The 57,671-nt window shown below is 41.8% G+C and carries 48 protein-coding genes and 2 pseudogenes (2 of these 50 only partly in view); 27 read left to right on the forward strand and 23 right to left on the reverse strand.

Features of this window, described 5'->3' with window-relative positions:
• The 6 genes from fumC to I6L24_RS11165 all read left to right on the forward strand — a co-directional run.
• On the forward strand, positions 1–777 hold the 3' portion of the coding sequence (fumC, locus tag I6L24_RS11140; protein WP_071851344.1) for a class II fumarate hydratase. The gene continues 618 nt to the left of window position 1, outside the view; only the last 777 of its 1,395 coding nucleotides appear in the window; the start codon falls outside the window, past its left edge; it ends in the stop codon at positions 775–777.
• Positions 778–903: 126 nt separating this feature from the next.
• Complete coding sequence (locus tag I6L24_RS11145) at positions 904–1,395, forward strand: hypothetical protein (protein ID WP_071851363.1); 492 nt, start codon at positions 904–906, stop codon at positions 1,393–1,395.
• 431 nt (positions 1,396–1,826) lie between these two features.
• A complete protein-coding gene (locus tag I6L24_RS11150; protein ID WP_216986008.1) occupies positions 1,827–2,429 on the forward strand; it encodes a nitroreductase family protein in 603 nt (200 codons plus the stop codon).
• 126 nt (positions 2,430–2,555) lie between these two features.
• Positions 2,556–2,918: an immunity protein Imm33 domain-containing protein gene (locus I6L24_RS11155; RefSeq protein ID WP_005107027.1), complete on the forward strand. Its 363-nt coding sequence runs from the start codon at positions 2,556–2,558 to the stop codon at positions 2,916–2,918.
• Complete coding sequence (locus I6L24_RS11160) at positions 2,919–3,287, forward strand: hypothetical protein (RefSeq protein ID WP_005107026.1); 369 nt, start codon at positions 2,919–2,921, stop codon at positions 3,285–3,287.
• Positions 3,288–4,197: 910 nt separating this feature from the next.
• Entirely contained in the window at positions 4,198–4,959 is a 762-nt protein-coding gene (locus tag I6L24_RS11165; protein ID WP_114540713.1) for an alpha/beta fold hydrolase, read from the forward strand.
• A gap of 15 nt (positions 4,960–4,974) precedes the next feature.
• Here I6L24_RS11165 and I6L24_RS11170 read toward each other — a convergent pair whose 3' ends face one another.
• The 5 genes from I6L24_RS11170 to tssH form a co-directional block, all read right to left on the reverse strand.
• Positions 4,975–5,916 (reverse strand): M15 family metallopeptidase, encoded by a 942-nt coding sequence (locus I6L24_RS11170; protein WP_216986009.1) that lies wholly within the window; start codon positions 5,914–5,916, stop codon positions 4,975–4,977.
• 125 nt (positions 5,917–6,041) lie between these two features.
• Positions 6,042–6,866: a type IVB secretion system protein IcmH/DotU gene (icmH, locus tag I6L24_RS11175; protein WP_216986010.1), complete on the reverse strand. Its 825-nt coding sequence runs from the start codon at positions 6,864–6,866 to the stop codon at positions 6,042–6,044.
• Between the two features lie 7 nt (positions 6,867–6,873).
• Positions 6,874–8,238, reverse strand: a complete 1,365-nt coding sequence (gene tssK / locus I6L24_RS11180) for a type VI secretion system baseplate subunit TssK (protein ID WP_216986011.1) — start codon at positions 8,236–8,238, stop codon at positions 6,874–6,876.
• A gap of 8 nt (positions 8,239–8,246) precedes the next feature.
• Positions 8,247–9,353: a type VI secretion system protein TssA gene (tssA, locus tag I6L24_RS11185; protein ID WP_071851333.1), complete on the reverse strand. Its 1,107-nt coding sequence runs from the start codon at positions 9,351–9,353 to the stop codon at positions 8,247–8,249.
• A gap of 52 nt (positions 9,354–9,405) precedes the next feature.
• Positions 9,406–12,072: a type VI secretion system ATPase TssH gene (tssH, locus tag I6L24_RS11190; protein ID WP_216986012.1), complete on the reverse strand. Its 2,667-nt coding sequence runs from the start codon at positions 12,070–12,072 to the stop codon at positions 9,406–9,408.
• Positions 12,073–12,421: 349 nt separating this feature from the next.
• On the opposite strand from tssH, the gene I6L24_RS11195 reads away from it, so the two are divergent.
• The 10 genes from I6L24_RS11195 to I6L24_RS11240 all read left to right on the forward strand — a co-directional run bounded on the left by I6L24_RS11195 (position 12,422) and on the right by I6L24_RS11240 (position 25,233).
• Positions 12,422–13,105, forward strand: a complete 684-nt coding sequence (locus tag I6L24_RS11195; RefSeq protein WP_071851326.1) for a hypothetical protein — start codon at positions 12,422–12,424, stop codon at positions 13,103–13,105.
• Positions 13,106–13,119: 14 nt separating this feature from the next.
• Positions 13,120–13,629, forward strand: a complete 510-nt coding sequence (gene tssB, locus I6L24_RS11200; protein WP_071851324.1) for a type VI secretion system contractile sheath small subunit — start codon at positions 13,120–13,122, stop codon at positions 13,627–13,629.
• Positions 13,616–15,097, forward strand: a complete 1,482-nt coding sequence (gene tssC / locus I6L24_RS11205) for a type VI secretion system contractile sheath large subunit (RefSeq protein ID WP_071851322.1) — start codon at positions 13,616–13,618, stop codon at positions 15,095–15,097. The genes tssB and tssC overlap by 14 nt, the downstream gene beginning before the upstream one ends.
• 51 nt (positions 15,098–15,148) lie before the next feature.
• Positions 15,149–15,652 (forward strand): Hcp family type VI secretion system effector, encoded by a 504-nt coding sequence (locus tag I6L24_RS11210; protein ID WP_005107016.1) that lies wholly within the window; start codon positions 15,149–15,151, stop codon positions 15,650–15,652.
• A gap of 77 nt (positions 15,653–15,729) precedes the next feature.
• Positions 15,730–16,218: a type VI secretion system baseplate subunit TssE gene (gene tssE, locus I6L24_RS11215; protein WP_071851320.1), complete on the forward strand. Its 489-nt coding sequence runs from the start codon at positions 15,730–15,732 to the stop codon at positions 16,216–16,218.
• A complete protein-coding gene (gene tssF, locus I6L24_RS11220; protein WP_071851318.1) occupies positions 16,215–18,023 on the forward strand; it encodes a type VI secretion system baseplate subunit TssF in 1,809 nt (602 codons plus the stop codon). Before tssE ends, tssF begins: the two co-directional genes overlap by 4 nt.
• Entirely contained in the window at positions 17,987–18,982 is a 996-nt protein-coding gene (gene tssG, locus I6L24_RS11225; protein ID WP_213687240.1) for a type VI secretion system baseplate subunit TssG, read from the forward strand. The genes tssF and tssG overlap by 37 nt, the downstream gene beginning before the upstream one ends.
• Positions 18,979–20,418, forward strand: a complete 1,440-nt coding sequence (locus tag I6L24_RS11230; RefSeq protein WP_216986013.1) for a hypothetical protein — start codon at positions 18,979–18,981, stop codon at positions 20,416–20,418. Before tssG ends, I6L24_RS11230 begins: the two co-directional genes overlap by 4 nt.
• Before the next feature lie 34 nt (positions 20,419–20,452).
• Positions 20,453–24,286 (forward strand): type VI secretion system membrane subunit TssM, encoded by a 3,834-nt coding sequence (gene tssM / locus I6L24_RS11235; RefSeq protein ID WP_216986014.1) that lies wholly within the window; start codon positions 20,453–20,455, stop codon positions 24,284–24,286.
• A gap of 185 nt (positions 24,287–24,471) precedes the next feature.
• Positions 24,472–25,233, forward strand: a complete 762-nt coding sequence (locus I6L24_RS11240; protein ID WP_410550537.1) for an OmpA family protein — start codon at positions 24,472–24,474, stop codon at positions 25,231–25,233.
• A 117-nt stretch (positions 25,234–25,350) separates the two neighbouring features.
• On the opposite strand, the gene I6L24_RS11245 is transcribed toward I6L24_RS11240, so the two are convergent.
• The 4 genes from I6L24_RS11245 to I6L24_RS11255 form a co-directional block, all read right to left on the reverse strand.
• The gene (locus I6L24_RS11245) at positions 25,351–26,685 is read right to left on the reverse strand and encodes an ISNCY-like element ISAba32 family transposase (protein ID WP_216986015.1); all 1,335 of its coding nucleotides are present in this window, start codon (positions 26,683–26,685) and stop codon (positions 25,351–25,353) included.
• Positions 26,686–26,935: 250 nt separating this feature from the next.
• Complete coding sequence (locus tag I6L24_RS11250; protein WP_228733315.1) at positions 26,936–27,571, reverse strand: AMP-binding protein; 636 nt, start codon at positions 27,569–27,571, stop codon at positions 26,936–26,938.
• Positions 27,546–27,689 carry a hypothetical protein gene (locus I6L24_RS16590; protein WP_228733316.1) on the reverse strand — a complete coding sequence of 48 codons (144 nt, stop codon included), beginning with the start codon at positions 27,687–27,689 and terminating at the stop codon, positions 27,546–27,548. The genes I6L24_RS11250 and I6L24_RS16590 overlap by 26 nt, the downstream gene beginning before the upstream one ends.
• Before the next feature lie 38 nt (positions 27,690–27,727).
• Positions 27,728–28,462 carry a thermostable hemolysin gene (locus I6L24_RS11255; RefSeq protein ID WP_129717353.1) on the reverse strand — a complete coding sequence of 245 codons (735 nt, stop codon included), beginning with the start codon at positions 28,460–28,462 and terminating at the stop codon, positions 27,728–27,730.
• 188 nt (positions 28,463–28,650) lie between these two features.
• Between I6L24_RS11255 and I6L24_RS11260 the strand changes: the two genes are divergently transcribed.
• Together I6L24_RS11260 and I6L24_RS11265 are read left to right on the forward strand one after the other, a co-directional pair.
• Entirely contained in the window at positions 28,651–29,037 is a 387-nt protein-coding gene (locus tag I6L24_RS11260; RefSeq protein WP_005107001.1) for a diacylglycerol kinase, read from the forward strand.
• Between the two features lie 39 nt (positions 29,038–29,076).
• Entirely contained in the window at positions 29,077–29,748 is a 672-nt protein-coding gene (locus I6L24_RS11265) for a phosphatase PAP2 family protein (protein ID WP_077067984.1), read from the forward strand.
• Positions 29,749–29,814: 66 nt separating this feature from the next.
• Here I6L24_RS11265 and I6L24_RS11270 read toward each other — a convergent pair whose 3' ends face one another.
• From I6L24_RS11270 to I6L24_RS11285, 4 genes and pseudogenes are all read right to left on the reverse strand, one after another.
• Entirely contained in the window at positions 29,815–31,134 is a 1,320-nt protein-coding gene (locus I6L24_RS11270) for a sensor histidine kinase (RefSeq protein WP_044110497.1), read from the reverse strand.
• A gap of 5 nt (positions 31,135–31,139) precedes the next feature.
• Positions 31,140–31,811, reverse strand: coding sequence for a response regulator transcription factor (locus I6L24_RS11275; RefSeq protein ID WP_044110475.1), 672 nt, complete (start codon positions 31,809–31,811; stop codon positions 31,140–31,142).
• A gap of 1 nt (position 31,812) precedes the next feature.
• The gene (locus tag I6L24_RS11280) at positions 31,813–33,498 is read right to left on the reverse strand and encodes a phosphoethanolamine transferase (RefSeq protein ID WP_129717355.1); all 1,686 of its coding nucleotides are present in this window, start codon (positions 33,496–33,498) and stop codon (positions 31,813–31,815) included.
• A gap of 105 nt (positions 33,499–33,603) precedes the next feature.
• Positions 33,604–34,602, reverse strand: a pseudogene (locus I6L24_RS11285) (DUF4010 domain-containing protein); the annotation flags it as partial.
• 231 nt (positions 34,603–34,833) lie between these two features.
• On the opposite strand from I6L24_RS11285, the gene I6L24_RS11290 reads away from it, so the two are divergent.
• From I6L24_RS11290 to I6L24_RS11300, 3 genes are all read left to right on the forward strand, one after another.
• Positions 34,834–35,883 carry an aromatic ring-hydroxylating oxygenase subunit alpha gene (locus tag I6L24_RS11290; RefSeq protein WP_216986016.1) on the forward strand — a complete coding sequence of 350 codons (1,050 nt, stop codon included), beginning with the start codon at positions 34,834–34,836 and terminating at the stop codon, positions 35,881–35,883.
• A gap of 313 nt (positions 35,884–36,196) precedes the next feature.
• Positions 36,197–37,501, forward strand: a complete 1,305-nt coding sequence (locus I6L24_RS11295; protein ID WP_129717361.1) for a type II toxin-antitoxin system HipA family toxin — start codon at positions 36,197–36,199, stop codon at positions 37,499–37,501.
• Positions 37,494–37,775, forward strand: coding sequence for a helix-turn-helix domain-containing protein (locus I6L24_RS11300; RefSeq protein WP_004280265.1), 282 nt, complete (start codon positions 37,494–37,496; stop codon positions 37,773–37,775). Before I6L24_RS11295 ends, I6L24_RS11300 begins: the two co-directional genes overlap by 8 nt.
• A 204-nt stretch (positions 37,776–37,979) precedes the next feature.
• Here the strand turns inward: I6L24_RS11300 and I6L24_RS11305 are convergent, their stop codons facing one another.
• The 3 genes from I6L24_RS11305 to I6L24_RS11315 all read right to left on the reverse strand — a co-directional run bounded on the left by I6L24_RS11305 (position 37,980) and on the right by I6L24_RS11315 (position 42,327).
• Complete coding sequence (locus I6L24_RS11305; protein ID WP_129717363.1) at positions 37,980–39,428, reverse strand: NAD-dependent succinate-semialdehyde dehydrogenase; 1,449 nt, start codon at positions 39,426–39,428, stop codon at positions 37,980–37,982.
• 16 nt (positions 39,429–39,444) lie between these two features.
• A complete protein-coding gene (gene gabT / locus I6L24_RS11310; RefSeq protein WP_044110443.1) occupies positions 39,445–40,707 on the reverse strand; it encodes a 4-aminobutyrate--2-oxoglutarate transaminase in 1,263 nt (420 codons plus the stop codon).
• A gap of 348 nt (positions 40,708–41,055) precedes the next feature.
• Positions 41,056–42,327, reverse strand: coding sequence for a Glu/Leu/Phe/Val family dehydrogenase (locus I6L24_RS11315; RefSeq protein WP_180038875.1), 1,272 nt, complete (start codon positions 42,325–42,327; stop codon positions 41,056–41,058).
• A 328-nt stretch (positions 42,328–42,655) separates the two neighbouring features.
• On the opposite strand from I6L24_RS11315, the gene pdxR reads away from it, so the two are divergent.
• From pdxR to I6L24_RS11335, 4 genes are all read left to right on the forward strand, one after another.
• Positions 42,656–44,158: a MocR-like pyridoxine biosynthesis transcription factor PdxR gene (pdxR, locus tag I6L24_RS11320; RefSeq protein ID WP_004646934.1), complete on the forward strand. Its 1,503-nt coding sequence runs from the start codon at positions 42,656–42,658 to the stop codon at positions 44,156–44,158.
• Between the two features lie 417 nt (positions 44,159–44,575).
• Positions 44,576–46,030, forward strand: a complete 1,455-nt coding sequence (locus I6L24_RS11325) for an amino acid permease (protein ID WP_180038846.1) — start codon at positions 44,576–44,578, stop codon at positions 46,028–46,030.
• Between the two features lie 367 nt (positions 46,031–46,397).
• A complete protein-coding gene (locus tag I6L24_RS11330; protein ID WP_138742733.1) occupies positions 46,398–47,267 on the forward strand; it encodes an SDR family oxidoreductase in 870 nt (289 codons plus the stop codon).
• A 171-nt stretch (positions 47,268–47,438) separates the two neighbouring features.
• Positions 47,439–47,609, forward strand: coding sequence for a hypothetical protein (locus I6L24_RS11335; protein ID WP_216986017.1), 171 nt, complete (start codon positions 47,439–47,441; stop codon positions 47,607–47,609).
• A gap of 82 nt (positions 47,610–47,691) precedes the next feature.
• On the opposite strand, the gene I6L24_RS11340 is transcribed toward I6L24_RS11335, so the two are convergent.
• From I6L24_RS11340 to I6L24_RS11365, 6 genes are all read right to left on the reverse strand, one after another.
• Positions 47,692–48,753 (reverse strand): enoyl-CoA hydratase/isomerase family protein, encoded by a 1,062-nt coding sequence (locus I6L24_RS11340; RefSeq protein WP_216986018.1) that lies wholly within the window; start codon positions 48,751–48,753, stop codon positions 47,692–47,694.
• Between the two features lie 20 nt (positions 48,754–48,773).
• Entirely contained in the window at positions 48,774–49,547 is a 774-nt protein-coding gene (locus I6L24_RS11345) for an enoyl-CoA hydratase (RefSeq protein ID WP_216986019.1), read from the reverse strand.
• Between the two features lie 19 nt (positions 49,548–49,566).
• Complete coding sequence (locus I6L24_RS11350) at positions 49,567–50,694, reverse strand: acyl-CoA dehydrogenase family protein (RefSeq protein WP_216986020.1); 1,128 nt, start codon at positions 50,692–50,694, stop codon at positions 49,567–49,569.
• A 58-nt stretch (positions 50,695–50,752) separates the two neighbouring features.
• Entirely contained in the window at positions 50,753–52,402 is a 1,650-nt protein-coding gene (locus tag I6L24_RS11355; RefSeq protein WP_216986021.1) for an AMP-binding protein, read from the reverse strand.
• Positions 52,403–52,488: 86 nt separating this feature from the next.
• The gene (mmsB, locus tag I6L24_RS11360) at positions 52,489–53,379 is read right to left on the reverse strand and encodes a 3-hydroxyisobutyrate dehydrogenase (protein ID WP_216986022.1); all 891 of its coding nucleotides are present in this window, start codon (positions 53,377–53,379) and stop codon (positions 52,489–52,491) included.
• An 11-nt stretch (positions 53,380–53,390) separates the two neighbouring features.
• Positions 53,391–54,920: a CoA-acylating methylmalonate-semialdehyde dehydrogenase gene (locus I6L24_RS11365; RefSeq protein WP_216986023.1), complete on the reverse strand. Its 1,530-nt coding sequence runs from the start codon at positions 54,918–54,920 to the stop codon at positions 53,391–53,393.
• Positions 54,921–55,097: 177 nt separating this feature from the next.
• Here I6L24_RS11365 and I6L24_RS11370 point away from each other — a divergent pair, with 177 nt between their 5' ends.
• Together I6L24_RS11370 and I6L24_RS11375 are read left to right on the forward strand one after the other, a co-directional pair.
• Positions 55,098–55,982 (forward strand): LysR family transcriptional regulator, encoded by an 885-nt coding sequence (locus I6L24_RS11370; RefSeq protein ID WP_004280289.1) that lies wholly within the window; start codon positions 55,098–55,100, stop codon positions 55,980–55,982.
• Between the two features lie 171 nt (positions 55,983–56,153).
• On the forward strand, positions 56,154–56,831 hold the full coding sequence (locus I6L24_RS11375; protein ID WP_216986024.1) for a type 1 glutamine amidotransferase domain-containing protein: 678 nt from the start codon (positions 56,154–56,156) through the stop codon (positions 56,829–56,831).
• A 109-nt stretch (positions 56,832–56,940) separates the two neighbouring features.
• Here the strand turns inward: I6L24_RS11375 and I6L24_RS11380 are convergent.
• Positions 56,941–57,671, reverse strand: a pseudogene (locus tag I6L24_RS11380) (AMP-binding protein) (its annotated part continues 120 nt past the right edge of the window); the annotation flags it as partial.

Genomic DNA, 57,671 nt, shown 5'->3' on the forward strand with positions numbered 1-57,671 from the left:
CTGGATCATGGGCTTCTTCGTCTAGAACAGGCATTGGTCGGACTATATGAATTACCATTAGGCGGTACAGCGGTTGGTACCGGTCTGAATGCCCATCCTGATTATGCCGTTCAGTCTGCTAAAACCCTGGGACAATTAACTGGCTTGCCATTTGTAACTGCGCCAAACAAGTTTGAGGCTTTGGCAGGCCGTGATGCTGCGGTATTTGCTTCTGGTGCATTAAAGACTTTAGCGGTTAGCCTGAATAAGATTGCCAATGATATTCGCTGGCTAGCCAGCGGGCCACGTTGTGGTTTTGGTGAATTGCGTATTCCTGAAAATGAACCGGGTTCTAGCATCATGCCGGGTAAGGTGAACCCGACGCAAAGTGAAGCGATGACGATGGTGGTCGCGCAAGTTCTCGGAAATGACACCACCATTAACGTGGCAGGTGCATCAGGTAACTTTGAACTGAATGTATTTATGCCGGTCATTGCCTATAATCTGTTGCAATCCATCCAGCTTTTAGGCGATGCGTGTAACAGTTTTAATGATCATTGCGCCGTAGGCATTGAGCCGAATCATGAGAAAATTGAACATTTCCTGCATGATTCTTTAATGCTGGTCACGGCATTGAATCCGGTCATTGGTTATGAGAATGCAGCCAAGGTTGCCAAAACAGCTTATAAGGAAGGAAAAACCTTAAAACAGGTGGCTGTTGAACTGGGTTTAGTCACCGCTGAACAGTTTGATGAAGTGGTGCGTCCTGAACAGATGGTCTCACCGAATGCTAAATAAGGGCCGGAGCACTTTTATTTTCAATCTTTACGCCTGTTTTATCATGGAATAGTCAGCAGTGGTTTTTATCTCAGGCAGAGTTGCGTACAATAGTGCTAGATGAGATTAACCACTGATGATTGTTTTATGCTTGATATTTATTTAACAGATGTTCAAAGAAAGGCGCAATTCAAGGATTATCCAGGTGAGCATCCTGTTAAATTTATTCTGAATTTCAAAAAGATTTTCCCAAGTGTGATGGAACTTCTTTTACCTGTGCTTCCCGATAATGAAAATCTGGAAGAAATGTCTTGGGAATCGACCAGCGATGATTTTGAAACCTTCCAGATGTTCTTAACTGGATGGGGTATTATCGAACTTCGATTAAAAGCAATTACCCAGTTTAAAGATAAAGCATTTGCGGATCGTCTGGTTAAACAAGCCCAACAGAAACGCAAAGACTATCAAAAACAGCAGACTAAACTAACCACAGTTGAACTGGATTATTTGTTTATGCATGAGATGCATGCTCTGATTGATGCAGAGCTGGTTGAACTTGGTGAGAAATTCTATTTACCGATTTTACGTGAGCTGTGGAAGACTAAAGTATCTGCTCAGGTGTTGAACGCGAAGTTTTAAACGGGTTTTTTAGCTTTTATTTATAAAATTAATCTTCCAATTTTGGGGGATTAATTTTATCTGCAATATGAGATTTATTTCAAAATGCATGATCTCTTGAAATAGCCTAAGCAAGATTAAATTTGGTGATTGAAGGTCTTTATTCTTAAAATTTTGATCAATAATAGCGCATGTTGAACCATTGTTTAGCGTCAGGCACTCGCATAGGGCAGTAGTTTTAACGATTGTTCAAAAAATAGATGAAAATGATCATTTTTAGCTAAAAAATATATAAAAATATCAATTAAATAGCCTAGTAATTGAGTCCATTATTTTTTAAGGTATATAGGCTTTATCTCACGTTAAAGCAAAAGCTCCATTGATTAGCTATCCTTCATAAAAATAACTGAAGGTTCAAATTTTCCCGAAGATATATCCCAGGATTTTCAAAAATGTCGAATCAGTTTTTAGATTTAATTACTAAACGCCGTACTATTTATGCCATTGCCAAGAATGTTGAACAATCTCCTGAACATCTAACTGATTTGATTCAGACTGCAATTAAGCAGAGCCCATCTTCTTTCAATTCTCAGTCTTCACGCGCCGTCATTTTATTCAATTCGGAACATGAAAAGTTCTGGGGCTTCGTCGCAGATAAATTAAAAAGCTATGCCAAAGATGAAGAAAGCGCTGCAAGAACCACAGCAAAAATGGCAAGTTTTGCGGCAGGGCTAGGCACTGTTTTATTTTTTGAAGATCAAACAGTTATAGAAGGCTTACAGGAACAATTCCCATCTTATGCTGATAACTTTCCAATCTGGGCAGAGCATTCGACTGCGATCGCGCAATTTGCAACGTGGACAGCATTGCATACAGAAGGTCTGGGCGCATCATTGCAGCACTACAATCCGATCGTGGATGAACAGGTACATGCGGAATGGGACATTCCATCGAACTGGAAGTTGCATGCACAGTTGGTCTTTGGTTCGATAGAAGGCGAGCCACGTGCCAAAGATTATCTGGCGGATGAAGAGCGCTTTAAAGTCTTCCAATAAGCTGAGATCCATATCTGCGCTTAACACGGTTTAAGGGCAGATATTTTTTAGATCTCGACGAAATCCCAATCAGCTTCATTAAAATTAAGTTAAAATAGCGCGCTAATGAATGATGAGAAAGACCGAATGTCGAAAAACACGCAAAACCTGTCACCGTTACAAGAACTGATCGCAGAGCAAAAGCTACTTTGTGAAGAAGTAGGCTCGGCTTATGTTGAAGTCACGGGGGATGATGTTGTTGCGGTGGCCGTACATACCTTAAAACAGGATCCGATTGTCGGCATCCGTAAAAAGCCTGAAACAGATGAAAATATCAGCTGGTACATTTATGGCGGAGAGCCTTCAAGTGAAGAGGCTTTTGAAACCATGACAGTACGTGAATTACAGGACATCGCACCAGAAGTTTTACCGTATCTGGCTCTGGAAACAGGTTTTCGTTTCATGATTGATGCCGATGATTATGAAGATGTCTGGAAAGAAGAAATTTAAATGCTAAAAAAATCATCTTTCATTTGTGCTGGATTATTATTAGGACTGAGTAGTGTGGTCTTCGCACAGCGGCTTTCACAAAGTGCCTATGACCAGTTTATTTCAGCACAGACTAAAATCGTGAATGAAACCAAATACATTTTAGATGAAGATGATCAAAAGGCAGATGCACAAACTCAACGTCAGGCTTTCTGCAAACGACTGAAAGCCTATCAGGATATTCAAAAGGTGTCCGAAGAAAACAGCAGTCTGGATATGGCGCCCACGATGGCTATGATTGCCAAAAACTTTCTTGAGCGGCAGGATCAAAGTTTGACTCAATCTGGAATGACTACAAACGTATTTTGTAAAAATAGGGATGTAGAATAAATTATAAAATACTTTTCATTTTCGAACGTTTTTCGCAGTAGACTAAAAATAAATAAGTCTGTTTTACAATCAAATTTTATAGATATTAAAACCTGAAAGACCATCTCCCGAATATCATTTAATAAAGAAAATGTTAAGTTAATTTAAATTTATTTTGATGTGAATACCTCATACCTCGGGGATATATCCACTGTATTCAATCTATTGATAAGAATAAATGAATAATCTTGGTTTTGTAATTTCTAAAAAATGTCTTATTTATGCGGTGTATTTCTTGAACAGAACAATTTAAGTAGGATAGCGTGATTGCACGCTTATATAAGCTACTAATTTAAGCATATTAAGATACCAAAATAGCCTAAGCAAAACATAAGTTTAACAACTTTCTCAAGAAAGGGGGAGAGGGGAAATTTATAATGTTGATGTTTACTACCTGTAACTCATTTGGACTTAAGACGTATTATTCTAAACAGAATCAAGTGGATTAATAAGCTACTTATGAATAGTCATTTTTTGATAAATAATAAGCAATGAATAATTAAAAACAATATTTTCAAAATTACCTCAGTCTATTTGGGTAATAACAGCGAGTTAGTTTAAGAAACACTCTGACCTAAAAGTGGTTTACATGTTATTAAATCCCAGTTTTAAGATTTTCATTAATTTTATTTAGTCTGCACCACAACTCAACCATCTTCTTTCATATTTATAGATAGCCAAATATCCATCCAGATCTAAAATCGTAATTTTAAATACTTACAAATTGATTATGAATTATTTAGCCTAAGCAAAATATATCCCATAAAATAGCCTAAGTAAAATTTATATTTAAAAATTTCGCAATTGATTAATTCCCAATATAAATCCATTATAAACACTTAAATAAAGAAAGAAATCAAGGAATTCTCAAATGATCCTAAATTATCAACTCCAACACCACGAAACGTCAGTACTATCTCCAATGATTTTTATTCATGGTTTATTCGGTAGTTTAAGTAATTTAGGAATACTAGCTCGATATTTTTCTGAGCAAAGAACCGTGCTTCAAATTGATGTACGCAATCATGGTCTTTCTGGTCATAGTTCAGACTTAAATTATCAGTTCATGGCGGAAGATGTCCTAGAAACTTTATCAAGTTTAAATATTCAAAAGTTCATAGTAATAGGGCATTCTATGGGCGGAAAAATTGCTATGAAATTGGCTGATTTAGCCCGAGTACAAACTGAAAAGTTGGTCGTTCTTGATATTACACCAATCCAATATCATGAGAGTCATCATAATGAGATTTTTAAAGCTTTATTTGCGGTGCAACAAGCAAATGTTGCTTCACGACTTGAGGCAGCAAAAATTATGCGTGAATACATTCATGAAGAAATGGTAATTCAGTTTCTATTAAAATCCTTTAATAAAGGGCAATGGCTCTTTAATGTTCAAGCTTTATTTGATCATTATCCAGATATTATGGCTTGGGAAAAGGTCGAAAAAGTTAATCAGCCAGCTTTATTTCTTCGTGGCGGTAATTCTTTTTATATCTCAAAACCTGAACATTTTGCGGCAATCAATGAACAATTTTCTCAGGCGAAAATTGAATGCATTGAAAATACAGGACATTGGCTGCATGGTGAAAAGCCAGATGAAGTGATCCAGCACATGAGAGCCTTTTTGAATTGATTTACGATTTCACACTCAAGGCTGAAATGTTTGAGTCTGTAATTGTCCTTCATGAATGAGTTGATGAGCCATTTCAGCTGTTTTCTTTAAACCGGGCATACGATATTCAGTATGCCCAAAATCTTTAATGGATTTCCAGCGACCGCCCCAGGTTAAACCCACCGATTCTGCAATCTGGCCATACAGTTCATAACCACGCATGCCCCATGGATCACGTTCACTAATCACTACCTTACCATTTCGCTTAAAGGCAATATCTGCAGCTAGCCCAAACTGATGATAACTTTGAAAGCCTTTGGCCTTGGTAATATTGCTGTTGGTCGCCAAAGAGTTTTGCCTTTCCGGACTTCGATAACCTTCGAGTAAAACCAGCTCATAACCATGCTGTTCGCGCATAATTTTAAAAACCATCAGTAAGCGCTGTTTAAATCGCGGATTCATCTTATGCCATTTACGGTCTGCTGTGCTGATATTTGGATTTATATGAATGTCTTCAATATTCAGATTAAGGCTTTGCGCTGAAATTACAGAATGATTTGCTAAAACTTCTTCTTGTAAGGCTTCAATAATAAGCTGTTCATCGACTTCAGTTGGAGCTGTTAATATTTGCCCATCTAATAATGCATAAATCTGTGGATCAACTTTCCTTAAAAATTCAGCTTCAAACTTACTTGCAGTAAGTGGTTGCGTAAAAGCGAATATTAAAATACTGCCAAATAAGCTAAATCCTGCAATCAAAATCCACCATTGCTGCAAATACCACTCAGACTGAATATGCTTAGGCGATGCCGCCTGATAAAATTTCTGAACAAAATGTTTTGCTTGAGAAAATTGTTGCTTGCTTTGTGGAATCAAACCAAGAAATAAATCCTGTATTCTTAATCGAAACTCGTAGGACAGCAAGACTAACATAGCCAGACTTAATACAGTAAAGCTGCTTAATATAATCAAAATCATCAGTTAAATGATTGATCTAATAATGATTCAAAAAAGTTTTTTATTCATTGATATAAATTTTCCAACGGCGTCATTTTTAAGTCTTGATTTTTATAAGTGTCCATCATATTTATTTGAAAATTGAGTTAGGGTAAATGAATCGTAATATAAGCTTGTTCAGCAGGAGTGCTAATCAAATTTTGATATTGAGAAAACACAGCAGCCTGTTCTGTTGACAAGGCATATTTAAAAACCACAAAGCTGATCACAGCAAATAATAATAAAAATATCAGAATCCAGAAAAATGGTAATTCACGATGGATGATATGTCGGATTTGATCTGGAATTGCTGAAAAAGGAGAAAAAGCAACTTTTTTACACTTGAGATAATCAATCTGATCTCCGATACGAGCAATCAGACTATTTAAATGCTCAATAGATTCAATTCGATACTTTCCCTGGAATCCCAATAAAAGGCAATAATGATATACCTCTAATACTGCCAGACGTTGCTTATCTTTATGGCTTATTTCTTCCAGATTTTCAAAGAAGTGAAAACCTGCAAGTTGTGAGCCAAACAGGATTAACTGTAAAGGACTGATCATCCAAGCATTTTGAAGATCAAAAAATCGCTCATCCTGTTGCGTGACAATTGTTTCATCTACTAAAGCGCAATAGGCATATTTTGCATCTTGAATATCTTCAGCTGAAAATTGCATCTGACGTGCCTGATGTTCAAAACTTTTCAACATCTCCAGAATTTTTTCACGAAAGGCTTCAATATCTGTAGGGAGATAATGATTTTTTAACAGGAAAACAATATAGAAGCCGTCATGCAGTAAATCTACCAGACTATTCGTATAGGTAGGGTAGCTTTCTACAGGTTGCATGGCTGTATAACCGGCCCCGATTTGATCATCATCAAAAAGTGAAGAAAAAAGTGAAGAAGGAGAATTAGCGATTGTATTCATTTTTATTTTATCCATTCATGACAGCAATCAGTTCAACCGTAATATCCTTAAAACCGTTCGGGATATAAACACAAATTGATTCTGAATCCAGCATGCGCTGATACAGTTCATTATTTGGTTCGATCTCGAAATAATGCACACCGGAACGTACTGGAATTGCAGTAGGAACCTGCATGAGGTGCTGGACGGGTACAGCAGGCAAAGCTGCAACCACACGTTGTTCTACATCTATGCTACTGCCGACTTTAAAACGGATCGGAACATAGGCAATCAGATCATGTGCAGGCATAATGCTACTCGATACAGCAAGATATAGCCGGGTATTGCGACTGATCTTGTCAGTCTCCAGACTACCGAGCCAATAGGACGGGCGCGTTTCTTTTAAGCTGATGCTGATATATCGATTCGAAATAATTGTATCGAGTAAATCTCTGAGAATAATATCAAGCTGATTGAAACTGTCATACAAATGATGATGCTGATACTGCGGTAGTTGATCAATGTCATAGGCTGTTGAAAATGTGAGTAAGGAGCCGCTTAGTCTTAAAAGTTCCGCATATAGCCGTTCCGGATGAATTTGGGGATATTGCAAAATATGATTTAAGGTTGCATAAGCAGTATTTAAGGCATTCACTAGCCAGAAAGAGACGATATCCCCAGAACGGAATTCAATCAGTTTCTGTTCATTTTCCCGATTATTGGATTGAATCGTTTTAATCTTGGCCCGGATAATATTCAAAGTTCGCTTTAAATTGCCTAGCAGATATTCACAGGCCTGAATATGTAAAATTGGAGGAATAAATTTATGATCAAAATTAAAATTTCCCGAACTTTGTCTTTTGATTTGAGCAACCGGAAGATATAAATAACCATCCAGAGGCTGCTGAGGTTCATGGCCAACTTCAAAAAGTTTAAATTCTGCCCGACGGCGTAACAGGGTGATCTCCGCTGTAGTGGCATCAGTGAATAAATCATGAGTAGAGATTAAATGTGAGTGATAACGACTCGTCTGAGTGTTTTCAGCATGACTTACATTCTGCTTGTTCGGTTGTAGCATCGGTAAAGCCAAATAAATTAGCATTTCACCACGCAGGTTTAAGGTATCCAGTTGTACCGGTTCTGGTAATAAATCCTGTACAGGCGCCTGATAAATTTCACCATCTTGCCAGATCATTTCAATTTTGCTCAATGCCAATATATGCATATTGAATTGAGCTTCATCAAATTGAATGGATTGGATCCCGTGAGCAAAAGGAAATGTCGCCCGAATCATATGACTCAAGCGTTGTTCATGATAGGCATCCTGTAATTGAAAATGTTGCGGTCTTAAAAACAGACCTTCGCCCCAAAGTACTTTTTCTGCTTTAAACATTTTAATATTTACCACTCATTCTTAAGTTCATCGTTGACATATACACCTAGTAATTCATGTATATTTTCGATCGGATTCTCGTTCTTAATCACTTGAGCCAGCCATTCATGTAATGGCATCTGACTCCATTTAATCGTCTTTTGCAGCATGTAGCTCACTGGACTATGCGGTTCATTCGATTGAAAATACTGTGCAATTTCTTGTAATAACTGCATCGCCTGTTGACGATTGGCCAGATGGTTTTGGGCTTGAGGTCGAAATTCTTGTATATCTTTAAGCGAGGTATTCATCACTATTATTTCAGGTATTTTGAGAGTGCCAGATTGTGGTGGATTTATTTGATCCTGAGATATTGGAAAAATATCTGTTTTATAAATGCGCTTAATACTGGAAAAGATCGACTCAAGTTGAGAATCTGTGCTTGCAAAACTTGGTGCATCCAGACCCAGCAAATGATCCAGCGTATTTTTAAGATGCTGCCATTGGGTTTGGATTTCCTGAAGATAACCTTCATTCTCGCTTAACACGATTTTGGAGGTCTGCAGCAACGATTGTTCAAAATACTCCAAGTTCTGAACAGCATTATTTTCAGAGCAGTCATCTTGCTGCTGTTGTTTTAGCTGTATATTGCGCTGATGCAGTAATAGCTCATAATCACCCAAACTATAAAAAGGCGCAGAGCTGACCAAAGACACCTGTTTCATCAACGTTGGCAATTGCGTAATCAGACCTTGTAATAATCCCAAACGCTGATCAAGATCATCCTCTTCGATTTGAGGATGTAACGCTAACCAATAACGCTCTAAACTTTGCTGGGTCAGATGCAATCCTCGGGCAATTCCTTTAAAACCATGGAGATGACTCCAAGCCTCTATAAGCCAGCTATATAAACGGATATCTTTTGTTTTTTCGCTTAATAATTCGATTATTTTATCGTGTACAAGTTGCCAATCGGCCTGTTTCGGTTCTGAGACCCAGTCACCTTGATCTAATAAAGGATCATCACAAGTTCTGGCCTTTTTAATCATATGAAAATCATTTGAAAATGAGTAATCCAAACCACAAGGCTGATCGGCTGAAATACTTTTTAATAAATATTCAAATTGCAGACTCATTTTTTATTCCAATTACTATATTTTATTTGTTTTTATTTTGAATTTACGTTAACTAGGCAGCATCTACTTTACTGTTTTTAGAACGTACTTTTGGCGCTGTTTTAACTTTCGGATCTGCGCTATAAAAAATTTCATCATTCTTGATCTCAATATGAATCAGTTTAGGGAGCTTTTCCTCACTCATGGCCATCAGTATTTCTGTAGCCAAAGCAGGTAATACTGAAGCATTTAAAATATGATCAATATTGCGTGCACCGCTATCTACTTCTGTACATCGGCTGAGTAGAAGTTCGAGCAAGTCCTCACTATAAGTAACCTGCGTGGCATATTGCTGCTGAATACGTTGGGTAATTTTACCCAGTTTATACTGAATGATCTGGATTAATAGCTCATCATGTAAAGGATAATAAGGCACAATCTGCATACGCCCTAAAAATGCCGGTTTAAATTGCTGATACAAACTTGGTTTGAGCAGTTCAATTAAGCTTTTTGCATCCGGCCAGTTTTCGACGGGTTGATTTACACAAGCCTGCATAATGGCACTGGAGCCGACATTAGAGGCCAACAGGATTGTCGTATTTTTAAAATCAATTAGACGGCCTTCACCATCTTCCAGCATTCCTTTATCAAAGACCTGATAAAATAATTCCTGCACATCAGGATGAGCTTTTTCGATTTCATCTAATAAAACCACGCTATAAGGATTACGGCGTACCGCTTCAGTCAAAATGCCTCCTTGACCATAACCGACATAACCTGGAGGAGCACCTTTTAAGGAAGATACGGTATGAGCTTCCTGATATTCCGACATATTTATCGTGATCAGATGCGACTCACCCCCATACAATTCTTGAGCCAAGGCTAGGGCAGTTTCAGTTTTCCCCACACCGCTTGGGCCAAGCAATAAAAATACACTTTGCGGTTTGTTCGGATCATCCAGTTTTGCTTTAGACGTCTTAATACCTTGTACCAGTTGATGCAAAGCAAAGTCCTGACCCATCACACGCTGCGATAATTTATCTTGGAGTTTTAAGACCTGTCGGACTTCATCATTCATCATTTTACCCACTGGAATTCCGGTCCAGTCAGAAATAATTTGATTAATCATAGGGACTGTGACGCGTTCAAACACGAGTGGGTTATCAGCTTGAATCTGGATCAAATGTTGCTGTAATACTTTAATTTTATTTTTATTTTCAATTTTTTTGGATTGAACCTGTAATAATTTTATTTCCTGAACCAGTTGAAGTTCTTGCTGCCATTGCTGTTCTACCTGAGAAATTTCTTGTTCCAAATTTGAAATATTTTCTGATAATTCAATTAAACGTGTCTGATGACACGGAAAATTTTGATGCTCCTGATTTAAGATCTCATGTTCTAGCCGAAAATTATGCAGTTGTGCCTGTAACTGTTCTAACTTTGCAGGTTGCGCATTCTGGCTCAAGGCAACCCGTGCCGCGGCTGTATCCAATACACTAATGGCCTTATCCGGTAATTTCCGTCCACTGATATAACGATGTGAATTACGCACCGCAGCAGTAATTGCTTCATCATCAATCTGCAACTGAAAATGCTGAGTCATGAGCGGAATCATGGCGCGCAACATATTAATTGCGACTTCTTCATTAGGTTCTTCTACCTTTATCACCTGAAAACGACGGCTGAGCGCAGCATCTTTTTCAAAATATTGTTTGTACTCCGCCCATGTAGTCGCGGCGATGGTACGCAGTTCTCCTCGTGCCAAAGCTGGTTTTAACAGATTGGCAGCATCATTCTGACCAGCCTGACCACCTGCACCAATCAGCGTATGGGCTTCATCAATAAACAAGATAACAGGATAACTGCAGGACTGAACTTCTCGAATAATTTGCTTCAGGCGATTCTCAAACTCGCCTTTTACACTCGCACCTGCTTGTAATAAGCCCAGATCCAATACATGAAGTTCTACATTTTTGAGTACATCAGGTACTTGATTATTCACAATTTTCAGGGCTAATCCTTCTACCACAGCTGTCTTACCGACTCCCGGGTCGCCGGTGAGTATTGGATTGCTCTGACGACGGCGCATCAGGATATCCACCATCAAACGGATTTCAAACTCACGACCGATCACCGGGTCGATTTGGCCTTGGCGTGCTTTTTCAGTTAGATTAATAGTGTATTGATCAAGTGCCGATGTTTTATTTAATTTTAGCTGTGCGTTAGGTGAATCTTCTTTTACCTTAGTAAGCTGAGAATAGCTCATATTTTCAATACTCTGCTCGCAGAGCTCCAAAAAATGATGTTTGAGATGATCAATTGGAAATAGCTCAAATAAAGTAGAAGCACGAATCGTCATTTGATATAGATCAGGTGCAGTGAGCAGGGCAACCAGTAAATGTCCGCTACGGATCATCGGATTCTGTTCTGCTGAAGCCAAAAGCCAGGCATGTTCTAATGCACGAATAATGGATTTGGCAAAGATAGGCGTACGAGAATTGCCTTTAGTCATTTGCTGAATGCTCTGATTCAGATGATGGGTTAGATCATCTTCGGAAATTTTATACTTTTTGAGCAATAATTTGAGATCGTTCAGGTCTGGCTGCTGTAGCAATTCTAAGAGAAAATGCTCAATTTCGATTTCATAATTTCGCTGTTTGATGCAGAAATTCGCTGATTTCTCAAGGCATAGGCGTGCATGCTCAGATAATTTTGTAATCAAAATTTTTAAATTACTCATATTTTTCTCTTTTAGAATATACAGCCTGATGTTTTTGGAATTTATAGCTATATATTTGTTATTATTAGGTTTATTTTTATTTGTTTAAGTTTTTCTATGAGCAATCAAGATATATTGGCTCAAGATTTTTGGCATATTCTACTCAAATCTATCCAAATGTCTGCATTCATTGGTCGGAATCTTACCATTTTAAAAATTACATAAAATAATTTAACAAAAACGCATTTATGTATTGACTTTCTGTGATAATTTTTTGTTAAATCCGCAACTAGATTTTTGAATTATAAAAATAGAAAAATAAATTTTGATTATAAAAATATAAAACAATAACCAAAAATTGAGGCTTATTTTGAAAAATAATCTAGGTTTTATTGTATTGCTCATCTCAGGGATGGCGCAGCTATGTTTTGCTCAAACCCATGCAGCAGAATTAAAAAAATCATGTATCAAGAGCTATCCACAAGCAAAAAATGATACTGATTCAACTATCATTGATTTATACCAGCAGTTATGCGACAAGACAGCAAGAAAAAATATGCATCTGCAGCAGCAATTGTCTACCCAAATTGCCAAACGCTATGTTGAAGTCGGTGATCATCTGAAAGCGCTCAATTTAATCGAGCAATTACATCAGCAAAATTACATTCATCAGAATTTAACTGATCTGAAATTCCTGGCAGGGATCGGGATCTCTTCCCAAAGCCTAGAACAGATGCGTAGTACAGAAGTCCGTGCCTTAAATGAATTTACCTACCCACAGGCCAAATCGCTGACTGAACATATTTATCTGGCACAGCCTGTAGCAAAATTTTCTGAATCTGCATCAACGACGGCGCGGAATTCAAAAGTAAAAAATACTAAAAATAAACCAAATAACCCAGTAAAACAAAGCCTAAGTCAAAACAAAAATAAAGTATCGAAAAGCAATCTAAAAAATAATACGGCTGCTATCAGTAATAAAAAAACAGAAAGTATCAGTACACGAACCCACACTCCTAGTACTAATCCATTTGGATCATTAAATAATAATTAATAAGGAAAATCATGATGGCTAAGCGTGAAAGTGTACAAAAAAAATTACAGCGTATTCGACCACCACGTGTGCAATTGACCTACGATGTTGAGGTCGGTGATGGCCGTGAAATTAAAGAATTACCCTTTGTGGTAGGGGTTTTGGGAGATTTTTCAGCAGCATCGGAACTTGAAAAAACCAAGCTCAAAGATAAAAAATTTATCAATGTAGACTTGGGAAATATTGATGAGGTGATGCAGTCTCTGGCGCCTCGTGCCAGTTTTCAGGTGGAAAATAGTTTGACTGAAGAGAGTGGCACAATATCAGTAGATTTGGTTTTTAATGCGATGGATGATTTTCAGCCAGAACAGGTAGTCCAACAAGTCGAACCTTTGCGAAAACTGGTAGAAGCACGAGAGCGTTTAACTGATTTACGCAATAAAATATCCAATAATGAACGTCTAGAAGGTTTACTGGATGATATTTTAAAAAATACCGACCAAATTCGTAAAATGAGTATGGAGGCAGACAATGAATCACTCTAATGCTGCAACTAGCACAGATATTGCTATTGAAGGATATTCAATTCTGGACTCTATTGTTGAACGTAGTCGAATTGCGCGTACTGAAGAGGAACATGGTCGTGCCAAGAGTCTGATTAGTGAACTGGCCAAGGAAGTCATGGCCGGTACAGTTATAGTTTCAGACAATATGACCTTGGCTTTAGATAAACGCATTGCAGAAATAGATGCGCTTATTTCTACCCAGCTGAGCAAGATCATGCATCATGAGCAGTTTCAAAAAGTCGAATCCACCTGGCGAGGGCTGTATTACTTTTGTCAGGAAACGCCCTCACACTCTTTAATCAAGATTCGGATGCTGAATACGACTAAAAAAGAACTGATTAAAGATTTTCAGAGTGCCAGTGATTTTGATCAAAGTACGCTATTTAAAAAAATCTATGAAGAAGAATATGGTTCATTTGGCGGTGCGCCTTATGCGACCCTGATTGGTGACTTTGAGTTTGATCGCACACCTTCAGACCTGTATTTGCTCGAACAGATTTCACATGTCGCAGCAGCGGCACATGCACCGTTTCTCTCAGCGGCAAGTCCTTCCATGTTCGGACTGGAAACTTTTACCGATATTGATCGCCCACGCGATGTGTCCAAAATTTTTGAAACAGCGGAATATGTGCAATGGCGTTCATTCCGGGAAAGTGATGATGCCCGTTATGTGGCATTGACCATTCCACGAGTATTAGGCCGTTTACCTTATCATCCTAAAGATGGCAATACGACAGCAGACTTTAACTATGTAGAAGAAGTTTCAGGTGAAAATCATAATGAATACCTGTGGATGAATGCCGCTTATGCTTTGGGCACACGTTTAACCAACGCCTTTGATATGCATGGTTGGTGTGCTGCGATTCGTGGGGTTGAGGGTGGCGGTTTGGTCGAAGGTCTGCCAGTGCATACCTTTAAAACCAATGATGGGGAAGTCATATTTAAATGCCCGACTGAAATTGCGATTACGGACCGTCGTGAAAAAGAACTCAGTGATCTTGGCTTTATTCCATTAGTACATTGTAAAAATACCGATTATGCTGCGTTCTTCGGCGCCCAATCTACCCAAAAACCAAAGAAATATGATAACGATATTGCCAATGCCAATTCCGCATTATCCAGTCAGATACAGTACATTATGGCAGTCTCGCGAATCGCTCATTATTTAAAAGCAATGATGCGAGATAAGGTGGGAAGTTTTACATCTGCAGGAAATGTCGAAGCATTTCTAAACGACTGGCTGTCTCAATATGTACTTTTGGATGATGGCGCTTCACAGGAAGCCAAAGCACAGTATCCACTGCGTGAAGCTTCGATAAAAGTTGTAGAAAATCCGGCTGAACCTGGACATTACAAATCTGTGGTCTTTTTGAGACCGCATTTTCAGTTAGACGAGTTGTCTGTATCTTTACGACTGGTCACTGAGTTACCGCAGTCGAGTCATTAAGACCGCTGCTAAAATTATAAGAATATTTATAACAACAGGAAAATTATTAAAATGAAAGACATTTACATCCAGTTTCGTGGCAAATATAAAGTTGATGGTGAATCTCGTGATTCAGAACATAAAAGCTGGCTAGAAGCAAATTCCTGGTCGCACAACATTCGTCAGCCAAAATCTGCCACATCTTCCAGTGTAGGCGGTCATACCGCAGAACGAGTTGAACATTCCGACATGATTTTTATGAAAGATCTGGATGCAACCAGCCCAAAACTTTGGGAAGCTTGTTCGGCAGGTTATACCTTCGATGAGGTACAAATCGATTTTTATCGTGCTAATGGTGATAAACGCGTTAAATACCTGCAAATTAAATTAAAACATGTGCTGGTTTCTCAGGTCACTCCGACAGTAAATCAAGAAGGCGTTCCAACAGAAGCTTTTGGTTTGAAATATGCAGCAGTTGAGTGGACGTATAATCAGCAAGATATTAATGGTACACAAAAGGGTGCCGTGACCAAGAAATGGTCATTATCAAATAATACTGCTTCTTATGCAGCGTAATTTGACCTTTTTTAGAGGCTGGTCTTGATCAGCCTCTCTGATATTTATAAAAATAAATAAAATTAGACTATAACAATATGAATTTGGATCAGCTTTACCCTTACGGATTTAGAACAACATTATTTGACCGTCTATTACCTCAGGACATTCAATGTTCTCAAGGGCTTTCATTGCAGGCTTTAAGAGAGTCTGTAGCAGATGATCTGGAAGATCTGTTGAATACTCGTTTAGTTAACTTGGATGTAGATGACAGTTATGACCAGGTCAAACGTTCAATTCTTCAATTTGGCATCATTGATTTTGTAGGTCTTTCAACGGCGAATCCAATGGACCGGGATAAAATCTGCCGCTCGATTGAACATTCTATTCACGCGCATGAACCACGCTTAACACAGGTAAAAGTCGAGATGCTGATGGATGAGCATAATAGGGGAAGTCTGTGTCTAAGTATTCAGGCATTTTTAAATATTTATCCTCTATATGAACCCGTAATTTTTGACGCATTCCTAAAGCCTACTACGCAACAATACGTAATTTTGTCTAAAACATCAGCAGGTGTGCTGTGATCGAAGAATTATTACCGTATTACGAAAAACAATTACAGGAATTTGGGCAACAATCACGAGATTTTGCCAATAAATACCCAAAAATTGCCCAACACCTTTCGTTGAATCAAGAGCAGATCGATGATCCGCATATCGAAAGATTGATTCAGGCATTTTCCCTGATTTCTGCCCGAATTGATAAAAAACTGCACGATAGTTATGAAGTATTTACACGTGCTATTTTTGAGGTGATGTTTCCACAGTACCTTAAACCTTTTCCAGCATGTTCAGTGGTCAGTTTTGACGATGCCAGTAAAATCCGACAGCTTAAAAGTAGCCAGCAGATTCCCAAGCAAACTGTATTAAAATCAAAAAGTATCCGTGGGGTACAGTGTGAGTATCGTACGACAAACCAGGTTAATTTATTACCAATCGCCTTAAAATCTGTTAATTTTAAAACGCATGCTTCGACTCATGTTCATTTAAATCGAAATGCAACCTTGAGCTTTGGTATTGAAATTTTTAACCAGCAGCAGCGACTGTTGGAACAACAAAAATTACCTATTTATCTGGATGCAATTTCCAGCTTTCCATTGCAAGTACTAGATTGTATTTTTAAGCCAGAGACTGGTTTTTCTGTAATAGTACAGAATCAAGAGATTGATATTCAAAATCCATTTGAACTAATGGGATTTACTGAAGCGGAAAGTGCGCTCCCAGTTGATCAACATACTCATCATGCCTATCGTTTATTAATCGAGTATTTTTGCTTTCCAGAAAAATTTAATTTTCTTAACCTCAATCTGAGTTTTTTAAGAGAATTAAATATAGAAACCGCAGAATTTGAGCTACACATTCATTTTAAAATAAATCTGAATGATCAAGCTATGATCAGAAATTATTCAGAATTAAATAGCGCTAATTTCAAATTATTTGCGACACCAGTTATAAATTTATTCCCTAAACAGGCTGAGCCACAAAAAATTGATCATCTGCGCCTGGAATATTCATTAATAAGTGATGTACATCATCCTGAATATTTTCAGGTATATGCGATCACCGAAATGAAGTTATTGAGAGAGAAACGCGAGAACAGTCAAAAAACTTATCCCGTATTACCTTTTTTTGCCATGAGTCATTATCATCAGGCTGATGCTCAATTTTATTATCACCTGTTGCCCGAGCAAAGTAATACCAAGCATACAGAACTGAAATATTCGATTATTTCCAAATCTTTAGAACCACAAAAAATTTCATCAGACTTTATCAGTATGCAGTTGTTATGCAGCAATCGGGATTTACCTTATGAAAGTTATAACAAAGATCAGAATAACTTATCTCTCAATGACAATAGTTTGGCACGTAAAGCCATATTATTAAAAAGACCCAATTTACCTTATTGTTTTGATCAAAAGCAGCAAGAACAGTGGCGAATTATCTCGCATTTATCATTGAATAATCTTTCTTTAATGAAAGCAAATGCAGTCAGTCACATTAAGGAATTACTTGAACTGTATAACTTGCCGCAATCCAAAGACAACCGGCTAATTATTAATTCAATTCAATCGATCCAGTTTTCTCTGAGCCAGAAGTTGCGTGAGCATAAACCATTTCCACTTTTTGTACGGGGTGTCAAAGTTGAAATCCAGATCGATCCAGAAGTCTTTAGAGGAGCCAGTCTGTATATCTTTGTGCAACTTTTAAATTATATTTTTAATTTGAAAGTTCAAATGAATAGTTATGTGGATATGCACGTCATAGATTCAAAGTCAAAACAGGAGTTATACCAATGCATACAGAATGTTGGTGGCAAAAGGCTTCTGTAGTTGATCGGCTCTTTCAGCAGCCGACCAGCTTTGAATTTATTCAAGCCACGCGATTATTAAGACATGCACCTGAACGAAACAGACATCAAGAATGGAGTAAATCATTTCAATTTATTAGTTCACTCAATCTTAATTTTCCGACTTCTGAAATTGAATCATTGCAATGTGAAGATCATAAAGTGCAGATGACCAATTTAATCGTAGGGTTGACTGGCGTACAGGGCGTATTACCTTATATCTATACAAATAAAATTAAACAGAGTACCCGGGCACACAGAGAAGAAAGCTTACACTTTCTCGGACTATTTAATCATAAATTAACCGCCCAATATGTCGATGCCTGTTTGAACTATCATTTACCAATGCGTTATGAAGTTGAGCAGGAAAATCATTATCTAAACATGCTTCATGCTTTGAGTGGCTATAGCGGTCAACAACATGAACAGCAACCTATAGATGACTATTTTGCTGAGTTTTCAGGCTTGATGCAGGGGCAAAATAATACCCATTATGCGTTAAGCAGCATATTGTCTTGTATTTTTAAATATCAATTTAAGATTAATGAGTTTATTCCGGAAAGCTTTCAACTGGATGATCAGCAAAAAAGCGGTTTGGGAGCTTTGCAACCAGTTTTACTGGGAATCAACAGCTTCTGTGGAGAGACCATTCAGCAAATTGATGAAAAAATTGAAATCGTTATTGGTCCATTAAAACGTGAAGACTATATAAATTTTTTATCTGAAGGAATACATAGCGCTAAATTGAAACAGTTACTTCAAACCTGGTGTAGCCCGACCATGTTAGTGGATCTTCGGTTGATTCTAGACAAAGATGAATTATGCCCAGCCCAACTTGGAGAAGTACATTCGATGGGGCTAGCCAGAGGAGCTTTATTAATGCTGAATCCGGCAATCCACAATGCGGAAACCTGCTATAGCCTGATAGGAAAAATGTCATGATTAAGCGTATTATTCAGACTTTTATAGTTTTATCCGTTTTAAACAATGTTCTTGTCATTTATTACTGGCGAGATACTCAATACGATCCATCAAATATTGATTTCCTATTATATTTTGGCATTTTACCTTTGTTAATTTGCTTGTTGTTATTAACACCTTATTTTATTTATAAAGCTGTAAAATCCTATAAACAAAGACAGCAAGAACAAAAGGATAGGGCTCATAAATCTCTTCAAGCACAACAGCAAGAATTAGAAAATAAAGAAGAATTGGATCAAGCGATTGAGGATTACACGCTCAATATTTTTTCAGCTGCCGCTTGGCACAGTTTTGGCGAAAATGCAGAGATCTTGCAGCACATGAAGCAGTTCAAGAGTCCTGAGCTGGACTCAGAACTGCTAAATCGTTTTGGTCTACCTATATTGACATATCGCATTCATTCTGTGGACCGCTTACTTGAAGAAAACAGAACTAATGAAGAAATGCTTCCGACATTACGGGAACAACGAATTCAACAGTTGATTCAACAACAACTCCAACAGCATGAAGAAAGTCTGAGCTTAATTTCGGAACAGTTAAAACGTTCAGCACTATTTTATGATCACGAACTGGCTTATCAATATCGAATGCATCCGGGATGGATACAGGAAAACTACTGTGAAGATGAAGAAAATATTGCCTCTAATCCAACAGCAGCAAGTCGATTAAATAGGCTGAATCTGCATATTTTATTGGTGGATCATATGACTGGGGATTGGAGTGATCTCTATCAAGAGCAGCTTATAAGTCAAATTCAACAACAATATGCATTGCTGCCTGCCCAAATTCATATCGAGTTTCATTTCCTGTCTGCTGATCGTGCTTATTCAGCCTTACTAGATTTAGTACAGGAAATTTCAGGTCAATCATATGAGATCAGCCTGATCATTATGGCGGATTCTGAAATTGATCAGGATTATCTAGATCAGCAATTTTGGAAAAATGAAGACTATATTGCTGCAGAATATACTGCCAGCTGGTGTTTATCCGCACATGACTTAGAGGTTGAGGGGATGATGCCTTCACGAATATTGACTCTCAGCAAGTACGTCACTGACCTATATGCGTACTTGGGTCAGAATCAGGTTGATCTGTCCTATCAGCTGGAACAGGCACATCCTTTTTTAGTTTTCTTAGATGAAGCCACTCAGTCTAAAACAATGAAAATAATACAAGAAAAATTTACTAATATTGATTTTGAGCCGGAGCATACCATTTATCCTCAAAGCTATTTGGGGCATACCCAACAATTGGCAGCAGTTTTTGCAGCGATGATGTCATCATATCTATACGACAATGTCATTACAATAAGCTATAGCACACAACAAGAATCAAGCTATTTATGTTTTAAAAATAAAGAAAGTGATCAACTGAATGAAATCTCATTAGTAGCCTAACTATTTATAAAAATTAAAGAAAAAAGAGATAAAAGTGAATACATTATTTTATACAGTGCTGGGGTATGTCTGGCAGTACATTAGCAACCCTAAAACAATGATGGCCTTATCCTTTTTAGTGGTCATTATTTCTATAAAAAATACGGTTTCTGATCGCATTTTCTGGATATTGCTGACCGTCTATGTCGCCATATTAATAGGCTGGGGGATTTATACACTTATCCGGTGTTATCTGCATACTAAAAAGGGTGAAGAAATCGAGACTGCCTTATCTCAAGGTTTTGCAGCTGAAAGCAAATACAATAATAAAGAAGAACTTCAGCAGATCAGTCAGCAAGTCAAACAATCTATTCAGCTGATTCGTAAGTCAAAATTAGGCGATCGTAAGGGTCACGCGGCACTGTATGAACTTCCTTGGTATATGGTCATCGGTAACCCGGCGGCTGGGAAAAGCTCGGCGATTTATCATTCCGGTTTGCGGTTTCCTTTTGAAGAAACTCATCAGAAAATGGTCTCTGCCGGACTTAGCGGAACTCGAAACTGTGACTGGTTTTTTTCAACTCAGGGTATTTTCCTGGATACAGCCGGACGCTATTCAGTCTATCCGGAGGACCATTCTGAATGGTTAGGCTTTTTAAATATTCTCAAGAAAAATCGTTCTAAAGTGCCAGTGAATGGTCTTATTGTGATCGTAAGTATCGCTGAGTTGGTCAATCAAAGTCCGGAGAAATCTCTACAACTGGCCAAGAACCTGCGTGCCCGTATTCAAGACCTGACTGAACGTCTAGAAGTTTTTGCGCCAGTTTATTTGGTATTTTCCAAGATGGACCTGATTGCCGGCTTCACGGAATTTTTTGATTGTTATCATGGACAAGAATTGGATCAGGTTTGGGGCGCAACTTTGGCTTATCAACCAGACTCGAGTGCAAATGCTGTTCAGCTATTTGAAAAGCATTATGGCATTTTATATGAGGGTCTGAAAAATGTAAGTATGACCCATTTAACCCGTCGGCATTCACAGCATATTTCACCCAGTGTAATGACCTTTCCATTGGAATTTAAGAGTCTCAAACCGGTATTAAGAACCTTTATCTTCACTTTATTCCAAGACAATCCTTATCAGTTTAAACCGGTTTTTCGTGGATTTTATTTTACCAGCGCCTTACAGGAAGGCTCCATTGAAAGTCCAATGACAGAACAGATTGCTGAGGACTTTCATCTGATCCGTAGCGATAATCATGATCTTGGCCTGTCTAAAGAGTCTGTATCACAGAATCATGGTTATTTTCTGAAAGGTTTATTTTCTGAAGTGATTCTTAAAGATAAAAATCTGGTGAAGCAGCATATTAATCCGGCACGAAAACGCCGACGCTTTATGGCTTTTACTGGTGCTTTACTTACTGTATCGATGGTGTTGAGTCTGTGGGTGTGGTCTTATCGAAATAATCAGCAATTAATGGAAGAAGTTCAGGCGGACCTGAATAAGGTCGTACAGATGCAGAAACAGTCAGGAACGGAGCTGGTCACACAAATCGATGCATTATTAATTTTGCAAGCTCATCTACAACAGTTAGATCAATTTGATCAGAAGCGCCCATTAAAATACAGTTTTGGTCTATATCAAGGACAACAGATCAGGGAGAAACTGCAAGCTGAATATCTTAAAGGAATTGAGCAATTAGTATTGCAGCCCAGCCAGCAAAATATTGCAGAATATCTACAACGGGTAAAAAACAATGCAGCAGTTCTTAAAGAAAATCATATTCATGTGCAAATTAATCCGACTGCACAAGTTCAGCAACTCGCATTAGAACCATCTGACCAAAATCCGCAAGATGCTTATAATGCACTTAAAACATATCTGATGTTGAGTAACCGTAAATCTATAGATTCCAGTCATCTCAGCGATCAGTTGACACGTTTTTGGCGGACTTGGCTGGATCAGCATCGTGGTCAGCTGCCACGTGCTGAAATGCTGCAAAAGGCCGAGCAGTTACTTAGCTATGCCATGACACTGACAGATTCGAGTTCATTTCCCCAGCTGGATTCCGATACTGTTCTGGTTGAACAGACTCGCCAGGTTTTAACCGCGATGATGACCGGAGTGTCTGCACGAGATCGTGTATATAACAAAATTAAAATGCGGGCTTTGATACGTTTTCCTGCATTAACGATCAAACAGATGGTCGGGGAGAATGCTCAGACAACCATGTTGGGAAGTTATGCCTTACCCGGTTTTTATAGCTATCAAGCCTGGAACGAATATGTACAACCTGCCATAGAAACCGCGGCGCAAAGCCCAACTGAAAGTAAAGATTGGGTACTTAATACATCACAGTCTGATGATTTGAGTTTTAGTGGCAGTCCTGAACAAATTCGACGCCAGCTGACTGAAATGTATAAAAAAGAATATATCAGCGAATGGCGTAAATTCTTGGGTGCCATTTATTATGCCAAGGCCGGTGACTTTAATCAGCAAACATATCAGATAGATATTCTTGGCGAACCAGAAAACTCACCGATTCGTAAAGTCATACAACGGGTAGCGCAAGAAACCAGCTGGGATAATCCAATGGTACAAGCTGAGTTGGCGGTTCCACAAAAAGGTTTTATTGCCTGGTTTAAACGCAAGATATTGCAACGTCATGATGGCAAGTTGGCACAGAATTCTGCATCGACTTTCTCTCAGGGGATGATTGCCAAAGACTTTCAGATCTTCTACCAGATTGTACGTACACGAGATGATTTGCAGAACCGGTCGCTGCTGGATGAGTATATGCAATCTCTGGCCAAGATACGGAGTCGCTTTAATGATCTAAAAAGTTCTGGAGATATTGGTCCGGCGAGCATGATGCTCCTTAAGCAGACCGTTGATGAGCAGAATTCTATCTTTAATATCACTCAAAAGTTTGTGGATGAGAAAATGTCGGTAGGAACCCATGAGCTGGATCAACAGCTGATTAAAAAGTTGTTTAGTGTTCCTCTCACACGTTCCTTTGAAAGTCTGATGCTTCCGGCACAAGCTGAAATGAACGAACTCTGGCTAATACAGGCCTATCAACCATTTAATGCAAATTTATCGCAAAAATATCCGTTTAGCAGTCAAGGTAGCTTACAGGCAACCTCTCAAGAAATTAATCAGATTTTTGGTGAAAATGGCAGTATTTCCCGTTTTGTCAAAGAGCATCTTGACCCCTTAGTGATCCGTCGTGGCTATAGCTTAAGCTCGAAAACCTGGCAAGATTTAGGGCTTAATCTAAATCCTGTGTTTGTTGCAAACTTTCAAAATTATGTCGCGCCTGTGAATGGTATGGCAACTGGTGAGTTAAATAATACCAGTCGTCAGGCAGTGAGACCCAATCAATCTAATTTCCAGTTTTACCCACTGGAACAGGCTCATTTATTGGCTTATACCATTGATATTGATGGACAAAGAATGCTATTTGAAAACGGAATTCAACAATGGGTGAATTTTATCTGGCCAAATTCCGGCGCAATTCCAGGCGCACGGATCACGGTGATTGATTTGGAAGGGAAGACCCATACCATTTTTGATGAGCCTGGGGAATATGGAATCAATCGTTTGATTGATAGTGCTCAGCGTACACAAAAAGGCAATATTTTTGAGATGGTCTGGCGCAGTAAAGAGAATCCTGAACTATTTGTGAAGACCAATTTTCGTTTGGTGAGTGGAAATAATGCAAGTTCTATCGGAAGTAATCCAAGTTATAGCAATTTACAGTTGGTGGATCAGGTTGTTTCGAATAAAGCAGTAAGAGTGGTCGCAGCACAGAATACGACGATGTCAGGAAAAACAGCTCAGATAACTAAGACGACTGCTGCAAACACAGGAACTTTAGCGCCATGATACTCATCAATCATATTGTAAATGGATCACGTGGGTGAATTGATATGAATTAAAAACAACCAATTTTAGTGTAGAAAATAATTCAAGGTTGGCGGTACTAGAATAGTCTTTAACTGAGAGTCAGATAAGCCTGACTCAAAGCATTAAATTAATTAAATAAACATTTATAGAAGCATAAAATGAAAATAAAAAATAAATACTTAAAGTTAAATAAAATCATTATTTTATTCTGTTTTTTAATTGGTTTTAATGTGCATGCACAACCTGTAATTGCTGAAGGTAATGTACCGAATAACAGTAGTAAGCAAGCTATTTTGGCGAAATTGTATTCAATTTATGGTCAGGAAAATGTGATAGATCGCATTCAGATTCGTCAAGTAGTAGCACCAACGGATTGGTCAAATATAGTCACTGATGTGATTAATGAAGATCTTAAAAAGGTTAAACACGGAATGTTAACAATTAAAGGTTCTGATATTCAGCTAACGGGTAAAGTATCAAATTCTTATGAAATTCATGATACTACAGAAAGATTTAAGGGTTTAACACCCGAAAATTACCGTTTAAATGCACAGCTTTCAGTCAATCAGGCAGAACAGAAGATTATTGATGCTGCATTAAAGAACCGGATTATTGAATTTGAATCTGGCAGTGCAATATTAGCAACTTCAGGTATACAGATACTGGATGAAATGGTCAGTGCCTTAAATAAAGTTAGCGGAAAAAAGATACGGATTATTGGACATACGGATAGTTCAGGCGATACTAATAAAAATCTCATGTTGAGTCAGCAACGTGCAGAAGCAGTAAAAGCTTATTTAATCGCAAAAAATCTTCCAGCGCATTTACTGAGTACTGAAGGTTCAGGTTCAAGTAAACCTGTAGCGGATAATGCAACAGCTGAGGGTCGTAAGAGAAATCGTCGGATTGAATTTGAAGTGCTTTAACGTTTAAGTTGCTTGAGCAGCTATAAGTATATGGTGAATGACCTGTATGAGTATATTAATAGTTGTTATTCACCAATTAAAATGTCTATGCGATAAACCATTTAAAATGTCCTGTTTTTAACCATAAGAGTCAAGCACAGGATTTAACTTTCTTTGTTCAATAACAGCTTTCTGAGCTTTACGACTCGGCATACTTTTCTTGAGACGGGAACGTTTATTCTGTTTTTCCAACTCTTCATGCTGTTGCTGAATATGTGCCAGAACTGTACCTAACCGTTTATTCTCAACGATCTCATTCTGCTGTAGCCCAGCTAATTTATTGAAAATGCTGTAGTTGAGCTTTCGTCCCTCGTGCATGAGAGCCACAGTCCCATCCGGGTACTCCAGAAATGAAATATATTGCCCAACAAGCTTATGATTCAGCTCTATCGGTTCAAGCAGATAAATACATTTGTCATAGGTCAGGGTCAGATTCTTGGTGACCTTACGCGGTTCCTGCCAGGTAAAAATATCATCCAGTTCAAGATGAGATTCGGTTAATGGCCGATGTAAATTCTTTGAGTTTCGCGCACACTTGGCAAACTTCTGATTGAAATGCTCAATAAAGCAGGGCAGCCAGGCATTTGCCTCGGCAATTGAACAGATACCTTCTAGGCGCATTTCCTTGATCAGGCGATCCTGGAGTGTTCTATTGGCACGTTCCACACGGCCTTTGGCCTGGGGTGAGTTGGCGAAGATAATATCAATATTTAACTCATTCAGAATCCACCCAAATTGCGTGATCTGGCTATCTTGGCTCGATTTCTGATTCACTCGGAATACCGAGTGTTTATCGCTATAAAACGCTAAAGGCTTGCCGTATTGCTCAATGTAGGCTCGGGTTGAAAGCATATAATCAAAGGTCGTTTCAGCCTCACAAAAGCGCAGATGCAACAGCTTTCCAGTGGCGTCATCGATATAAACCAGCAAGCAGCATTTGGAAGCTCGACCTTCAAACCAGTTATGATATGAGCCATCGATCTGGATCAGCTCACCGAAGCAATCACGGTTGTATCGAGGCTGATATGGACGTTTCAGGCGCTTGGATCGAGGAATCCAGAGGTCATTTGCAGTCATCCAGCGACGAACCGTTTCTACCGGGATATGCAGGCCAAACATGCTGCTGAGCTTCTCATGCGCCAATGTAGGACCAAAGCCAAGTAAATGTTCAGAAATAATGGAAAGACATTCTGATTTTAACAGGACGTCATGGCGACGATGACCCGGTTGACCACGACTGGCATGTGCCATACCTGAGACACCATCTTGATTGAGCTTCTGCAATAACCGGGTAATTTGACGGGTGGAAAGATTCAGGATTTCAGCAGCACGGACCTGGGTAATACGATGATCTCTAACGTCTTGCAGAACTGCAAGACGTTGAATTTCTTTATCAGACATAGTGATCAGCATCTATATTTTATATCCAGTCCATGGTGATAAAAACCATCATAAACCAGACATTTTTATTGGTGAGAATATAGACACTTTAAATGGGTTCTAACAATAGTATTTCGTATAATGTATATTATGTTAAATTGAGTACATGATACTTTAAGTTCATATCTTCCTTGTCCATAAAAGTGAATTTTGAAATTTTTAGAAGAAAATTGAATTAATCAGTCCAGCCCAATAAAACTGGGCTGATACTTTATTGTGGGATTTAGCAGACGCTCTGCACTGCATTTACAAACCGCTCTGTCTCAAAAGTATGATTAGATGTCAGGCCAAACTGGCTCACCTCGCCAACAATTACGGCGCGTCCCATGCTCAGTGCGACATAAATGCCGGCAATATTTTCTAATAAGGTGGCAAATGGAATCAGGCACAAATGCCGTCCAAGCTGACTGCTGGTCAGTGCCTGGCTCAGTGAATGAGTAATAGACTCAATGGTGTCTTCAGCCAGACACACGCCTTTCGGTGTCCCGGTACTGCCCGAGGTATAGGTGATTTTTGCCGGTTGCTGGGTTTGTAAAGAAGATGAATACTGTACTGCCTGCTCTAGCTGAAAAAAGCGTGCATGTAGCTGGCCAGTAATGGAAATCTCATCTCTACTCATGTCTTGAGCCAGATTTAACAGCCATTCTGGTGCAGAGAAAGATTCATCCAGAATACAGAGCAGCTCGGTTCGGCTGTCGGAAAGCAGATGCCGTACCTGCGCTGCAGTAAAAAACAGAGGCACCGGAATCACGGTCATGCCGGCTTTTTGTGCGGCAAGATCGACTACAATCCAGTCTATACTATTTATGCCCCACAAGGCCAGATGGCGCAGATTAAGCTGCTTGAAACTGGCACTCAATAATTCTACCCGCTGCTGTAGCTCCGCATAGCTGAGTGTTGGCCTGTGCGGTGACTACCGCTTCTCGTTGCGGATATTGTCGTGCTTGCAGGTTGATACGTTCAAATAAAGCAGTCATCATTTAAATTCTGTGCCTCGCTGATCAAGCAAAATGCTTTAATGACTAAATTGATAAAGTTGACGAGCGACTTGTAGGGCTTCTGCCACATCAATCGCCAGCACATAAGGTTTCTGCTGGTAATAACTGCCCCACAGGCGTTGTGCCTCTCCAAGGACTTGCGGATCAGCCTTTTCAAGCACATAAAAACGTAATCCCATCTGTTGCAACACATAACGTACTGCAGTTGTTCCGGTACATACTGCCCATTCGATGTGTTGCTGCGAGAGATGAAAAACCAGAAAGGACACCATCAGTTTGGCTTTGTCCATATCTAGTGCTGTCAGATTGCCAATTTCTACTACTTTGTCTCGGCTGACCCTGGTCTGGCTCAGTTTGCTTAATATGTTTTCAACGGGTTCATCGAGATACTGTTCCAGAAAGGCATTAAATTGATTTAAATGCTGCATACCAATCACCACCTGCATCTCGGCTCCGTGATAACCGGCAAACAGGGTTGAAGAGAAGCTCGATACAGTGGCCTGATGGACTTGCTGATATTTTTCCTGAATAAAATTTTCCAGGCTACGGCGTTCAGGTGTCTCGCTTTGTTCTACAGTTTTGACCGTCAAATGTAGCGATTGATCCTGTGCTGAAATTACCGGATACGCCGGAGGTACTTGTAGTAAAAATTTATTGTGATTGATTTGTTTTTTATATTCAGGCTGCTTGAAATATGTATTTAGAAAGTGAATCTGACTAGATAAATAAGGATCAAAACTAAACTTGATCATTTGGCTCACACCACGAAATTAACTTGCTACTCAAGATAGAAATCCAAACTTAAAAAATTCTTAATTTTGTGCAAAAGAATGTAAAAGCTATGTGTATAAAAAATCCAGAGAACGGCCGGTTTTTTTAAGAGCATTTTAAGATTGAAAATTTAAGTTGTTCCTATCTCTCTATTGACTGAATCTGCTTTATGTCTTCCTACCGATCACCTTATAAAGGCACCTCAGGAACGCAGCGTATTTTTAATGCGACCCGTTATTCCATGGCTGGTTTTAAAACCGCCTTTCAAAATGAGGCCGCCTTCCGGCAGATCCTGCTGATTAATCTTATTTTGATTCCTCTAAGCTTTTGGATGCCAGTTAGCCGAGTTGAGCAAGCGCTCATGGTCGCCGTGTGCCTATTGGCGTTGATCATTGAACTGATTAACTCAGCGATAGAGGCAGTGGTAGATCGTATTTCCATGGAACGGCATGAACTGTCTAAAAATGCCAAGGATATGGGCAGTGCGGCTCAGTTTGTAGCACTTAGTTTAATTGCCCTGACCTGGGGCATCATTTTGGCTGGTCATTTGATTTGACCTCTGCTCTTGCTACTGCCTGAAATGGACAACTTAAAAATGATCACTGACCGTTCCCGGTTTTTACTGACCCAAACTTTACTTTTGATCTTCAGTTTTTTGATTCTTCTCAACTTCTTTGACATTGGAGGAGTGCTGGACTTACAGCTCATCTATCCCTTTATCGATGATCATGGTCAATTTCCCCTTCGAAAACAATGGGCACTGGCAGAACTCAATCATCGCTATGTTAAAGACCTGCTGATTCTAGTGTATATCACATTATTACTGGGCTGGTTGGCATCACTGAAATGGCAGAACTGGTATATACGGCGCTGGGAATTTGGCTATTTTTTTAGCATGGTAGTGCTGACCACAGCCTCGATCGGAATTTTAAAATCCCAGTCAGCCCATGCCTGTCCCTGGGATATGACCATACCTACCCATAATGGGATTTTGTGGGATTTTAGTGCCACTGCAGGCCACTGTTTTCCTGGCGGGCATGCATCTAGTGGTTTTGCGTTAATGGCCGGCTATTTTGTTTATCGCATTTCTAACCGCAAGCGTGCTTATTTTCTTCTGATCGCTGCAGTAATTTTAGGGTTGGCCATGGGCTGGGCACAAATGATGCGCGGTGCACATTTCCTGAGTCATAACCTTTGGACTGGCTGGATTATCTGGTGCATGAATGTCATTGGCTATACGCTGTTTAGCCACAAACTCCCCCAATAGAAAAGACCACTCCTATACGCTCTAGTATCAGGCAACCTTAACTCCAAAAACTAGAAGCCTATTTGCTTAGGCTTTGGCCAAAGGAAACTTGACCTGTACACAAAGGCCACTCAGATTGACACTTCGCGAAAATTCTAGTGTTCCACCCAAGCGCTCGGTGGCTTTATCTACAATGGATAAACCCAAACCGCTGCCAATTTCTGCATGGTTATGTATCCGGTAGAAGCGTTGCCGGATCTGATTGAATTGAGCGGGATCTATCCCTGCACCACTGTCTTCAATCTGTAAAACTGCCTGATGGCCTTGCTGGAAAATCGACACATTAATCACGCCATCCTTCGGACTATATTTAATCGCATTATCAATTAAATTATAAATAATCGAGTGCAAGGCCGAAGCTTGGCCCTGAATCAATAGTTCCTGCTGCTGCTCTACCCCTAAATCAATGTCTTTCTGTAGCGCCAGTTGAATCAGCTCTTCGATACAGGTGACTGTCATTTGATTCAGTGATAGCAATTGAACAGGTTCGCTTAAACCTTCGGTCACATCCTGTTTGGCCAGACTTAATAACTGGTTGACCAGATGCTGCATGCGCAAAATGCCTTGACTCAAATTATGGATAGACTCGCTCTGAGGGAACTGCTGTAGCAAAATTTGTAGCTGTAAATTCAAGGCCGTCAGTGGCGTGCGTAATTCATGTGCAGAATCCGCTACAAATTGACGTTGTTCCTGTTGGGACAGAGAAATTCGGCCAAACAGATAATTCATTTCCTGAATGGTCGGTTCCAGCTCCAGGGGATAATCTTTCATTGCAATTGGCTTTAAGTCTTGTGCCTTGCGGCTGGCCAATTCAGTTTTAAAGTCATTGAGTGGCTGAAAATTTTTCCGGATCATCCAGCCTAAGCCAAACACTGCAAAAGGTAAAAAAAGTACGTAAGGAAGAAACATATTGGCTGCCAGTTCCAGCGCCAGTTCCTGCCGGACATTTTGCTGCTGGCTCACCTGAATCTGTAATTGCTTAGCAGGAATAATATAAGTTAACCAGGTTCCATATGGCGTTTGATGCTTGTAGAAACCTGCTTTCCTGACCGGTGCCACCAGAACATCCTGCGGATGCAAGGAAGTGGCTGTATCTGCATAGGACCAGATATCTACAAATAAATCTTCTTCACTGTATTGTTTGGCTAGATCGATTTGACTCTGCAGGGGCTGCGGATGATTTTCTGCAATACGCTCTGCCAGACTTTGCATCTGTTTATCCAGTACTTCATTAATTTCTTCGAGCGCAATCCGGTATGCCGCAAAGATCAGCACACAGCCCAGTACTACGCTAAATAATGAAATATAAATAACCAGACGTTTTTGCAAGGAATAACGTTTCTGCATGGCGCTCATCCTAAGCGATATCCTAGCCCGCGTATGGTACGTATGAAGTCTTTTCCTAATTTTGCCCGCAGATGATGGATATAGACTTCTACCGTATTACTACTGACATCACTATCAAAATCATAAAGCTTGTCTTCCAGATCATTCTTGGAAAAAATTTTATTCGGATGATTTAACATGGCCATTAAGATGGACCATTCCCGGTTGGATAATTCTATAGCCTGTCCATTAAACAGAGCGATATGCTGCTCCAGATCTAGTTCCAAACCACTGTGTGATAATTTCTTATTCGTATCTATCCCGGTATTTTTTAAACCACTACGGCGTATTAAGGCATGAATACGGGCCAGTAGCTCGTCAAATTCATAGGGTTTAATCAAGTAATCATCTGCTCCCTGATTCAGCCCATCTACCCGGTTTTGTAATTGATCCCGGGCAGAAATAATCAGCACCGGTAAATTCGGAAACTTCTGCCGGATATTTTTTAGCACCAGCATGCCATCCATCATCGGCAAGCCTAAATCGAGCAGGACAATATCATATGCCTGCTGCTGTAACTGTTTTAAACCCTCAATCCCATTATTGACCCAATGCACATCAAACTGATGCAGCTTGAGCAATGTTTCAGTCGACTCGGCAATCATAAAGTCGTCTTCAATAATTAGTATTTTATGCATTTCAAGCTCTGTTCTTTAAGGATGGTGAGCATTGTGCAAGCATATCATTTTTAGCTTCAATCACTTGCGTTTTTATATCCAGCAAGCTTAATAAGCTGGGGAAAAGATGATCCTGACTACGGGCCTGTTCGGTCTGTCCTTTGAGACAGCTGACCTGCTGGGTATTCTGCTGCTTCCAGGCATCGGAGAACCACATCAGCATCGGGACATGGGTTTGCTGGGTCGGCGCCATACTATAAGGTGCGCCATGCAGGTATAAACCATGCTCTCCGGTAGATTCTCCATGATCAGACAGGTACCAGAAACCGGTTTGATATTGAGTTTGCTGCTTTAAAGTTTCAACGATCTGGGCAAGAACATGGTCTGTATATACAATCGAATTATCATAGCTATTCTTTAATTCTTCTGTACTGCAGCCCTGAATAGCATTGCTATTACAAGTTGGTTGAAATGGCTGATACGGCGTTTTGGAACGCTTGAAATATGCTGGCCCATGACTGCCCATCTGATGCAGCACAATTAACTGCGGTTTCTGGTTATTTTTATCCAGATGCGCCAGATAATCTTTCAGACTATCCACCAGGATTTCATCAAAACATTCACCAGAAGCATCACACCACTTCTGTTTCAGTTGTGCCGGAATCTGATACTTTTGTACCCGGTCACAGGCACCTTTACAGCCTGAGTTATTATCAATCCAGGTCACCTGATATCCGGCGCGCTGAGCAATATCCAGCAAACCTTCACGGTGGCTGGCTAGCTGTTCATCATAGGTTTCACGTGACATGCCCGAAAACATACAAGGCACTGAAACGGCAGTTGCAGTTCCACAAGAGCTCACCTGATTGAAATTAATCACCGCTAACTTGCTCAGTTCAGGATTGGTATTGCGCGCATAGCCATTTAAAGCAAAACTCTCGGCACGTGCAGTTTCTCCAACAACTAGCACCATCAATTTGGGATGCTCCTGCATTTGGGCCTGCTGTAACAGATGTGCATCTTCGCCAAAAGCCACCAAAGGTAAATTCGCTTTAGGTGCTTTCTTTTTATAATAGGACAAGGTGGACGCGATGCTATTTTGTGGAGAAAGCATACCCTTCAGATCGCGGTGCTCACGGAAGATGGCGGCATAATCGACATAGAAACAGAACAATAAACCTAGAATCAGTCCGAGTGAGACTACACTGCTCAGGCTTTTATGCACCAGCTGATGCCCAAGCGATGCAGGCTGAATTTTAAGCATCCAGATGATAAAAAGTGGAAAAACTACAAATACTAGTGTCCAGATGACCAGTCGCATTGACCAGAGATCTCGAACTTCGCGGGCATCGGTTTGCAGCATATTCTGGATCTGATCTGGCGTAATAACGACCCCCAGACTATTGACAAAGTAAGCACTGAAACCACCCAGAATGATCAAGACACTGGCCAGTATTTTGGCGTTCCATTTCCAGTTCAGCCACTGTAATACCAGATTGTAAAACGCAATAATGATCAGCGCCGTAGCGACCAGTAACAGACCTGCTTTTAGATTGGCATAAGGCGTAAATTCATGAATTTTTTGATAGAAAGCAAAGTTTAGGATCAATCCCAGCCACATAGCCAGCAACATGTTGAAGCCTGAAAGACTAATCGACTTTTTAGGTCGCTGACTAAAAAAGGACGAATGGGAAAACAGCTTCAGCATGATCCGTGGCTCAAAGACTTTAAGATGCTTTAGCCTAGAATCTGAATCTTAAAAATGACTTAAAATGATTAGATCATTTCATAATATATGCAAACCCGCTCTTCTTTATTTCAAACTCAGAAGAATAAAGATAAGTCCTAACATATGTAGAATCTGGCTAGGCGCAAAATACAGAAAAAACTTCCATCCCCCGGTCACAAAAGAATTGATACTTTTAGACACCGCATGTGCCGCAAGTCCAATCATGACAGCATAAATTAAAGTCAGGTTGTGAGGATTTCCTTGTATCACTACACCTGCTACAGCAGCATGCACTTCAAATAAAGAGGCTAAAAAAGTACCTAAAATTAAGCCGCTATCTCCCAGTAAAAGATTTGCGCCGTAAATCCCGGCCTGGATTAAGGTCAAACTGACCGCAATAATCACCGCTTCTTTTATACTGAACATTCGGCTATCAATTTCTTGTATTTCATTGATGGTCGTACTGTTATCCGCTTGGGGAGTTCGATAAATCAAGAATCCGGCTGCAATACATAAAATTCCGATCCCCACCAAACTCGGAATCAGCTGGAACTTGAACCACTCTACGCTCACTCCCAGAACAATCAGCAAGAGCTGTAATAAGGTGGCAATACAGGAGATCAATCCGGCGCCTGCATTTAATTTTGCACTGGCCCGCCCGGATCGGACTTGCATGCCCAAACTGGCAATCGTGGCCGTACTGGAGACAAATCCCGAGGCTAAGGCAGATAAAATGAGAGCCTTATCATTGGATAGGATTCGTTTTGCCACATGTGCCATGGACTGCACAATCAAGATTAAAATGAGTAGTTTAAGGATGATATAGGGATTCAGTACGGCGCCCCACAAGGGCTTATTGGGCATGACCGGCAACGCAATCAATATCAAAGCCAATAAAAGTAAGCCATCTCTTAACTCATAGCTTTGGATCGTTTTTCCGGCAAATTGATGCAATGTCTGTTTGCCCATCAGGATGATCGTGAGTAGAACCGCCATCCCTGCAGCAAGTGGGATATTCCATACACAGATAGCGCCAATGATATAAGTCATCAAAAAAGCCAGTTCAGTGGTAGAGCCGATATCGACAGCGCTAACATAGGCTTTAAAAGATTATTTTCAGCGAAATTTAAGCTTAGAAATATCCCATCTCAATATTTGCGTGGTTGAACATAAAAAACCTGGAAAGATGCTTATTTTGTTTTTAATCGCTGGTCAGTGTTCTGATTTACGCAATCCTATGTCCTATTAATTGAAATTTCATAGAACACATTGCTGTTTTATAGTCCAGCTAAAGGTCATGACACAGAACCCATTATGAATACAAATATCGCCGCTTTTAGTCCCGACTTACCAGTCCATATGACATTCGAGGAACATGACTGGAATCTTTTGGCTCAGTACTGGTATCCGATTGCACTTGCGCGTGATATTACAGATCAGCCAACAAGTAGCATGCTGCTTGATATGCCTCTGGTGATTTATAAAATGAACGATGAACTGGTGGTGGCGAAAGATGCATGTCCGCATCGCGGTGTACCTTTAAGCTTGGGAAAAAATGACGGCCAAGGCGTGGTGTGTCGTTATCACGGTTTACGCTTTGGCAATGAAGGTAAATGCAACCGTATTCCTGCACATCCTCAGCATACAATATCGGAACGTTTCCATTTGAAAACTTATGCTGCGGTAGAAAAGTATGGTCTGATCTGGTGTTCATTAAGCGCTACAAAAGATGCAGAACCTCATATTCCTAATATGCCTTTTTGGGATGATGCTGAGTATCAGCAACTGGTCTGCCCTCAGATAGACATTCAATGTTTTGCAGGAAGACAGCTCGAAGGTTTTATTGATGTGGCACATTTTGCCTGGGTGCATCCCGATACTTTTGGTGATCCGGAGGATGTAGAAGTTCCTGATTACAGTACGACAGAAACGGATGTTGGTTTTAATGCAGATTATATCAGTAGTGTGGGACGTTATCCGATCGGAACAGAGCAGCGTGGCCAGGAAGATTTTAAATGGTTACGTCATTTTGAAGTGAGCCTACCCTTTACTGCAACCCTTACGATTCATTTTCCGAATGATGCCAAGCAGGTCATCATGAATGCGGCTTCACCGATGACTGCACGTTCAACACGACTTTTTGCGCCTATTTGCCGCAATTATGATAAAGATTTACCGGTTGAAGATGCCTATGCATTCAATATGAAAATTTTCGAGGAAGATCGTGTGATTGTAGAAAATCAGAAACCTGAATATTTACCTCTGGATTTATCTTTAGAAGCGCATTTTCCGGCAGATCGGAGTTCAAGCATGTACCGAAAATTACTACGCAAACGGGGATTTAGTCCTTTATTTGCTGCTTAAAATTTTATTCAAAAGAAAAGCAGTTATAGGTAGTAAGGGCTAGATATCCCCAGATATTTAAAAAATTACAGGATTATTAAATTTATAAGCTATATGTCGATGTAGGTCTTTAGCCAAACTTATTTTTGGATGAATTGGGTTATATCGTGATTTCTATCAGGATACATCTTGTTATATAGCCTCATGGGTCTTGTATTCTAGTGAAGAAAGGCCTTTTAGAATGGTAAAGAACTTTTAGAAGATAAAATTAGTTTTTTATTAAAATAGGTATATAATAAATAAAATCACTTTACTTTACTATTTTAATAAAATTATGGATCAATATTGCACACTGCAGGTTTATCAGGAAGATGAATGGCTGGATTGCGCTATTGTTGAGATTGTCGGTCAACAACAAACTGGATGGCAAGCAGCCACGCGCACATCATATCTATTTGAATATGCTATTTCTTATATGAACCTAAGCGATGGGCATGCGCTAGCCTATCATTTACCAGTAAATGTGCAAAATACCTTGCAATCTACCTGGCCGGCCTTCCTGATGGATTTGTTACCTCAAGGTTATGGTCGTAAAGAATTACTCCGTCAGCTTAATTTTTCTGAAAATACTCAGGAACAAGCAGACTGGGCGCTTTTAAAAGCGGGTGCAGGCAATCCGATTGGTAATTTACGGATTAAAGAGGCTTATGAATGGCTACAGGGGCAGTTCCCTGTTCAGCAGAATCATGGCTTTAGTCTGGACCAAGTCGTAGAACGTCAAGAAAAATTTATTGAATCCTTGGCCTCTTATGGACTTTTTATTGCCGGTTCTTCTGGTATTCAGGGCGAGTGGCCAAAATTACTGCTGACCCAAGGTCACGATGACCTGTTCTATCTGGATCACACGCTGACAGATGATCAGGTCAAACAGCATTGGCTGGTGAAATTCAGTCGTGGCAGTGATCAGAATCTAGATAAAATTTTGATGCACGAAGCCTTATATATGAAAATTGCCCAATACCTGGGACTTCGTGTTCATCAGGAACTGGAGCTGCATGGTAAGACTTTATTTATTCCCCGATTTGACCGTAAAGTCAGCGATGGGAAGGTTGAAAGAATTGCCCAGGAAAGTATTGCTTCTCTGGGAGGAAAAGCCGGTTTTGGGGTAAGAATGACCCATAACCAGATCTGTAGCCTGTTGATGCAATGCTGTACTGAACCAAAACAGGAAATCTTTGAATATTTGAAGCGTGATCTTGCCAATGTCGCTTTAGGCAATAAAGACAATCATACCCGTAATACAGCGATTCAACGTTTCAATAATGGAATCATTCAACTAACCCCATTATTTGATTTTGCGCCGATGTGGCTCCATCCAGATGGTATTGCCCGAACTACACGTTGGGAGCGAGATGATCATGGTGGCATGCCAATTTGGCATTCAGTCATTGAACAGATCGCCGAAAGCACGATGATTGATCCACAAGAAATCAAAGCGGTATTAATCGAGCAATTACCACTTTATCAGGGGTTACTCGAGCACATGCAGCATCTGCAATTGGCACCTGAAATTCTTGAAAATAGCCAGTATCGAATTAATAATATTTGCCAACAATTGGAGGAGCTGAATCATGGATAAACGCTTTAAGCCCCTGACCCCGATTCAACAGATGCAAAAGAGATTATCTGTACTTGAAACCGTCAGCAACAATCCTGACTGGCCTTTTCATCAGGTTGCTCGCTTCATTCGTACCGAGTTGCACCTCACACTCAACGATATGGCTAAAATTACCAAGATTGCTCCCCAGACTCTACAGAAAATGGAACAACCTGAAGGAAATCCAACACTCAAGTCTATGCAGAAATTACTGGATGCTTTTGGTTTAAAGTTAGAAATCAGGGTTAAATCCTGATGAGAAGCTGATGCTTTAATTGATATTTGCGGGAATTTTAGAGAAGAAGAATGGTTTAACAACTGAAAATATGCCCTGCTCCAATCTGTCTGTTAAATCCTTGCTCTATCACAGGAATCCCGGTTTAAATTAAACGCGGGATTCACTGGAGGCTGATATTTTCTTATCAGTTTTTTAATGAATACGTTTACTTTTTAAACGTCATTATGAAGAAATATCAACACAGAGATATTTCATTTCAAGATATTCATCCATACCGAATTTGGACCCTTCACGGCCTAATCCTGATTGCTTGACTCCACCAAATGGCGCAACCTCATTAGAGATAGCTCCGGTATTGATTCCCACCATACCGTATTCTAAGGCTTCGCCTACACGCCACTGACGTGCTGTACTTTGGCTAAATACATAGGTGGCCAGACCGAATTCCGTATCGTTCGCCATCTGAATTGCTTCTTCTTCAGTCTTGAAGCGGAATAACGGCGCCAACGGTCCAAAAGTTTCTTCTTTTGCAATACGCATCTGTTGGGTGACTTCAGTCAGAAGCGTTGGTTCGAAGAATGTACCGCCCAGATTTGAGCGCTGTCCACCGGTTTTCACCTGTGCGCCTTTGCTCACTGCATCTGCAATATGTGATTGCACTTTTTCAATCGCAGCCTCATCAATTAATGGACCTTGGGTAGAAGCTTCATCCCGGCCATCCCCGACTTTCAGCTTGGCAACAGCAGCCACCAGTTTTTCTACCAGTGCATCATAAATGCCATCTTGTACATAAATCCGGTTCGCACAAACACAGGTCTGCCCACTGTTCCGGAATTTACTGGCCATGATGCCCTGTACCGCCTGTTCAAGATTGGCGTCATCAAAGACCAGAACCGGTGCATTGCCACCAAGTTCTAAAGACAGTTTTTTGATGGTCGGTGCACATTGCTGCATCAGGATACGGCCGACTTGAGTCGAACCGGTAAAGCTTAACTTTTTCACAGTTTCGCTTTCACATAAGACCTGACCCACTGCAACCGCATCACCACTAACATGCAGCAATACATCTTGTGGCAAACCTGCGCGCAAGGCCAAAACTTCAAGCGCATAGGCGGTTAAAGGTGTTTGTTCAGCCGGTTTAACCAGCATGGAACAGCCAGCAGCCAGAGCTGGCGCGGCTTTACGGGTAATCATCGCCGCCGGGAAATTCCATGGCGTGATCGCAGCTGTTACCCCAATCGCCTGTTTAACGACCAATAAACGCTGATGGGCAAGCGTTGGTGTCAACACGTCACCATCAATACGGCGCGCCTGCTCGGCAAACCAGCGGATAAAGGAAGCGGCATAACCAATTTCACCACGCGCCTCAGCCAGTGGCTTACCCTGTTCAGCAGTCAGAATCTGAGCCAAAGATTCTTTATGTTCCTGCATCAGATTGAACCAGGCCCAAAGCACATCCGCACGTTCGAGGGCTGTCTTGGTTTTCCAGGCTTTTTGGGCTTGCTGAGAACGAGCTATCAGCTGTTCTACAGATGTCCGGTCATGGGATTTTACCCAGGCCAAAGTGGCTTGGGTTGCTGCATCTTTGACTTCAATATATTCATCCGTGGCAGGCTGATCGAAGCTGATATCAGGATGCTGTAATAAATCTCTATATTGCGCTTGAAGCATGATCATTACTCTTTTATTAGGCTGCGACAGACAGTGCAAACCCTTGTTTCAAGATAGCCAATCCCGCACGGAACTGTTCTGCCGGAATCGTGAGCGGGTATAGGAAACGGATTACATTACCATAACGACCGCAGGTCAGGATTAACAGACCATTTTGCATGGCATGGTTTTGTACAGCTTTTGCCTGTTCCGCAGTTTCAAGCTCAACCGCCACCATTGAGCCCAGTGCACGAATATCTTTGACCATGCTAGATGACATTTTCAGTTCATGTAAAACATCAACCAGTTCTGCGCCTAGATCATTCGCTCTTTCACAAAGACCTTCTTCTTCAATGATATCCAGTACCGCATGGGCAGCCGCAACAGCAACCGGGTTACCGGCATAAGTACCGCCCAATCCACCTGGATTTGGTGCATCCATGACTTCAGCACGACCTACAACGCCTGAGATCGGGAAACCGCCGCCTAGACTCTTGGCCATTGTAATCAGGTCTGCCTTGGTCTCATAATAATCCATCGCAAACAGTTTACCTGTACGCGCAAAACCAGACTGTACTTCATCAGCAATCAGTAAAATGCCGTTTTGATCGCATAATACACGCAAGCGTTTCAGGAATTCTGCTGGCACCACATTAAAACCGCCTTCGCCTTGTACAGGTTCAAGCACAATTGCTGCTACGTCATGCGCAGCAATATCTTCTGCGAAAATGTCTTCAATGCTTTGAATTGCATCATCAACACTAATGCCTTTGGATTCCACCGGATAACGGGCATGGAAAACACCACCAGGCATCACCCCAAAGTCGCGTTTATAAGGTGCAGTTTTACCGGTCATGGCCATCGTCATAAATGAGCGACCATGGAAACCATTGCCAAAAGTCACGATGCCATGACGGCCAGTATGGGCACGGGCAATTTTAACTGCATTTTCGACAGCTTCAGCACCAGTCGAAAAGAATGAGGTTTTTGCAGCACCTTGAATTGGAGCGCGTGCATTGATACGTTCTGCCAGAGCAACGTAACTCTCGTATGGTACAACCTGATAAGCCGTATGGGTAAATTTGGTTAATTGTTCAGTGACCGCAGCAATAATTTTAGGGTGACGATGGCCGGTATTCAGTACGGCGATCCCGCCCGCAAAGTCGATATATTGATTGCCTTCTGCATCCCAGATGGTCGAGTTTTCTGCTTTCTCTGCGTACCATTGACACATGACCCCAACACCACGTGGTGTTGCCTGCTGTTTACGTGCATTCAGTGCTGAGTGTTTACTGTCCATTTTGTATCCTCATTCTTGATTCATACGTTGTAAATTTTGCTATCCGGATCTTGGGATAGAAATTTGCCAAAGACTGGCTGATGTTGTTCATTTTGCGCTTTTACGCGTATGAGACGAGAGCCATTATTGAGTAATTCAAAGGAGCCAATTGATCTATTTAAAACGAGTAAAATAGTCAAAATATAAAATTATTTTATTTATAAACAATTATTTATATTTATAATGAAAATTGGCTCCTTTTTAAATAAAGAAGCCAATTTAAAAACCCATTGCAAAAATTTACGATGGGTCATCATGGATTAAATCTAGTCGTTTTTATGGATTAATTCATCTTGCAAAAAACTTCGCTTAACCCGGATAGATGCCGCGTTCCTGGCGTGCCATTAAAATACGTTCACAAGCCAGAATATAAGCGGCTGTACGCAAAGAACATCCGGCCTGAACTGCTTTTTGCCATACATCCTGTACCGCATTTTTCATACTGGCATCCATACGCTGGTTAATCTCTTCCTCAGTCCAGAAATAGCTGGCCAAATCCTGAACCCATTCAAAATAGCTGACCGTCACGCCACCCGCATTGCAGATCACGTCTGGCACCACCGTAATATGACGCTCACTCAGAATTTCATCCGCTTCAGTCAAAGTGGGACCATTGGCACCTTCCAGAATCATTTTGGCCTGAATATTTTGCGCGACCTGAGTATTAATCACACCTTCCAGTGCTGCCGGAATAAAAACTTCGGCAGGAATGCTCCAAAAAGCTGATGCAGAAATTTCATCACTGGCAGAAAATCCCTGAATTTTATGGTGGGCATTGGAGTATTCAAGCAGCTTTTTAATATCAATCCCCTCTTCTTGATACAGGGTGGCGGAATGGTCCTGAACACAGATCACTTTGCTGCCATTTTCCTGGAAAAGCAGCGCAGCTTCACTCCCGACATTACCGAAACCCTGTACACAGACCCGAGCATTTTTTAAATCCAGACCGATTTGCTGGGCAACTTCACGGCCGCTAATAAACACACCACGGCCTGTGGCTTTACTACGGCCTAAAGAACCCCCTAAATGCACCGGCTTTCCGGTCACTACACCAGTAATCGTAGAACCTGCATTCATGGAAAAGGTGTCCATCATCCAGGCCATGATTTGCGGATTGGTTCCTACATCCGGTGCCGGAATATCTTTTTGCGGTCCAATAATTAAATTGATTTCTGCCGTATAACGTCGGGTCAAGCGTTCCAGTTCGCGTTTGGAAAGCTGGCTCGGATCGACTCGCACACCGCCTTTGGCTCCACCAAAAGGTAAATTTAGAGCAGCACATTTGATTGTCATCCAGGCTGACAGAGCCATCACCTCATCCAAATTGACATCTGGATGAAAACGCACACCGCCTTTGCCCGGACCGCGGGTTAAATTGTGCTGAACACGATAGCCTTCAAAATGCTGAACCGTACCATCATCCATAATGACCGGGACATCGACAATCAAACTGCGCTTTGGGCGTCGCAGCATGTCCAGTCGTTCACTCAGCTCACCCAGATAAGGCGCTACTTTATCCAGTTGCTTAAGATAATTGTTCCAGGCCGTTGTACCTTGCTCGGTATAGGTCAATCCTTTCATCATCATGTTCATTCTATGATCCTTTTGTTATATGCAGTCGTATGTCCTGGCGGCTGCAACACATCTCTATTCGGCTGTTATGGCAATCATTGCTTGATTCAGGTCTTAGTTCAGCGCGCTCCAAACAAAATCAGTGTCTAGATTTTCCGCTTTAGTTTTAATCGGTATCTGTGTATATTGCCTGCCCGCCTGTATGCTCGCATTCAAGCCGCAGGTACATGATCAAAACGCATACAAGACACTTTACAATGACTGCCTGATCAGACTATTTTGCACCTAGCAATACCGCTCTCACGAGAGCCATTTCAAATTTGTAGGAGAGAGCCAATTGCGTAGCTTGCTTGGAGATTATTTACTGCAGCGATTGCAGCAAGATGTCACAGGAACATTACAGATGCGCCTGTTCCGCTGCTTGCGTAACGCGATTATTGATAGCGTATTGGCTCCCAAAACCCGCTTGCCTGCATCACGTGATTTGGCTAAAGAGATTCAGGTATCGCGTAATACGGTGTTAAATGCCTATGAACAATTACAGGCACAGGGTTATGTTGATGCCCGTACCGGTCAAGGTACCTGGGTAGTAGAGAAATTACCCGAATCCTTTTTGGTGAAGGCAGAACAGAATTCTCCTGCCGTTGCAGAAAAAAAAGCACAGCAAAATTATAATCTGTCGCAACGCGGTTCTTACTTGCTCGGCTATTCCGCGGCTTCGCCTTATCAATGGGGAGCCTTTGTACCGGGCGCACCCGATGTAACCGAATTTCCGCATCATATTTTCAGCAAAATCCAAACGCGTTTGAGCCGTGAACCTCAAGTTAACAACCTGATTTACAGCAATGCCGGTGGCTCCCTAGAACTGCGTCAGGAGCTGGCAGAATATCTGAAAATTGCCCGTTCAGTGCAGTGCGATGCTGATCAGATCATTATTACCGAAGGCACCCATCAGGCGATTGATTTGGTCTCGCGTACTTTAAGCGACATAGGCGATGAGGTCTGGATCGAAGATCCAGCCTATTGGGGCGCGCGTAATATTTTACGAATTAATGGCGTCAATCTACGTTCCTTACCGGTGGATCAGGAAGGGATTATTCCCGATCTGCATCCCAAGAAACCACCTAAACTGATTTTTGTGACGCCGTCGCATCAGTATCCTTTGGGCTCACATTTAAGTTTAGAACGGCGCAAACAGTTAATTGCACTGGCACGCCAGCACAATAGCTGGATTGTTGAAGATGATTATGACAGCGAGTTCAGGTTCTCGGGCCAGCCCTATCCTTCTTTACAAGGTTTAGAGCCGGATTCTCCGGTGATTTATATGGGGACGTTCAGTAAGACGATTTATCCGGCCCTGCGTATTGGCTATTTAGTGGTACCAAAACAGCTCTTTTCTTCATTGCGAATTGTAGCTTCGGAACTTTATCGTGGTGGTCACTTAATCGATCAGCAAACACTCGCTGAATTTATCCGTGAAGGACATTATGAAGCGCATATCCGACGAATGCGTTTATTGTATGGCAAACGCCACGCTTTTTTAATTGACCTGATTCGCCGACATTTAGGTGAAGATTTTCTGCATGAATACAATACCGCCGCCGGTTTGCATCTGATTTTAAAATTGCCCAGCAGCAGTGATGATGTCTTGATTGCATCCAAAGCGCTTGAACTGGGAATCAAGGTCAGAGCCTTATCGCAATACTATACCAAACATTATTCCACCCGGCAGAAAGGATTATTACTGGGCTTTGCCTGTGTGAGTGAACAGGAAATTCTGGTGGCTTTCGGGATATTGTTAAAGTGCTTGCGCGAGCATGGGATCCGCACTTTAACTTAGTAAAAACTCAGGGATCAATACAATTATATTTTTAAAATCAAAAAGCTTTTAATTTATTTTTAAAGGGAACGTAAACCTGCTTTTAGCCTGATATTTTAGGTAAGCTTTATTTTTCTGTAAATATTGCCTGCTTATATTTTTTATCTCTTAAGCCAATTGGCTCCTTTGAATTGCTCAAAAATGGCTCTCGTCACTTTACAACAAAAAAGAGAAATTAACCGCATACATGAACAGCATGTAACCGTACTTTAATCAAAGTGTGATCCTGTCTATAGGGCTACAAGGATTCATTTTATTAAGATTAACTTAATATTGGTCAAGCACTGATGAATTCGGTTACAGTTTCAAAGGATAAGATAGCGTAAGCCAAATAAGGAATTTTATTGCCGCTACGCTATTGATATTAAGGGAAATTATATGGCAGAACATCAACATTTCTCCAATTCCGAATCATCAAACGGCTTAAAAAACGGACTTAAATCACGCCATCTCACCATGATTTCAATTGCCGGCGTCATTGGTGGAGCACTCTTTGTCGGCTCCGGTAATGTCATCTATTCTGCAGGACCTGCTGCACTCATTGCCTATACTCTAGGTGGAATATTAGTTTTACTCATTATGCGTATGCTGGGAGAAATGGCGGTACTGAATCCCGACAGCGGCTCATTTTCAACCTATGCGGACCGAGGAATCGGGCGCTGGGCCGGATTTTCCATCGGCTGGTTATACTGGTCTTTCTGGACCTTGCTCATGGGCTGGGAAGCCTTTGTCGCCGGGAAAATCTTAAATAGCTGGTTTCCATTTATCCCGATCTGGGGCTATATGCTTCTGGTCACTGTAGCGCTGGTCTGGATTAACCTCCGTGACGTAAAAAACTTTGGTGAATTCGAGTTCTGGTTTGCCCTGATTAAAGTCATTGCCATTGTACTGTTTCTGGTGTTTGGTAGTTTGGCCGTGATGCACCTGTGGCCTTGGGGCGATGCCTCTATGCTCGGTGGTACAACTCATCTAACCGCTCAAGGCTTTATGCCTAATGGGTTTTCATCGGTGATCACGGCCTTATTGGGTGTAATGTTTGCTTATATGGGAGCAGAGATTGTCACCGTAGCAGCAGCTGAAACCAAAGATCCAGCCAAGGAAATTCGTAAGGCCGCTAATTCAATTGTATGGCGTATCATTTTATTCTATGTCGGTTCAATGTTGATTACGGTTTGCCTGATTCCACACAATAATCCTTTATTGAAAGATCCGACCTGGGGTACGTATAGCGTAGCGCTTACTGCACTCGGTATTCCAGAAGCACGCCATATTGTTAATTTTGTCGTGCTCACCTCGGTATGTAGCTGCTTTAACTCCGCACTTTATACCTGTTCACGCATGGTCTATTCCCTCTCCAAACGTGGAGATGCACCAAAGAGTTTCGGTTTAACCAACCGCAATAACAGCCCATGGGTAGGTGTCATCTTTTCAAGCCTGTTTTCTTTCGTGGCGATTTATCTGACTGCCACCGAAAGTATGAATATTTATGATGTCTTGATGTTAGCGACGGGTACCGTATCTTTATATGTCTATCTTGCTATTGCCATTTCTCAGCTTAAGTTACGTAAAAAACTGGAAGCTGAAGGACAAAATATTCCATTCAAGATGTGGTTATTCCCATGGCTCACTTATCTGGTCATTATCTTTATTGTCGGCGCTTTAATTACCATGATTATTGAGGGGACGTATTTTAAAGAAGTGGTTTATACCAGTGTGCTTGCATTATTTATTGTAGGCTTAGGCATCTGCGCACAAAAGTTTAACTGGGGTAAAACCTCAGTCAAAAAGGAAAAAGCAGCACAAGCCAGAATTAATTTAAGTGATAATCTTTAATTTATTTCTATAGAAATTTTTTAAATACATCAGAATGAATAAATGGAGAGTTAACAAACTCTCCATTTATTTTATATACAAGCCCAGTAAAAAAGGCCTATGTATGTCTAGATTTTAAATCTCCGTTGATACTTTACCTTTCCTAATCAAATTTCACCTTTCAAGACCACCTTAACTATTTAAGTGTAGCCAGAAGCTGTTCCATTAGCTTTTTCTGTTCTGATTGGTCAACCTGATCCGTTTCAATGAATAATTGATAAATCTCGAATACATTCTGTTATGAAATGTTGAGTCCAGCCTCATTTTGCCCAAAAGCTTCTAATATATTTTTTCTTATATGGCCACAATCATTGGAATTGGAAAAGATATGAATCATTATCCTGAAACCCCAGCTTCAACTGAAACCCAAGACCATCAACCTGGCGTGCAAACCCAAATGGACCCTGCACCGGAAATTATTAAACCGCATTATAAAGGCAGTGAAAAATTAAAAGGCAAAGTTGCCTTGATTACTGGTGGTGATAGCGGAATTGGCCGCTCTGTATCGGTCTTATTTGCCCGCGAAGGTGCAGATATCGCTATTTGCTATCTGGATGAAGATCAGGATGCACGGGACACCAAAAAAATGGTGGAAGATGAAGGCCGCCGTTGTCTGCTGATTCAATGTGATTTACAAGATCAAGATGAAATCAAGAAAATGGTGGAAAAGACCCTTCAGGAATTTAAAACGATTAATATTCTGGTCAATAATGCCGGGGTTCAATACCCGAAAGAAAGTATTACCGATATCTCGCCCGAGCAATTACTTAAAACATTTAATGTTAATATTCTGTCGATGTTCCACCTGACTCAGGCGGTGATTCCGCATATGCAAGCAGGTGACAGCATTATCAATACCACCAGTATTACCAGTTATCACGGACATGATCAGCTGATTGACTATGCCAGCACGAAAGGTGCCATCACTACATTTACCCGAAGCCTTTCCACCAATTTATTAAAAAATAAAACGGGCATTCGCGTCAATGGTGTCGCTCCGGGCCCAATCTGGACCCCACTCATTCCGAGCAGTTTTGATGAAGAACAGCTTAAAGATTTTGGTAAAAGTACCCCAATGGGCCGCATGGGCCAGCCAAGTGAAGTAGCACCGGCGTATTTATTTCTGGCCAGTGAAGAAGCCAGCTATATTTCAGGTCAGGTGATTCATGTGAATGGCGGCAGTATTATTAACGGCTAATCTGGCACAGAAGATAGCGGTTCTAGCTGACCGTTATCTTCATCTATTTAATCTTTGGATTTTCATATTTAAAAAAAATTGTTTTTATAAAATGTTTCCAACAAATACTTACCCTCGCAAAAGTAAGCTCTTGTTATAGTAATTTCAGCCAAACCTGATGAGGATATTAAGATGCCTAGAGGTGAAAAATCAGCCTATACCGATAAACAGAAACGGCAGGCCCAACATATTGAAGAAAGCGAAAAAGAACGTGGTCGTTCTGAGGAAGAAGCCGAACGTATTGCCTGGTCAACGGTCAACAAACAAGATGGTGGCGGCAAGAAAAAGAAACCGTCCCACTAAATAGAATTCATGTCGATGAAAGTATGGGACAGATACAAAGACCCTCTATAATTAAATTATAGAGGGTCTTTTACCATCAGCTTTAAGTAATATTTTCGATACGCTGCTGAGTCCATGCTGGCCAGAGCTTTTCCAGTGTTTGTTCAAATTTTGCATTTTCGGTTCGCCATTGTGGATTTTTGTCCTTATCAATAATCAGCGCACGAACCCCTTCAATAAAATCGCCCTGCTCTAACCAGACATCCTGCAAGTCCCGTTCTAGCTGCATACATTTTTCCAGCGACAAATTCTGTCCGGCTTGCTGTAACTTCAGGCTGGTCTGTTTTGCCATCACCGGACGCTGCTGCAAAATGGTCAGCATTTTATTGGCCCATTCCTGATTAGTTGCACTACTTGCATGAGCAAGGCTCTGTTCAATCTCCTCCAGGTGTTGATAGCCAAAATGCTGATTAATCAGATCTGAACGTTTTTGCAGCTCGCTTTCTACCGGATGCGTAATATAGGAACTAATGATCTTTTGAATCTCAATCGGGTTTAATACCGGTGCTGCAATCAATGCTGCTTCTAATTCAGCAAAACGCTCACTCGGCACATGATAATCCACCAGATCCAGATACAGCGCATCACTGCTACTGATTTGCTCACCAGTCAATGCCATATAGACACCGACTTCATCCAGTCGGGACAGAAAATGGGTAGCACCGACATCGGGGAAAAAACCAATCGCAGTTTCTGGCATGGCAAAACGTGATTTTTCACTCGTAACTTTGATATGACAGGCTTGAGCCAATCCAAAGCCTCCGCCCAGTACATAGCCATCCATCATCACGATCACGGCCTTTGGAAAATTACGCAAGGTGCTCAGCATCTTATATTCAGTGGCAAAAAAATCCTGATATTGGGTATTGCCGGCCTGATAGCTGTCATACAGATAGCGGATATCTCCTCCGGCACAGAACGCCTTGGGACTGTTGGAATTGATCAGAACCGCTTGTACCTGTGGTTTATGGCACCACTGATCGAGTTGTGCCTGAATGCCTTGAATCATCGGCAGGGTTAAGGCATTTAAATGGCTGGTGCGGTCCAGGCTGATGATGCCCAGACCTCCTTCTACCCAAATCGCTAAATTATTTTCATCACTCATTTTATTTTCCTATTCTTGTTTTATGGATGGGTAAATTTAGCGGGGCGTTTTTCCACAAAGGCCTGCATGCCTTCCTTTTGATCAGCACCGGCAAAAATGGAATGGAACACTCGACGTTCAAAGCGCAGGCCTTCTGCCAGGCTCACTTCAAAGGCCCGATTAATTGATTCTTTAATCATCATCACGGCAGTAAGTGACTTTTCAGCAATTTTTTCGGCAGCTTGCAGGGTTTGCTCCAGTAATTCTTCCTTAGCAAATACCCGAGCTACCAGACCACTTTGTTCCGCTTCTTGCGCCCCCATCTGCCGTGCAGTCAGGCACATTTCCATGGCTTTGGCCTTACCAATCGCCAAGGTTAAACGCTGGGTACCGCCAATGCCTGGCAACACGCCTAAAGTAACTTCGGGCAGACCAAATTTTGCATTCTCAGCGCAGTAAATAAAGTCGCACATCAATGCCAGCTCGCAACCACCACCCAAGGCATAGCCACTCACTGCGGCGATTAAAGGTTTGCGGCGCTGGGCAATCCGGTCGGCCAGACTGAAAAAATCATCTAGATAAATTTGCGGAAAATTCAGATCTGCCATTTCTTTAATATCGGCACCGGCGGCAAAGGCTTTTTCCGAACCGGCAATCACAATACAGCCAATTGCCGGATCTTTTTCCAGCTGATCCAGTGCCTGATTGACTTCAACAATCAGCTGGTTATTTAGTGCATTTAAAGCTTGCGGACGATTTAAAGTAATCAGCCCGACACCATTACGTTGTTCTAATAAAATTGTTTGCCATTGCATGAGATAAATCCTTTTAAAATTAGAGGCTGCGCGCAATCACCAGCCGCTGAATATCGCTGGTGCCTTCATAAATCTGACAAATCCGCGCATCGCGGTAAATCCGTTCAATTGGAAAATCTTTGAGATAACCGTAGCCACCAAAAATCTGCAGCGCTTTGGAACAGACACGTTCTGCCATTTCTGAAGCAAATAGCTTGGCCATGGAGGCTTCGGTTAAACAGGCTTCACCGGCTTCTTTCTTGCGTGCTGCAAAATGGACCAGTTGCCGTGCCGCTTCAATTTCAGTCGCCATACTGGCCAGCCTGAAAGAAATCGCCTGCTGTTCAAAAATCGGTTTGCCAAAGGCGACCCGATCATGCGCATAGGCCGTTGCTTCTTCTAAAGCGGCACGCGCCAAACCAACCGCCTGTGCGGCAATACCGATTCGCCCGCCTTCCAGATTTGCTAGGGCAATTTTCAGACCTTCGCCTTCGGCGCCGAGTCTTAAACTTTCATGAATGCGGACATCAGTTAGGGCAATCTGACAGGTATCCGAAGCATGCAGGCCGAGTTTTTCTTCCACCCGAATCACTTCATAGCCAGGTGTGTCGCGCGGCACTAAAAATGCACTCATGCCTTTTTTGCCCGCAGATGGGTCGGTCACGGCAAAGACAATAATCATCCCGGCATTGTGGCCTGAGGTAATGAACTGTTTGGCGCCATTCAGAATGTAGTGATCGCCGTCCTTGATCGCCCGGGTTTTAATCGCGGCAGCATCCGATCCGGTATGCGGTTCGGTTAAGGCAAAGGCACCAATCATTTCACCTTGAGCCAAAGGCTTTAAAAATTGCTGCTTTTGCTGTTCCGTGCCGAACTTGAAAATCGGCACACAACCCACCGAGTTATGTACGCTCATAATCGCGGATGTTGCACCATCGGCCGCAGCGACTTCTTCTAGGGCTAGAACATAAGCCAGCGTACCTGTGCCCGAACCGCCCCATTCTTCCGGAATCAGCATGCCTAAAAAACCCAGCTCTCCCATTTGGGCCAAGGCCTGCTTAGGAAAAATGCCTTTTTGATCCCACTCGCCGGCAAAGGGTTTAATCTGTTCCTGGGCAAAGCTTTTGGCCATATCCTGAATTAGTTTTTGCTCTTCCGTTAATTGCATCGATGCTTCCTTTAATCTCTTTATTTAATCTTCTTATTCAATTTGTTGGCTTTAGCTATTATGCGGTCTTGGCTTGCTGCTTGTTGATTTCCTGATTGCGCAGTAAAAAGCGTTGAATTTTACCGCTTGGGGTTTTCGGCAATTCGGTCACGAATTCAATCAGGCGCGGATAGGCATGTGCAGATAAACGCTTTTTCACAAATTGACCCAGCTCTTCTTCCAGATGGGTCGAAGCTGCAAAATTATTCGCCAGAATCACAAAGGCTTTAATCACTTCGGTACGCTCGGGGTCAGGTACACCAATCACCGCAGCTTCAATCACGGCATCATGTTCCAGCAAGGCACTTTCCACATCAAATGGGCCGACCCGATAGCCTGACGTTGTAATGACATCATCACTACGCCCGACAAAGCTCATACTGCCATCAGCATGGATTTCTGCGGTATCACCGGTTAAATAGTAGTGGCCGACAAAGGGAGATTTACGGCTTTCTTCATAGCCAGAGAACCACATCATCGGCGATTGGCTGATATCCACTGCCAGGATGCCCGGGATGTCAGCTGCTAATTCATGCCCCTGTTCATCGACAACGGCAATTCGGTAACCCGGGCTGGCAAAGCCTGCCGAACCTGAACGGACCGGATGTTCCAAAGCATGATGATTACACACCACCATCCCGACTTCGGTCTGGCCATAATGGTCATAAATCGGCACATCTAGCACCTCTTTAAACCAGCGGATCACTTCCGGATTTAACGGTTCTCCCGCACTGCTGACGACACGTAACTTGCCGCGCAGTTTTGCCATTTGAGCAGGATCGGCTGCCATCATCATGCGGTAAGCAGTCGGTGCACCGGCCAGATTGGTAATGCCATATTCCTTAACAATTTCGCAGACACTTTCCGCATTAAACCCACCTTCATAAAACAAGGTCGAGTGTCCAAGCATTAAGGGACCAATAATCGCGTAATACAATCCGTAGGCCCAGCCGGGATCGGCAATATTCCAGAATGCATCTTCAGGAGTTAGACCAATGGCATTTTGCATATAGCTTGCAAAAGCAATCAGTGCTTTTAAAGGGACTTTAAGAGGTTTCGCTGGTCCAGTAGTACCGGAGGTAAACATCAATAAAAAAGGATCATTAACACTCAGGATTTCCAGCTCACAAGCTTCAGCCTGACGGTTTAATACCGTCCAGAAGCTGAGGTCGTGCGGATAGCGCTCTGCCTCAATTTCGGCATGTACCGTCACAATCAGTGGACAGTTGCTGATCTCGGATAATTTCTCCCGATTCGCCAGATCAGTCACCACCAGCTTACTTTGCGCCAGCTGAATGCGATGCTCGATGGCTTTAGGCCCAAAGGCCGTAAATAACGGTTGATAGACCGCACCAATCCGCCAGGTCGCTAAAATGGTAATTATCAGCTCCGGGGTGCGCGGTAATAATCCGGAAACACGATCACCTTTACCAATGCCTTGAGACTTAAGAAAATTGGCAAACTGGCTGGAATATTTTTTGAGCTCGGCAAAGCTATATTGTTCTTTTCTGCCATCTTTACCATGCCAGTATAGGGCAATGGCATCGGAATCGGCATGACGGTCACAGCATTCATAACAGGCATTTACTGCCTGCATTGAACCGGAGAGATACTGGCTTGCAACCGTATTTAAATCAAAGTCTTGAACCGTTGTTTGATAATCTAACATGTTAAACCTCAGCCTGAATTTATCGTTATTACTGACAAGGTGTAATTATTGAAGCGAATCCTTGCTCCATCTGAATCTTTTAAGTTTTAAGCATTTGGCGTGGTGTATTGATGCATGATGCTGGAGAAGTCCAGATGGGCATCTCCTTCCTGACAGAGCTGTTGATAGAGTTTTTGTACCATGCTGCCGAGTACAACCGGCTGATCCACCTGTTGCGCTGCATCGACCGCCAAACCTAAATCTTTGAGCATCAATTGTGCGGCAAAACCGTCGGTATAACCCCGCGATGACGGTGCATTGGCACAAATATCGGGCCATGGATTATAAATTTCAGAACTCCAGCAACGTCCAGTGGAGCTGTTGATTACCCCAGCCAGCGCCTGCGGATCAATTCCCAGTTTGGCTCCGAGTGCCATTCCTTCTGCAACGGCAGTCATGGAAATGCCCAGAATCAGGTTATTACAGATTTTTGCCACCTGTCCTGTTCCCACCGCACCACAATGCACCAGATTTTTACCCATACAGCCGAGAACAGGTTTAACGGCCTCAAAGGTGGCATCATCTGCACCGACCATAAAGGTTAAAGTGCCATCTTTGGCACCTAAAGTACCGCCGGATACCGGTGCATCACAGACGCGAATCTGCTTGGCCTGCGCTGCTGCAGCAACCTCCTGAATGGTTTGCGGATCAATGGTGCTGCTGTCGATACATAAGCTGCCCGCTTGAAGCACCTCCAGAATACCGTGTTCACCTAAATAGACTTCACGCACATGCTTGGCTGCAGGCAACATGCTGACCACGATCTCCGCCTGCTTCGCGGCAGCCTGTGGACTGTCGCAGACCACACCGCCAGCTTCTGCAAAATGCTGTATAGCCACTGCACTTAAGTCATAACCAAAAACCTGATGACCGGACTTGAGCAGATTTTGCGCCATGGAGCCGCCCATGTTGCCTAAACCGATAAATGCAATCTTCATGCTGATGCTCCTTAACGCAGACTGATTGTGGTATTGACACCAGTGGTTTCCTGGTCATCTTCAAACCAGCGGCTGGTAATGGTTTTGGTCTGGGTATAGAACTGCACCGCCTGTTTGCCATAAGGACCGAGATCACCCAGTTTTGAACCGCGTGAACCGGTAAAACTGAAGAAAGGCACAGGTACGGGAATTGGAATGTTAATGCCCACCTGACCGATATCAATCTGGTTCTGGAAGCTACGTGCCGTATTGCCATTTTGGGTAAACAGTCCAACGCCATTACCAAACGGATTGGCATTAATCAGTGCAATCGCCTGTTCTAAAGTATCGACATGCATGATCGCCAGTACCGGACCAAATACTTCTTCTTTATAAATGCGCATATCGGTCGTGACCTGATTAAAAATCGTTGGTCCGACAAAATTACCCTGTTCATAGCCTGGAACCTGCACATCACGGCCATCGAGTAGCAGTTCGGCACCCTGTTCAACACCACTGTTAATTAAATCGATGACACGCGATTTGGCACGGGTTGAAATCACTGGTCCAACATCGGTATTCGGTTCATGCCCGGCATTTACCTTTAAGGTTTTGGTTTTATTGACCAGTTCATCGACCCAGTGCTTGGTCTCACCGACCATTACCGCCACGGAAAGTGCCATACAACGTTGACCTGCTGCGCCAAAAGCTGCACCGACCAAGGCATTTAAGGTCTGTTCTTTATTCGCATCTGGCATCACCACCACATGGTTTTTGGCGCCCATCATCGACTGCACACGCTTGCCGTGTTGGCCTGCAAGGTTATAGACATGCGTGCCGACTGCAGTCGAACCGACAAAAGAAATCGCCTTGATATCGCGATGGGTACACAGTAGATCGACCACTTCTTTGCCGCCATGTACCACATTCAGTACGCCTGCCGGCACACCTGCCTGAATCGCTAACTCAACCAGCATCATGGTCGATAGTGGATCCTGTTCAGAAGGCTTTAAGACAAAAGTATTGCCGCAGACAATCGCCATCGGGAACATCCACAGTGGAATCATCGCCGGAAAGTTAAACGGGGTAATTCCTGCACAGACACCCAAGGGTTGCTGCAAAGTATAGGTATCGACACCGCGTGCCACACCTTCAATATACTCACCCATTTGTAGTGAACCGATCGAACAGGCATGCTCCACCACTTCCAGACCGCGCTGAATATCACCTTCGGCATCGGCCAGAGTTTTCCCCTGTTCCGCCGTTAATACCTGGGCAATACTTTTTAAATTAGTACGAATCAGATCCTGCAATTTCAGCATGATGCGCATACGGGCCTGAATCGGGGTTTGGCGCCAGCTGGCAAAGGCATTTTGCGCAGCCGCAATCGCTGCATTGACTTCTTCAGCAGTGGCAAAAGGCACTTGGCCCAAAACTTCCTGAGTGGCAGGATTAACAATATCTTGCCAATGGCTGGTTTTTGATTCGACAAATTCACCATTAATGAGAAGTTTTGCGGTGGTGAATCCGGTACTTTGCTGTGGATGAGAAATGGCGTTCATGGTCGCTCCGTGCTGGTTTGTTATTGTCGTTGTATCTGCCTTTACTGGCTTTTATTTAACGTATAATTTTTACGCTGTTTCAGCAGACTAACAAAGAACACTTTGACCACCAATAGAAATTGGTGCACGATGGTTGTGCAAATATGCACAGGAATTTAACAGGATGTTAAATAAAAAATGAAAGTGGATTGGGATCATTTACGTTTCTTTTTGGTTTTAGCGCGTGCTAAAACGCTCACCAATGCAGCACGCTTGATTGGGGTTGAACACAGTACCGTGGCACGGCGGATTCAGGCCCTGGAAAATACCCTCGGTACTCAACTGTTTAAGCGCGAAGCCACCGGTTATGAACTGACCTCGGAAGGTCTGGCACTGGTACCGCGTGTGGAACAGATGGAGCAGTCCTTTATCCAGATTGACAAGCGCCACGACCCTTTGCAAGGTCGGGTCCGGATTGGTGCGCCAGAAGGTTTTGGTACGGCATTTTTAGCCCGTCTTTTGGCAGAATTTTCCCAGCATTATCCTTTGCTGACCATTGACCTGATTCCGGTACCGAAAGCGATCAAACTTTCACATCGAGAAGCCGATATTGTGATCGCGATTGACCGGCCCAAATCTGGCCCCTATATCATTACTCGTTTGTCTAACTACTGCCTGAAACTGTATGGCAGCCAGCATTATTTACAGCAAAATCCGGAAATTAAAAAACTGGAAGACCTCCAGCAGCACCGTTTTGTCGATTATATTGATGATCTCGTCTATAGCACTGCACTGTATTCGCTGGAGCGTCTTCCCTTGCAGGTCAGTGCCTGTTTTCGCAGTAATAGTATTCTGGCGCAGGAAATTGCCGTGCGTGCAGGTGCTGGACTGGCCATTTTGCCGAAATTTCTGGTCAATGATAAAAGTGAACTGAAAGAGGTGCTGGGTCAGCAGCTCAGTTTTACCCACACTTTCTGGATGCTGACGCTGGTCGATCTGCAACATGAACCAAAAATTAAACTGGTCTGGGATTTCTTGCGTAAACAAGCCGATCTTCAGCAAGACCTGTTAATGGGCAGATGAATATTGAACACACTGTTCACTTTGCAAGGCTACGTACTTTAGTTAAATCAACTGAAACAACAACGTATCGATACAGCAAATGAACGTATCACAACATTCCTGACGCTCATGACTTGTTAAATTAACAGTCGATCATTCGCGATGTTTTTTAATGAGCTACAGGAAAATAATATGAAAATCTTGATGATACTGACTTCACATGACCAGCTGGGCGATACTGGCAAAAAAACTGGCTTCTGGTTGGAAGAGCTAGCTGCGCCTTATTACACCTTTGTCGATGCAGGCGCAGAGGTAGTTTTGGCTTCTCCTGCAGGTGGTCAGCCACCATTAGATCCAAAAAGTAATGAGCCGGATGCGCAAACCGAAACCACCAAACGCTTTGAAGCAGATGAGGTGGCCATGCAGGCTCTTGCCAATACACATAAGTGGAGTGAAGTCTTAAATCAGGATTTTGATGCCGTGTTCTATCCGGGTGGTCACGGTCCATTATGGGATCTAGCCAAAGACCAGAATTCTATTTCTTTAATTGAGCAGACTTTACAGGCAGATAAACCTGTTGCGCTGGTCTGTCATGCAGCGGGTGTACTTCGTGAAGTCAAAGATGCCGAAGGTCATTCGATTGTAGAAGGCAAGACAGTCACCGGTTTTACTAATACCGAAGAAGACGGCGTAGGCCTAACCGATGTTGTCCCATTTCTAGTGGAAGACATGCTGAAAGAAAAAGGCGGGAAATATTCCAAAGCTGAGGATTGGCAGGTGCATGTACAGCAAGATGGTTTACTGATTACCGGGCAAAATCCGGCCTCTTCTGCTGCAACCGCAGAAGCTTTATTAAAATTATTAAAATAGAAGTTAATCTAAAATTCGTATTAATCTTTTAGATCACTTCTTTTTAAATAAGAAAACCCTGAATGATGCAAGATTATTCAGGGTTTAATTTATCTATTTATTCCCAGATTTAGTTCGCTTCAGCCGCTGTGGAGGCAATATGCTGAGCCAGTAACTCTCTGAGTTTAAATTTCTGGATTTTCCCTGATGGGGTCATCGGAATTTCATCCCAGATCTCCAAACGTTCCGGAAGATATTGCATAGCCAGATTATGAGTTTTCAGGAAATCTACCAGCTCATTAAAACTTAACGGCTTTGTCTGATCTTTCAGCTTGATGATTGCACAGGCACGCTCGCTCATTCGCTCATCTGCATAAGCCACTAAAGCTACTGTGGCGATATTCGGATGCTTATAAAGTAGTGATTCAATTTCCGCGACCGGAATATTTTCTCCACCACGAATAATCACATCCTTCTTACGTCCGCAAATCCGAATATAGCCATGCTCGTCCTGATAGGCAATATCGCCAGTATCAAACCCGCCTTCGGCATCCGTATCATTCAAATGTGGACGTTTTAAATAACCGCCAAAATTTGAACAGGTGCGGATCATCAAACGCCCGGATTCATTCACGGCTTTGGTCTGACCTTTTTTATTCACGATCTTGATTTCAACACCAGGTAAAGCGATGCCATCCGTATTGAAAGAGTGTTCATCCTCATCTTCAGGTCGGGTCAGCGTCACTGCACCACATTCGGTCATACCCAGGCTGAAATCACTTTTACTCCTAAAATATCCCGGGCTTTTTGCACCAATGGACCTGGAATGGGCGCACCTGCACACAGGAAAATTTTCAGTGA

The organism is Acinetobacter lwoffii, assembly GCF_019048525.1.
Lineage (GTDB): Bacteria > Pseudomonadota > Gammaproteobacteria > Pseudomonadales > Moraxellaceae > Acinetobacter > Acinetobacter lwoffii_K.

Excerpts from the sequence above, each read along its gene's own strand:
- I6L24_RS11145 (WP_071851363.1), top strand. The coding sequence starts at position 904 with ATGCTTGATATTTATTTAACAGATGTTCAAAGAAAGGCGCAATTCAAG.
- I6L24_RS11150 (WP_216986008.1), top strand. The coding sequence starts at position 1,827 with ATGTCGAATCAGTTTTTAGATTTAATTACTAAACGCCGTACTATTTAT.
- I6L24_RS11155 (WP_005107027.1), top strand. The coding sequence starts at position 2,556 with ATGTCGAAAAACACGCAAAACCTGTCACCGTTACAAGAACTGATCGCA.
- I6L24_RS11160 (WP_005107026.1), top strand. The coding sequence starts at position 2,919 with ATGCTAAAAAAATCATCTTTCATTTGTGCTGGATTATTATTAGGACTG.
- I6L24_RS11165 (WP_114540713.1), top strand. The coding sequence starts at position 4,198 with ATGATCCTAAATTATCAACTCCAACACCACGAAACGTCAGTACTATCT.
- I6L24_RS11170 (WP_216986009.1), bottom strand. The coding sequence starts at position 5,916 with ATGATTTTGATTATATTAAGCAGCTTTACTGTATTAAGTCTGGCTATG.
- icmH (WP_216986010.1), bottom strand. The coding sequence starts at position 6,866 with ATGAATACAATCGCTAATTCTCCTTCTTCACTTTTTTCTTCACTTTTT.
- tssK (WP_216986011.1), bottom strand. The coding sequence starts at position 8,238 with ATGTTTAAAGCAGAAAAAGTACTTTGGGGCGAAGGTCTGTTTTTAAGA.
- tssA (WP_071851333.1), bottom strand. The coding sequence starts at position 9,353 with ATGAGTCTGCAATTTGAATATTTATTAAAAAGTATTTCAGCCGATCAG.
- tssH (WP_216986012.1), bottom strand. The coding sequence starts at position 12,072 with ATGAGTAATTTAAAAATTTTGATTACAAAATTATCTGAGCATGCACGC.
- tssB (WP_071851324.1), top strand. The coding sequence starts at position 13,120 with ATGGCTAAGCGTGAAAGTGTACAAAAAAAATTACAGCGTATTCGACCA.
- tssC (WP_071851322.1), top strand. The coding sequence starts at position 13,616 with ATGAATCACTCTAATGCTGCAACTAGCACAGATATTGCTATTGAAGGA.
- I6L24_RS11210 (WP_005107016.1), top strand. The coding sequence starts at position 15,149 with ATGAAAGACATTTACATCCAGTTTCGTGGCAAATATAAAGTTGATGGT.
- tssE (WP_071851320.1), top strand. The coding sequence starts at position 15,730 with ATGAATTTGGATCAGCTTTACCCTTACGGATTTAGAACAACATTATTT.
- tssG (WP_213687240.1), top strand. The coding sequence starts at position 17,987 with ATGCATACAGAATGTTGGTGGCAAAAGGCTTCTGTAGTTGATCGGCTC.
- I6L24_RS11230 (WP_216986013.1), top strand. The coding sequence starts at position 18,979 with ATGATTAAGCGTATTATTCAGACTTTTATAGTTTTATCCGTTTTAAAC.
- I6L24_RS11245 (WP_216986015.1), bottom strand. The coding sequence starts at position 26,685 with ATGCTGATCACTATGTCTGATAAAGAAATTCAACGTCTTGCAGTTCTG.
- I6L24_RS16590 (WP_228733316.1), bottom strand. The coding sequence starts at position 27,689 with ATGACTGCTTTATTTGAACGTATCAACCTGCAAGCACGACAATATCCG.
- I6L24_RS11255 (WP_129717353.1), bottom strand. The coding sequence starts at position 28,462 with ATGATCAAGTTTAGTTTTGATCCTTATTTATCTAGTCAGATTCACTTT.
- I6L24_RS11260 (WP_005107001.1), top strand. The coding sequence starts at position 28,651 with ATGTCTTCCTACCGATCACCTTATAAAGGCACCTCAGGAACGCAGCGT.
- I6L24_RS11265 (WP_077067984.1), top strand. The coding sequence starts at position 29,077 with ATGATCACTGACCGTTCCCGGTTTTTACTGACCCAAACTTTACTTTTG.
- I6L24_RS11270 (WP_044110497.1), bottom strand. The coding sequence starts at position 31,134 with ATGCAGAAACGTTATTCCTTGCAAAAACGTCTGGTTATTTATATTTCA.
- I6L24_RS11275 (WP_044110475.1), bottom strand. The coding sequence starts at position 31,811 with ATGCATAAAATACTAATTATTGAAGACGACTTTATGATTGCCGAGTCG.
- I6L24_RS11280 (WP_129717355.1), bottom strand. The coding sequence starts at position 33,498 with ATGCTGAAGCTGTTTTCCCATTCGTCCTTTTTTAGTCAGCGACCTAAA.
- I6L24_RS11290 (WP_216986016.1), top strand. The coding sequence starts at position 34,834 with ATGAATACAAATATCGCCGCTTTTAGTCCCGACTTACCAGTCCATATG.
- I6L24_RS11295 (WP_129717361.1), top strand. The coding sequence starts at position 36,197 with ATGGATCAATATTGCACACTGCAGGTTTATCAGGAAGATGAATGGCTG.
- I6L24_RS11300 (WP_004280265.1), top strand. The coding sequence starts at position 37,494 with ATGGATAAACGCTTTAAGCCCCTGACCCCGATTCAACAGATGCAAAAG.
- I6L24_RS11305 (WP_129717363.1), bottom strand. The coding sequence starts at position 39,428 with ATGCTTCAAGCGCAATATAGAGATTTATTACAGCATCCTGATATCAGC.
- gabT (WP_044110443.1), bottom strand. The coding sequence starts at position 40,707 with ATGGACAGTAAACACTCAGCACTGAATGCACGTAAACAGCAGGCAACA.
- I6L24_RS11315 (WP_180038875.1), bottom strand. The coding sequence starts at position 42,327 with ATGAAAGGATTGACCTATACCGAGCAAGGTACAACGGCCTGGAACAAT.
- I6L24_RS11325 (WP_180038846.1), top strand. The coding sequence starts at position 44,576 with ATGGCAGAACATCAACATTTCTCCAATTCCGAATCATCAAACGGCTTA.
- I6L24_RS11330 (WP_138742733.1), top strand. The coding sequence starts at position 46,398 with ATGAATCATTATCCTGAAACCCCAGCTTCAACTGAAACCCAAGACCAT.
- I6L24_RS11335 (WP_216986017.1), top strand. The coding sequence starts at position 47,439 with ATGCCTAGAGGTGAAAAATCAGCCTATACCGATAAACAGAAACGGCAG.
- I6L24_RS11340 (WP_216986018.1), bottom strand. The coding sequence starts at position 48,753 with ATGAGTGATGAAAATAATTTAGCGATTTGGGTAGAAGGAGGTCTGGGC.
- I6L24_RS11345 (WP_216986019.1), bottom strand. The coding sequence starts at position 49,547 with ATGCAATGGCAAACAATTTTATTAGAACAACGTAATGGTGTCGGGCTG.
- I6L24_RS11350 (WP_216986020.1), bottom strand. The coding sequence starts at position 50,694 with ATGCAATTAACGGAAGAGCAAAAACTAATTCAGGATATGGCCAAAAGC.
- I6L24_RS11355 (WP_216986021.1), bottom strand. The coding sequence starts at position 52,402 with ATGTTAGATTATCAAACAACGGTTCAAGACTTTGATTTAAATACGGTT.
- mmsB (WP_216986022.1), bottom strand. The coding sequence starts at position 53,379 with ATGAAGATTGCATTTATCGGTTTAGGCAACATGGGCGGCTCCATGGCG.
- I6L24_RS11365 (WP_216986023.1), bottom strand. The coding sequence starts at position 54,920 with ATGAACGCCATTTCTCATCCACAGCAAAGTACCGGATTCACCACCGCA.
- I6L24_RS11370 (WP_004280289.1), top strand. The coding sequence starts at position 55,098 with ATGAAAGTGGATTGGGATCATTTACGTTTCTTTTTGGTTTTAGCGCGT.
- I6L24_RS11375 (WP_216986024.1), top strand. The coding sequence starts at position 56,154 with ATGAAAATCTTGATGATACTGACTTCACATGACCAGCTGGGCGATACT.